Genomic DNA, 57,671 nt, shown 5'->3' on the forward strand with positions numbered 1-57,671 from the left:
GGCCAACATGGACCCGCAGCACCGCGACCGCGTCGCGTTCATGCGCGTGTGCTCCGGCCGATTCTCCGCGGGGATGAAGGCCTTCCACGTACGCGGCGGCAAGGAGGTCAAGCTGGCGAACGCGCTGACGTTCATGGCCAGCGACCGCGAGATCGCCGCCGAGGCCTGGCCGGGCGACGTCATCGGCATCCACAACCACGGCACCATTTCCATCGGCGACACCTTCACCGAAGGCGAGGCGCTGAGCTTCACCGGCATTCCCAACTTCGCGCCGGAACTGTTCCGGCGCGCGCGGCTGCGCGACCCGCTCAAGCTCAAGCAGCTGCAGAAGGGACTGGCGCAGCTGTCGGAGGAAGGCGCCACCCAGTTCTTCCGGCCGCTGATGAGTAACGACCTGATCCTGGGCGCGGTCGGCGTGCTGCAGTTCGACGTGGTGGCCTACCGGCTCAAGGACGAGTACGGCGTGGATGCGGCGTTCGAGCCGGTGCAGGTGGCGACCGCGCGCTGGGTGAAGTGCGAGGACGCGAAGACGCTGGAGGAGTTCCGGGACAAGCACGCCATGAACCTCGCCGTCGACGCCGCGGGCCAGCTGGTCTATCTCGCCCCGACCCGGATCAACCTGCAGCTGGCCGAGGAGCGGGCGCCGAAGGTGCGCTTCATGGCCACCCGCGAGCACGCGCACGCGGTGGCGACGGACTGACCCCACCGGTCAGCCGTACAGGCGGCGCGGGGCGGCGGCGATGCGGTAACGTATGGTCGTGAGCCGCCCCCTCTCCCGATTCGGCACGCTGCGCGCCCGCGTGCGCGCGCACCGCACGCTCGACCTGCGCGACGAACTCGCCAGTGCGCTGACCCACGGCGTGGGCGCTGCCGCGGCGCTTGCCGGAGGCGCGGTGCTGGTGACCCTGGCGGCGATCCACGGCGACGGCTGGCAGCTCACCGCGGCGATCGTGTTCGGCATCAGCCTGCTGCTGCTGTATCTGGCCTCGACCCTGTACCACGCCGTGCGCCACCCGATCGCACGCGGCCGGCTCAAGGTGTTCGACCACTGCGCGATCTACCTGCTGATCGCAGGCACGTATACCCCGTTCACCCTGGTCGGCCTGCGCGGCATCTGGGGCTGGAGCCTGTTCGCGGCGATCTGGACCCTGGCGCTGGCCGGGGTGGTGTTCAAGCTGTTCTACACCGGGCGCTTCAAGCGCCTGTCCACCCTGATCTACGTGGCGATGGGCTGGCTGGTGATCGTGGCGATCAAGCCGGTGATGGACGCGCTGGACGGCTGGACGCTGGGCTGGCTGCTGGCCGGTGGGCTGTTCTACACCCTCGGCACGTACTACTACCACCGCGAGTCCGTGCGGTATTCGCACGCGATCTGGCACCTGTTCTGCATCGCCGGCAGCCTGTGCCACTACGTCGCGGTGATGGCGCAGGTGGTGCCCTGACCGGCGGCGTCACGCCCCCTTCGCCAAGCTGAACCTTGTGCGCGCGGCTTTCGCGTGGTCACAACGCGCGGCGCGAATACTGGCGCCATGCAGCCCTCCCGCAACTTCCCGGCCTCCCGCTTCTCGCTGCGGCGGCACTGGCCGCCCTCGCGCCGGACCGGACTGTGGATCGCGCTTCCGGTGCTGGCCATCCTCATCCTGGTGCTGCTGTGGGACTGGAACTGGTTCAAGGGCCCGGTCGAGCGGCTGGTCGAAGCGCGTACCGGGCGCGAATTCGATATCGGCGGCAACCTCGACGTCGACCTGGGACGCGTCACCACCGTCACCGCCGAACAACTGCGGCTGGGCAACGTCGACTGGTCCAGGCATCGCGACATGGCCACCGCCCGGCGGCTGGCGCTGCAGGTGGAGGTCTGGCCCCTGTTCATCGGCCGGGTCCGCCTGCCGGAACTGCGGCTCGAAGCGCCCGACGTCCGGCTGGAAGCCGATCCGGACGGCGGACCGGGCAACTGGGACTTCGGGTTCGAGGACGACGGCGGCGAACCGCTGCAGCTGCGCCGCCTGTGGATCGACAGCGGCCGCCTGCGCGTGGACGACGAACGCGCCGACACCGGCGTGGACATCCGCCTCGCCAGCCGCGAATCGCGCGACGTCGACGCCGCGCCCGCGGTGATGCTCGAGGGCGACGGACGCTGGCGCGGCAGCGACTTCAGCCTCGAGGGCGTGGCCGAGTCGCCGCTCGAACTGCAGGACAGCGAGCGCCCCTACCGCCTCGACCTGCGCGCACGCGCCGGCGCGACCCGCGCGCATGCGCGCGGCAGCCTGACCGCGCCGTTCCAGCTGCGCGGGTTCAACCTGCAGTTCGCGCTGTCGGGACGCAATCTCGCCGACCTGTATCCGCTGCTCGGCGTCGCCATGCCCGATTCGCCGCCCTACTCGGTCGACGGACGCCTGACCCGCGACGGCGCCACCTGGCACTACACCGGTTTCAGCGGCAAGGTCGGACAGAGCGACCTCGCCGGCACCGCGTCGATCACCACCGGCGGCGAGCGACCGCTGTTCAAGGGCGACCTGGTGTCCGAGCGCCTCGACCTCGACGACCTGGCCGGCTTCCTGGGCGGCACGCCGGATGCGGAGGGCGACGAGCTCGATCCCGCGCTGGCCGAGCGGGCGGCGAGCCAGCGCGCGCGCGGCCGGGTGCTTCCGTCCACGCCGTACGACCTGGCCAAGCTGCGGTCGATGGATGCCGACGTGCGCCTGCGCGCGCAGCGCATCAACGCCCCGGACCTGCCGATCGACGACATGGACGCGCACCTGTTCCTGGACAACGGACTGGCGCGCCTCGAACCACTGAACTTCGGCGTCGCCGGCGGCGACATCCGCGCCACGGTCCGCATGGACGCGCGCACCGACGACATCACCACGCGGCTGAAGGCCGACGTGCGCCGGGTGGAGCTCTCGCGCCTGTTTCCGGACGTCGAGCTCACCAAGGACGCCGCCGGTCGCCTGGCGGGCAGTTTCAACCTGATCGGTGCCGGCAACTCGGTCGCGGCGATGCTGGCCACGGCCGACGGCGACGTGGCGGTGGGCATGGGCCGCGGCGAGATCAGCAACCTGCTGATCGAAGTGGCCGGCATCGACATCTACGAGGCGCTCAAGTTCCTGCTCGGAAAGGACCGCAAGGTGGCCGTGCGCTGCGCGTTCGCGGACTTCGGCGTGGAAGGCGGCGTGATGCAGTCGCGTGCCATGGCGTTCGACACCAGCGACACGATCATCGTCGGCAAGGGAGAGGTGGACCTGCGCGACGAATCGCTGGACATCGAGCTGCGCCCGCGCCCGAAGGACCGCAGCATCCTCGCGCTGCGTTCGCCGCTGCACATCGGCGGCAGCTTCGCGGATCCAAGTTTCCGCCCGGACTTCGCCCGCCTCGGCCTGCGCGGCGCGATCGCGCTCGCGCTTGGCAGCATCGCCCCGCCGGCCGCGCTGCTGGCGACGCTCGAGCTCGGCCCCGGCGAGGACAGTGAATGCGGCGGTGATTACGCCAAATGACCGGGCGAACGCAGGTCGTTATCGACCGCTGACCTTTAGCGTCAGCCGGCGATGTAGCGCTGCAGCTGCTCGAGCTCGTGCTGCTGGTCTTCGATGACCGCCGCCACCAGATCGCCGATCGAGATCATCCCCACCACCGCCCCGCCCTCCACCACCGGAAGGTGGCGGATGCGGTGAGTGGTGACCAGCTGCATGCATGCGGGGACCACGTGATCGGGCCCCACCGTGATCACGTCGGCGGTCATGATCTCGCTGACCGGGGTGTCCTTGGACGAGCGCCCCTCGAGCACCACCTTGCGTGCGTAATCGCGCTCGGACAGGATGCCCGCCAGCCGCGGTCCCTCCATCACCAGCACCGCGCCGATCCCCTTCAGCGCCATCAGGCGGATCGCGTCGATCACCGGCGCGTCCGGCGCCACCGCGAAGACCTCAGCCGCCTTGGCGCCCAGCAACTGCCGCACCGTGCGCATGGTGCTCTCCTCCAATAGCCTGCGACACCGCCGAGGATACTCCGCCGGGCGCCGGGCGCCAGTCGTCGACCAGGTACAGCGGCCGCTGCTTGGATTCCTCGTACAGCCGGCCGAGGTACTCGCCGATCATCCCGAGCGCCACCAGCTGCACGCCGCCCAGGAACAGGATCACGACCATCATCGTCGGCCAGCCGGCGACGCGGTCGCCGTACAGCAGCGCCTTGGCCACGATCAGCACGGCATACAGGAACGCCACCGTGGCCGCGCCCAGCCCGACATAGGTCGCCAGCCGCAGCGGCGCGGTCGAGAAGCTGGTGATGCCCTCCAGGGCGAAGTTCCACAGCTTCCAGAGATTGAACTTGGTGGCGCCCGCCACGCGCGCCTCGCGGCGGTAGGGCACCGCCACGCGGTTGTAGCCGATCCAGCCGAACAGCCCCTTCATGAAGCGGTGCCGCTCGCGCAGCTGCCGCAACGCGGCCAGGGCGCGCGGCGAAAGCAGGCGGAAATCGCCGGTATCGGTCGGGATCGGGGTTCGCGACAGGCGCTGGATCACGCGGTAGAACGCGTGCGCGGTCGCGCGCTTGAGCCAGCTCTCGCCGTCGCGCTCCTCGCGCATGCCGTAGACGTCGTCGAAGCCCGCCCGCCACTTCTCCACGAAGCGCGGAATGAGTTCGGGCGGATCCTGGCCGTCGGCGTCGATGAGCACCACCGCGCCATCGGCGACGTGGTCGAGCCCGGCGGTCAGGGCCGCCTCCTTGCCGAAATTGCGCGACAGCCGCAGCAGCGCGACGCGGCGGTCGCCGCTGGCCAAGCCCCGCATCACCTGCCACGTGCCGTCGGTACTGCCGTCGTCCACGTAGAGCACGCGCCCGTCGATGCCGTCGGCGCGCATCGCGTCGAGCACCGGCGCCAGCCTCGCATGCAGCAGCGGCAGGGCATCGGCTTCGTCGCGCGCGGCGACGACCACGGTCAGCAGGTCACGGGCCATCGGCGCATCGTATTCGTTTTCCCACCGCGCCGGCAGGGCCGATGCCGGGGGCGGGGTCCATCGCACGGCGTCGTCGCGGCCTCCGCGGGGCGCGGCCGGTCCGCACCCGGCGGGCGGCCACGCGGTGGCCCCGCGGCCCCGGGATCAGTCCAGGCGTTCCAGGTACGCCGGGCCGCCGATCTGGCGCATGTTGCGTTCGATCGTCCGCGTGCGCCGCTGCACGTACGGCCCCGGCTGCGCCGCGCTGTAGCGTTTCGGGCTCGGCAATACCGCGGCCAGTCGCGCACTCTGGGCATGGGTCAGCGCGGACGCGTCACGCCCGAAATAAGTGCGCGCAGCCGCCTGAGCCCCGTAAACGCCGTCGCCGAACTCGGCGACGTTGGCGTAGACCTCGAGGATCCGTCGCTTCGGCCACAGCAGTTCCACCAGCACCGTGTACCAGCTCTCCAGCCCCTTGCGCGCCCAGCGCGACGCGACGCCCGAGCCCTGCCAGAGGAACAGGTTCTTCGCCACCTGCTGGCTGATCGTGCTGCCGCCCCGCAGGCGCCCGCCGCGCGCGTTGCGTTCGCGCGCCTGCTCGATCGCCTCCAGGTCGAAGCCCGAATGGGTGGCGAAGTTCTGGTCCTCCGCGGCGATCAGCGCCACCGGCAGCGACGGCGCCATGTCGTCGAGGTCGCGCCAGGCATAGGCGACGCGGAAGTCCCCCTCGCCCGCCCGCCAGGCGTCGACCTGGCGGATCGCCATGAACGACGAGAACGGCGGGTCGACGAACCGCAGTACGGCGACCTGCGCCACCGTCAGCAGCAGCAACCACACCGGCAGCAGCAGCCAGCGTCGCCACCGACGCCGCGGCCTGCGGCCCGCTGGCGGGGCCGCGGGCGGGCCCGGCTGGACTTGCGGCTGCGTCATCACGTCCCCATGTCGATTCGCGCGCGAGGATGGCGCGCACCCCCTATTCGACCATGCGACGCGCCGCTGCGCGAACACACCCACATGCCAGTGACCGACGCCCCACCCGACAGCGACCAGCTAGACCGCTTCCTGCTTCCCGGCGCAGGCGTGCGTGGCGTGCGCGTGCACCTGCACGAGGCCTGGCATCCGATCCGCTCGGCCGACGACTACCCGGCGGCGGTCGCGGAGCTGCTGGGCGAGGCGACCGCCGCCGCGGCCCTGCTCACCGGCCATGCGAAGGTGGACGGGCGCCTGTCGGTGCAGCTGCGCGGCCAGGGCGCGCTGCGCACCCTGTTCGCCGAATGCACCGCGGCCGGCACGCTGCGCGGGATCGCGCGGCTGGCCGACGACATGCCGGTACCGGCCGGGCGCGACCTGCGCCAGCTCGGCGACAACGCCCTGCTGGCGATCACCATCGAGAATCCGGGCCTGAGTGGGCGCGAGCCGACCCGCTACCAGGGCCTTGTCCCGCTCGAGGCCGATTCGCTGGCGGGCGCGTTCGAGGATTACTTCCGCGTATCCGAACAACTGCCCACCCGCCTGCTGCTGGCCGCCGACCAGCACCGGGCCGCAGGGCTGATGCTGCAGAAGCTGCCGGGCGACGCCGGCGATGCGGACGGCTGGAACCGCGCGACCGCCCTGTTCGACACGTTGGCCGCCGACGAACTGCTGTCGCTGCCGGCGTCGCTGCTCCTGCGTCGCCTGTTCCACGAGGAAGGCGTGGAGGTGGTCGGGTCGCGGGAGCTGGGGTTCGGCTGCTCCTGCTCGCGCGAGCGCGTCGCGGGCATGGTGCAGTCGCTCGGTCCGGAAGAGGCGCGGGCGGCCGTGATCGACGGCGCGGCGCGCATCCGCTGCGAGTTCTGCGGCGCGCGCTACGACTTCGACCCCGCCGCGGTCGAGGCGCTGCTGGCGACCCCGGCCATTGACATCCCGGCGCCTGAACGTGTTCAGTAACTGTGCAGGCGGTCTATGTTCCAGGATTGTTAAATAAACATAAATGATTTAGCATCCACAGGCCCTGAGGGAGGGAACTCCGGCGATCCGCGCCGGTCCATTGCTCGCCATGCACCGCCATCTCGCACGACTGTCGACCGCCCTGCTGCTTGCCTTCGGCATCGCGGCCGGCGCGCACGCGCAAAAGCGTGCGGACCAGACGGTCCTGCCGGTGGTCGACCACACCAGCGGGCGGGTGCAGGGCTACCTCCTGCTCGAACCCACGACCGAAGGCTCCCGCGCGGGCGCGCGCTGGCGGGCGGGCGACTCTTCCCTCGACGCCACGTTCGGCCTGGAAGCCGGCGATTCGCTGGCGCTGTTGTGCAACCAGCGCAGCGGCGTGTTCAGTGCCGTCAGCAGCCTGGCCAACAACTGCCAGCTGGCGTCGCTGGGCGATCGCGACGGCAGCCGCCGGGCCAGCGCCACGGCCTCGCTCAGCCGCCCCGGCGGCGGGTTCGGCGTCAGCCTGGGACAGGGCAAGGACAGCCTGCCGACCTGGCTGACCCGCGACGGCGCGCCGCAGGGCCGCGACGTGGACCTCAACGACCTGACCGTGTTCGCGCAGAAGAACCTCGGCGACGCGGCTTACGTGACGATCGCGGGCACGGTGGCCAAGGCCACCCTGATCCCGTTCTCCGAGGCACCCTCGGACATCAACGACCGCTGGAGCAGCAAGAGCCTGGCGGTCGGCGGCGGCTACGGCGCCTTCAGCGCCAACGTGATCGGCCGCGTGATCGAAACTCCCGGCCAGCCCCGCTTCGAGGGCCTGGGCCTGGGCGTCACCTGGCGCACACCATGGAGCGGCCAGCTCACCGTCGGCGCCGAGAACGTGGTCACCCGCGGCAAGAATCCGTTCTCGCCGAACAGTGAGACCAACGACGAGGGCGCCGTGCCCTACGTCCGGTACGAGCAGGATCTGTAGATCCGCCGCGGGCTTACGGCCCGTTTCCGCCTCGCATCACACAATGCAGGCGATTTGTTAACGACACTTTAATTTCTCTCGATGGCCGGGTAGTATCGGCCGCAACCTTGCCGGACTTGGCGTCTGCCTTGACTCCACCGGGGAGGTTCCCATGGGACACACCCAAGACTCACTTGGAGAGAGAGATGACCTTGAAGACCACCAAGCTCCGCGACGCGATCACCTTCGCGCTTGCAGCGGGCGCCACCACGATCGCGGGGACCGGTGCGGCGTTCGCCCAGGAAACTGGCGAACCCGCAACGCTCGACCGTATCGAAGTCACCGGTTCGCGCATCAAGCGTGCGGAGCTCGAGACGTCGCAGCCGGTATTCAACGTCACCCGCGAGGACATCCAGGCCCAGGGCCTGACCTCCGTCGGCGACGTGATCCAGAACCTCAGCGCCAACGGCTCCGCACTCAATGCCACCTACAACAACGGCGGCAACGGCGAAAGCCGCGTCAGCCTTCGCAACCTTGGCTCCAACCGCACCCTGGTGCTGGTCAATGGCCGGCGTTGGGTGGGTGGTACCGGCCTTGGCGGCGCGGTCGACCTCAATACCATCCCAACCGCTGCGGTCGAGCGCATCGAAGTCCTGAAGGACGGCGCTTCGGCGGTGTATGGTTCCGATGCGATCGCCGGCGTGGTGAACGTGATCCTGCGTACCGATTACACCGGCGCCGAAGCGAACGCCTACTACGGCCAGTTCGGCCAGGGCGACGGCAGCCGCGAGTCCTACGACCTCACCATCGGCACCGCGGACGACCGTTTCAGCGTCCTGTTTGGCGCGGGCTACGTGAAGGAAGATCCGGTGATGGCCGGTGACCGCGCCATCTCCGCCGTGCCGATTTTCGGTACCGGTCCCTCTTTCAACTCCAGCACCATTCCCAATGGTCGATTCGCGCTGTGCCCGTCCGGCATCGTCGACCCGACCAGCGGCGCCTGCACCGGCGGTCAGACGCGTCCGGATGGAACCGGGGGCTATTTTACGTACGATCCGGGTTCCGATCCCAGCGACTGGCGCAACTATGTGGGCTCGCAGGATTCCTACAACTTCGCCCCGGACAACTACCTGCTGACTCCGCAGGAGCGCACCTCGATCTTCGGTCGTGCCAGCGTCAACATCACCGAGAACACCTCGGCGTTCATCCAGGGTACCTATAACAACCGCCTTTCCGAGCAGCTGCTGGCGGCGATGCCGGTCGTGCTCGGCGCCGGCCCTGGTGCCGGCGTGCAGGCGCGCACCATCACCATCAGCCCGGACAACATGTACAACCCGTTCGGCGTGCCGGTGAACTCGATCCAGTACCGCGTCAACGAGTCCGGCGGCCGTTCCTTCAAGCAGAACGTCCATACCTACGCCTTCAGCGGCGGCCTGGAAGGTTCGTTCGAAGCTGCGGGCCGGTTCTTCTCGTGGGACGCCGGTACGGTCTACGGCAAGAATTCCCAGGCCGACGAAACCACGGGCCTGTTCAACATCCTCGCACTGCGCAACGCACTCGGCCCGTCGGAAATGCGTGATGGCGTGCCGACCTGTGTGCAGACGCCGGGTGGGATCGCGATCGCGGGCTGCGTTCCGCTGAACCTTCTGGGCGGCTCGGGCTCCATCACGCAGGAGATGCAGGACTACATCGGCTTCGTTGCGCACGACGAATACGGCTACGAGATGACGCAGTACTTCGCCAACGTCTCCGGCGAGATCGTGGACCTGCCGGGCGGCATGATGGCGTTCGCCGCCGGCGTCGAGCATCGCAAGGAGAGCGGCTTCGACCAGCCCGACGCGCTGATCAACTCGGGCAACACCACCGGCAATGCGCGCACCGCCACCCGCGGCGCGTACAGCGTCGACGAGGCGTTCGCCGAACTTTCCTTCCCGCTGCTGCGGGACGTGCCGTTCGCGCAGGAACTCGAGTTCAACGTCGCCAGCCGTTACTCGGATTACGACACCTTCGGCGATACCGTGAACAGCAAGTTCGGCTTCAAGTGGCGCCCGATCGACGACCTGCTGGTCCGCGGCAACTGGGGCGAAGGCTTCCGCGCGCCGTCGATTGCCGAGCTCTACTCGGGTGTCTCCGACTCCTTCCAGCAGATCTCCGATCCCTGCTCCACCACCTTCGGTGGCGCCTACGGCTCGCTGAGCCCCGAACAGCAGGCGCGCTGCCACGCTCAAGGCGTCCCGGTGGGCGGCTACGATCAGGGCAACGCCCAGATCCGCATCAGCGTCGGCGGCAACCCCAACCTGCTTCCCGAGAAGTCGGTCACCAAGACCCTCGGCATGGTGTGGAGCCCGGGCTTCATCGAAGGCTTCGACGTCTCGCTCGACTGGTGGAACATCCGCCTCACCGATGCGATCGACGGCTTCACCGGCCAGGAGATCCTGGACGAGTGCATCCGCGAGGGCGGTCCCAACTTCTGCAGCCTGTACAACCGCGCCGCAAACGGCTCGATCGATACCCTGCTGTCTGCGGGCGTCAACTTCGGTTCGACCGAGGTCGAAGGCTACGACATGACGATGAACTATCGTCTGCCGGAGCAGTCCTGGGGCCGGCTCGCTTTCTCGTGGGATACGACGTACCTGTCGAACTTCGAGAACGACGACGATGGCGACAACCGCACGGGCGAGTACTACGACCGCGACAACAACTGGCGCATCCGCAGCAACCTGCTGAGCCGCTGGGAGCTGGGTGACTGGGGTGCCACGCTGTCGACCCGCTTCTACTCGCGGCAGGAAGAGTCGTGCCCGTTCTACTACAACGACTACGGCTTCGGCGAACTCTGCACCGACGCGATCCTCGGGCCTGGCACCGAAGGCGGCGTCGACGTGGTCCAGGAAGGCTCGTTCAACAAGATGGGCGCGACGACCTACCACGACCTCTCCGTGTACTGGAGCGCGCCGTGGAACGCCAAGATCACGCTGGGCGTGAACAACGTGACCGACAAGGATCCGCCGGTGTCGTACGTGACGTTCGCCAACAGCTTCGATCCGCAGTACGAAGTCCCGGGTCGTTTCTACTACCTGCGCTACAACCAGAAGTTCTGATCTTCGCTGGTTGCAACCGCTTGACCGATACGGCCCCGCAAGGGGCCGTATCTTTTTCCGGCCCGATGCGTCCAACGCGCGACCCGGTGGACTTGAACGGGCTGCGTCAACGATGTCACCATCGAATCGTGACCGCACCGTCCCGCCCAGCATGCATATCGCGCCCGTCTTTGCTGTACCTCTCGGCCAGGCGAACTTCCCGGGATCCGAGATCCTCAATGCAGAGTTGCGTCACCTGTTCCTTTCGAGGGAGGCGCAGGGCTCGAAATTCGCAAACCCGAATCCTTCCCTCAAGCAGCAGCCTGGCGTGTTCGAGAGCGAGTTCGACCTGTTCTCTTGGCCCGACACCTGCGTACAGGAGCTTCGCAAGTTCTGCTGGAAACAATTGGGAATGCTGGTCCAGGAACTGAATGGCTACACCGATGCGGAACTGGCGCGAATCCAGATCTTTTCCCACACATGGTTCCACGTGACCCGCCATGGCGGCTTCGTGCTCAGCCACACCCATCCCATGGCGAGCTGGTCGGGCGTGTACTGCGTGGCTCCCGGCCACAGTCCTGCCGACAGGCCGGACTCGGGCGTCCTGAAGTTCCACAACCCGCACCACTACAGCAATACGTTTCTAGATGCCGGCAACCTGAGGCCCGTCCCTCCGTACCACCACGGCACCTGGAATGTGCGTTTCGCGGCTGGGGACCTGGTCATCTTCCCTTCCTGGCTGCAGCACGAGGTCTTGCCGTTCCATGGAGATGACGAACGCATCACCGTCGCATTCAACTGCTGGTTTGGCCAGCGGCCCGGCCTGAACGCGAGTCAGTAGAACCGCGCCAGTCCATCCTGAAGCGCCCCCAGGTGGCGTTCGTAGTGCTTCCAGACACTGCCCCGATCGCGCCGGATCCCTTGACGCGCCGTGGAGGCGCTTGCGGTCGCGACGCGTCCGTGTGATCGCGTGGTGTCGATCATCCCGTCTTCGTAAGGCACCCCGCAGTGCAACGCAACGCGCTTCGCGACCGTCTCGGGAGCCTGGACCAGCTCGTGGTAATCCACGTCAAGGACCGCTCCCGGCGCCACGGCATGCCAGTGCTGCATCATCTCCCGATAGACGCCGTAGAATGCGGCGAGTTCGTCCTGGTCGTAGGAGTAGGTGGCCACTCCCGCGAAGAAAGTTCGCAGGTTCGAGAAGCAGGTATCCATCGGATCGCGGACCAGATGGAGGATGCGAGCCTCCGGGAGTGCCTTCAGAATCGCACCCACGTTCCAGAAGTTGCTGGGAAGCTTCTCCGTGAACGACTTATTCCCCCGCGCCAGCCAGGGCACGTGCCTCGCATAGCCTTGCCCCATCCGTCCAAAATCCATCGCCCGCATGCGCTCGACGAGGAGGGGATCGGTCCGTCCCGGCGCAGCGTAGTCCGCCGCGAGCTGGATCTGCGCATCGATCGACGAGGTTTCGCCGGCATCGCCGATCATCGAATGACCGGACAGGATCCGCTCGAGCAGCGTCGTGCCGGACCGGTGCATGCCGACGATGAAGATCGGTCTCGCAGCGAGCCCCGTTTCCGACCCGGCGGTTATGAAGTCCGCCGTGAACGCTGAGCGCATGGCGTCCAGATAACTGCGCGCCTCGGCCAGAGAAAATTCAACCTGACGTCGCTTGGCGCGATTGCCGGCCTCCAGCGCTTGCCACGCCCCTTCGAAATCTCCCAGGTCGTGCAGTTCCTTGTGCAATCCGTAATTGAGATAGACCTCGCCTTGGCCTCCGGCGACGGCTCTTCCGAGCTGCTGTCGCAGTCTGTCGACGTGGTTGGACTGCTCCGTCTGGGTCCGGACGCTGGCCAGCATCCAGGACGCCTGCACCATCATCGGATCCGATCGCATCGACTTCTCGTAGCACGCCTCGGCCTGGTCCAGCTGCCCGTCGAAGAAATGGAGGTTGCCGCGAACGTAGAGGCATGCCGGATCGACCCCGTTCCGGGCCAGTGCCGCGTCTGCGAGGCGAACCGCGGCCGCATGCGCGCCTATCGAACTCAGCATGACCACGCACCGCGCGAGAATCGGGACCGGCGCCGTCGATGCGACGCTGGGATGCGCCAGGCATTCCTCGAGCGCCGCGAACTCGCTGAAGTAGCGCAGCCGTTGCGCCAACCCGTATCGCAGCGCCGGGTCTTCCGGTTGCCTGTCCCATGCCAGCATGATCGATGCGTGGGCCTCACGGTGACGGCCCAGGTTCGTCAGGACGGTAGACCGCCCGATGAGCGAAGGCACGTGCGTCGGATCCACTTCGAGCGCCTGGCCGTACCGGGCTTCCGCCAGCGGCCAGTCCTTGCGATCAAATGCGGCTTCCGCGGACATCCAGAGCCGGCCAGCATTCGTCATCGAACACACCTCGAATCATGAGAATTCCGCGCCGACTCGGATTCAAGCCACACGCTCCGGACAGATTCTCGCATCCCCGCGCACGTGCGGCTCTACCCCCGCTCCCGCCGATACGGCTCGAACAGCCGCAGCAGCCACGGCTTCTGCGCCAGCACCAGGCTCACGCCGACCCGCTGCTCGGCGGGCAGCGAGGCGTCGCGGGCGAGCAGGCCGTCGAACTCGCGGGCGAGGTCGTCCAGGCGCTGCTGCATCTGGGCCACGCCGTCGGGGCTGAGGCTGCCGCTGAGCAGCAGCAGGCGGTCGTGTTCGCCGTCGAACGGGTCGGCGAAATAATCGCTCAGCAGCGTGGTGCGGAAGTGGCGCTCCATCGGTCCGTCGGGCAGCCAGCGGAAATTGCGCGCGGTGAGCGGGCGCACCCGGTTGCCGGGCTGCAGTTCGATCATCCCCAGGCGGTCGAGCCTGGCCAGCAGGCCGGTCCACTGCGGCAGGGTGAAGGCGAAATGCGCCATCACGTCGTCCTGGCGCCAGCGGTTGATGCTGAGGAACATCGCCAGCATCAGCGCCGGATCGTCCACCAGGGCCTGTTCCTGCGCCTGCTCCAGGCGCGCCATCGGCTCGCGTCCGCGCCCGGCCTCGGCGCCGAGTTCGGCCAACCCCAGGCCCAGCACTTCGCAGATCTGCTCGAGCCGCAGCAGGCTCATCGCGCGGCGCGAGAACATGCGCTTGACCGCGGCTTCCGACAGCCGCATGCGCTGCGCGAGTTCGCGGTAGGTCATGCCCTGCGCGCGCAGGCTGCGCTTGAGCGCGTTGACCAGATCGACCGAGACGCTCATCCGGGCCCGCTTCCCTGTGGCGCCTGCGGCCGCGGCTGCCAGCCGGACGCGGCGTGCGCGTGGGGCGCTGTCATCAGGATGCGTCCGTCCCGCGCCGTGGTCAGGCCGGCACCAGCGTCTTCGCCAGGTGCTCGACGTAGGCCTCGAACTCCTCCTGCGGCATCCGCGCCTGGTGCAGCTGCAGGTTCAGCTGCAGGAAGCCCACGTACGCGGCATAGGTCAGGCGCGCGCGATGCAGCGCGTCCTCGCGCGCCAGGCCGGCCTGGCGGAAGGACGCGGCCAGGTAGTCCAGGCGGCGCTTGGACACGCGATCGATCACCGGCTGCACCGCCGGATGGTCGAGCGCCTTGAGCAGGGCGCTGTAGATCACGTGCGACTGGTATTCGTGCGCCACCATCTGGAACAGCGCACGCAGGCGCTCGCGCGGATCGGGCACCTGCTCGAGGGTGCCGAACACCGCCTCCTGCTCGACGTTCTCCCAGCGTTCGAGCGCGGCCTGCAGCAGCGCCTCGCGCGACGGGAAATGCCAGTAGAAACTGCCCTTGGTCACGCCGAGGCGACGCGCCAGAGGTTCCACTGCCACGGCGGCCACGCCCTGTTCCGCGATCAGGTCGAGCGCGGCTTGGGCCCAGTCCTCGGCGCTCAGGCGGCCGCTGCGTTCGGGCTTGCCCGCCGCGGCGTCGGCCGTGTCGGCACCGGCGTCGGCGCTGGCGGCCGGGGTCTTGGCGGCGGATCTGGCCATGTCGATCGTTGTCCATACGCTGGCGTTGGGAAAAGTATCGTCGCGCATGCGCACCCGCGTTGACAACCCCGTGAACGGATTCCATACTCGACCGTACGGTCATGGCTCGGCGCGACCCGTTCCCGGGCGTGGGGCCACCATCGAGCTGGAGACATCGTGATGAGCATCGTGATTCCCTTTCTTGCCGTGCTGATCGCCGGTGCGTTCGCGGCCTATCACCGCCTTCGCCTGGCGGTCTGGGTGGCGATCACCGCCACCCTGCTCGTTGCCTGCTGGTTCCTCGGCGCGCACCCGGTCGCCACGATCGTCGCCGCGGTGCTGGTGGCCGCGATCGCGCTGCCGCTGCTGCTGCCGTTCGTGCGCAAGCCGCTGGTGACCACGCCGCTGCTGAAGTTCTTCCGCAAGGTGCTGCCGCCGCTGTCGCAGACCGAGCGCATCGCGCTGGAAACCGGTTCGGTCGGTTTCGAGGGCGAGCTGTTCACCGGCGACCCGGACTGGAACACGCTGCTGTCGTATCCGAAGCCCCAGCTCACCGCCGAGGAACAGGCCTTCCTCGACGGCCCGGTCGAGGAGCTGTGCACGATGGTGGACGAGTGGCAGATCAACCACGTCCACGCCGACCTGCCGCCGGAACTGTGGGACTTCATCAAGCGCAACCGCTTCTTCGGCATGATCATCCCGAAGGAATACGGCGGCCTGGGCTTCAGCGCGCTGGCCCACCACAAGGTGATCCAGAAGCTGTCCTCCGCGAGCAGCGTGGTGAGCTCGACCGTCGGCGTGCCGAATTCGCTCGGCCCGGGCGAACTGCTGATGCACTACGGCACCCCGGAGCAGAAGGACTATTACCTGCCGCGGCTGGCGGCCGGGGAGGAAGTGCCGTGCTTCGGCCTCACCGGGCCGTTCGCCGGCTCCGACGCCACCTCCATCCCTGATTACGGCATCGTCTGCAAGGGCGAGTGGAACGGCGCCAACGTGCTCGGCGTGCGCCTGACCTTCAACAAGCGCTACATCACCCTGGCGCCGGTGGCCTCGCTGATCGGCCTGGCGTTCCGCATGTACGACCCGGACGGCCTGATCGGCGAGAAGCGCGACATCGGCATCACCCTGGCCCTGCTGCCACGCGACACGCCCGGGGTGGAGATCGGCCGCCGCCACTTCCCGCTCAATTCGCCGTTCCAGAACGGCCCGATCCGCGGCGAGGGCGTGTTCATCCCGCTCAGCCAGCTGATCGGCGGCGTCGAGAAGGCCGGCCTGGGCTGGAACATGCTCAACGAATGCCTGGCCGTCGGCCGCTCGATCACCCTGCCCTCCACCGCCAGCGGCGGCGCCAAGTTCGCCGCCGTCGTGGTGGGCGCGTATGCGCGCATCCGCAAGCAGTTCGGGCTGTCGGTGGGCCGCTTCGAGGGCGTGGAGGAAGCGCTGGCGCGCATCGCCGGCAAGGCCTACGCCGCCAGCGCGCTGTCGCAGGCGACCGCCGCGGCGGTCGACCGTGGCGACGTGCCGTCGGTGCCGTCGGCCATCGCCAAGTACCACTGCACGGAGATGGGGCGGCAGGTGGCCAGCGACTTCATGGACGTGGTCGGCGGCAAGGGCATCATCCTCGGGCCGCGCAACATCGGCGGCCGCGCCTGGCAGGCCTCGCCGATCGCGATCACGGTCGAGGGCGCCAACATCATGACCCGCAGCCTGCTGATCTTCGGCCAGGGCGCGATCCTGTGCCATCCGTGGGTGATGAAGGAAATGAAGGCGGCGCAGAATCCCGACACCGCCGCGGGTGTCGAGGAGTTCGACCGCAGCCTGTTCGGCCATATCGGCTTCGCGATCTCCAACGCGGTGCGCTCGCTGTGGTTCGGCCTGACCGGCGCGCGCATCGGCGCGGCGCCGGGCGACGACTACACCCGCCGCTATTTCCGCAAGCTCGACCGCTACTCGGCCAACCTGGCGCTGATGGCGGACGTGTCGATGCTGATGCTGGGCGGCAAGCTCAAGTTCAAGGAGTCGCTGTCCGGTCGCCTGGGCGACGTGCTGAGCCACCTGTACATGACCAGCGCGATGCTCAAGCGCTACCACGACGAGGGCGCGCCGCAGGCCGACCAGCCGCTGCTGGCCTGGGCCTTCCACGACAGCGTGCACAAGATCGAGGTGGCGCTGTCGGCGGCGCTGCGCAACTTCCCCATCCGCCCGGTCGGCTGGTTGATGTGGGCGCTGGTGTTCCCGTGGGGCCGCCGCGCGGTGCCGCCGGGCGACCGCCTGAGCCATCGCGTGGCCGCGCTGCTGATGGCGCCCAACGAGGCCCGCGACCGCCTCGCCCAGGGCGTGTTCCTGACCCCGACCCCCAACAACCCCGGCGGCCGCATCGACAGCTACCTGGTGAAGGCGATCGCCGCCGAGCCGGTCGAGCGCAAGTTCCTCAAGGCGCTCAAGAACAGCGGCATCGAGGCGCTCGACTTCTCCGCGCAGCTGGACGAGGGCGTGCGCGAAGGCTGGATCACGGCCGAGGAACGCGCCCAGCTGGAAGAGCTGCGCGAACTGACGCTGGATGCGATCACGGTCGACGACTTCGATGCCGAGGCGCTGCGTTCGGCAGGCTATCGCGATCTCGCCGACACGGCGGGCGCGCGGCGCGAAGCGGCCTGACCCGGGTCGTGTCCGCGGGCTGCGGCACGCTGGCGATGCGGTACACGCTGCGCATCGCCGGCGTCGGGAGCGGCTGATGGCCTCGCGCGTGCTCGACCTGTACCGCCGGCTCGCGCCCGGGCCGTTCGGGCGCTGGCTGTTCTCCACGCTGGTGTGCTGGAAGGCGCCCTACTTCTCCTCGATCTCGCCGCGCATAGTCGACCTGCAGCCCGGCCGCGGCGAGGCCACGATTGCCCACCGCCGGCGGGTGACCAATCACCTCGGCACGGTCCACGCCATCGCGCTGTGCAACCTGGCCGAGTTCATCGGTGGGCTGACCACCGACGCCAGCCTGCCCGCCGGCATGCGCTGGATCCCGCGCGGGATGCAGGTCGAATACCTGAAGAAGGCGGTCGGGCGCATGCGCGCGGTCGCCACGCCGGCATTCGCGCCGCATGTGGCCGAAGCGGGCTACGAGCTGCCGATGGACGTGGAGATCACGGATCCGTCGGGCACGGCGGTGTTCCGCGCCCGCATCGCGATGTGGATTTCCCCGCACCCGCCAGGCCGCCCCTAGCCACGGACGCAGCTCCCGGGATCGGCCGCCCGGCATCGCACGCCAGTGAGGTCACCGATGCGAACCGACACCCTGCTTCTGCTCTGCGCGCTGCACAGCTTCGCGTTCGCCGCCTTCCACCTCGCGTTCTGGCGCCTGTTCGACTGGCCGCGAACGCTGGCCTCGACCACGGTCGCGAACCGGGCCATCCTGCCGATCGCCAACGTGCAGCTGATCTGGGTGTTCGTCGGCGTAGGCCTGCTGTGCCTGGCCTACCCGGACGAACTGGCCGGCACTGCGATCGGGCGTGCGCTGCTGGCCGGGATGGCCGCGTTCTGGATCCTGCGCACGCTGACCCAACTGGTGTGGCTGCGGCTGAACCGCCCGCTGGTCCATGTCCTCACCGCGCTGTTCGTGCTCGGGGCGATCCTGTTCGCCGCAACGCTGCTGCACTGAGGCGCTGACGCGTTGCGGCAGCCGGCCCCGGATGCGGCCTGCGGCCTTGTCCGGACCACGGTGGGTGCAGGCGCCTTGTGCCATGCCGCTCCCGCGTCCGGTGGACGTGATCGGTATCGGGCACGCAGATTCCCGCGCGGGCGTACCGCGCCCGGCGCGGACACCCGCGGATTCAGGGCGCCGTGGGGCGCTTCGCGGATATTGGCCGCTGCGTCCGCTCAGACGGCAGCTTCGCCTCCTCGCGCAGCAGCCGCCAGGCGCTGAACGTCATCAGCGAGGCGATCGCGAGGCCGGCGCCGAAGACGACGTTCGAACCGAACGCCGACAGCGCCTTGTGCACCCAGACGAAGGTCAGGTCGCCGCCGCGGTAGATCACCGTGTCGATCGCCGCGCCGGCCTTGTAGCGCCACTCACGGCCGACCCGGGTGTAGATGGTTTCGCGCGCCGGCTTGGCCAGCGAGAACTCGCTGGCGCGCGTCACCACCTGCACGACCGCGATCAGGATCGGCAGCGGCGACGCGGCCAGTACCGAGAACCCGACGATGATCGCCGCGCCCGGGATCAGCAGCGCCGGCGCGATCCCGAACCGCGACATCAGCGCGCGCGTGACCAGCAGCTGCACGACCAGGGTCAGCGTGTTGACCGCCAGGTCGATCCGAGAGAAATACGCGGTGCGTTGCTCGGCGGTCTGGAAGGCGGTGCGGGCGATCGCAATCTGCTCGTTGTACAGCAGCGTGCCGACCCCCACGCCCAGCACCACCATCAACGCCAGCCAGCGCAGCAGCGGCTCGCGCGCCACCAGCTTCAGGCCGGCCAGCACCTCGCCGCCCATCGGCACCTCGCCGCTGCGCTGCCCCTGCGCCTGCTCGCGCAGCACCGCGTGCGGTCGCAGGCGCAGGATGCACACCACGCACAGCGCCAGGAGCACGCACGAGACCAGCATCATGTTCGGGATGCCGACCCGCTGCACCAGCAGCCCGGTGAGCGCGGGGCCGGTGAACGCGCCGATCGTGCCCGCCGCGCCGATATAGCCGTAATAGCGGCGCGCCTGCGCATTGGTGTACACGTCGGCCATGAAGCTCCAGAACACGGCCACGGCGAACAGGTTGAACACCGTCAACCACAGCACAAAGGCGAGCCCGCGCCCGGCCACCCCGCTGTCGAACATCGCGTGGAACACCAGCAGGGTGGCGATGAAGAAGCCGTAGATCACCGGCAGGAACACGCGCCGCGCGAACCGGCTCACCAGCCAGCCGTACGCCGGCTGCAGCAGCAGCATGATCACGAACACGGAGGTGAAGATGAACTGCGGCACGAATTCGCCCAGCGCGATGCCGCGCCGGTCGAAAGCGGCCACCAGCGCCGGCGGGAACACCGCGGCGATGTCGCTGGAGGCGACCATCGCCTCGCGCACGGGCCGCAGCACGTAGTAGCCGCTGAGCAGGCAGAAGAAGTACAGGAACGACCACAGCAGCGGCGGCGACTCGGCGAGCGCGGCGCGCAGGCGCGCGGCCCGTCCCGCGGAGTCGTGTGGCTCGGGTGCGTCGCTCATGGCGGGTCCAGGCGGGGGCCGCGCAAACGGTAGCCGAACCTCGCCACGCCCGCCACCGTCCGAGCATATGCTCCAGCCTGCCCACCTAGCATGCGCCGATGCCCGTCCGCCCCGCCGCGCCCACGCCCGAGTACGACTACATCGTGGTCGGCGCCGGCTCCGCCGGCTGTGTGCTCGCCGGCCGGCTGTCGGAAGATCCGCATGTGCGTGTGCTGCTGCTCGAGGCCGGGCCGCGCGACCGCCATCCCTTTCTCCACATGCCGGCGGGCCTGGCGAAGCTGGTCCATCGGCGGGACGTGAACTGGAACGATGTCACCGCGCCCGAGCCGGAACTCGATGGACGCACGCTGTGGTGGCCGCGGGGCAAGGTGCTCGGCGGATCGAGTGCGATCAACGCGATGTGCTATGTCCGCGGCGTGCCGGGCGACTACGACGACTGGGCCGACGCCGGCGCGACCGGCTGGCACTGGGACGCGGTGCTGCCGTGGTTCCGTTGCAGCGAGGGCAACGTACGCGGGAGCGACGCGCTGCACGGCGGCGACGGCCCGCTGACGGTGTCCGACCTGCGGTACGTCAATCCGCTCTCGCACGCCTTCATCGAGGCGGGACAACAGGCCGGGCATCCGCGCAACGACGACTTCAATGGTCCGTCCCAATGCGGCGTCGGTCTGTACCAGGTCACCCAGCGCGACGGCGCGCGCTGCTCGGCTGCCGTAGCCTACCTGCGGCCGGCAGGGGCGCGTCCGAACCTGACGATCGTCAACGGCGCCCAGGTCAACCGCATCACGTTCGAGGGTGGGCGCGCCACCGGCGTGGTCTATGCGACCCGTGGCGGCGCCTTCCACCAGCCCGCGACGCGCGAAGTGCTGCTGTGCGGCGGCACGATCAACTCCCCGCAGCTGCTGATGCTCTCGGGCATCGGCCCGGCGGCCGACCTGCGCCGCCACGGGATCTGCGTCGTGCACGAGGCCGCGGGGGTCGGCCGCAACCTGCAGGACCACCTCGACATCTGCACCCTGCGCCACTGCACGCAGCGCGTGAGCTACGACCGCGTGGGCGATGCGCGCATTGCATTCGACTACTACCTGCGCGGCCGCACCGGTCCGGGCACCAGCAACCTGGCCGAAGCCGGCGGTTTCGCCCGCTCGGCGCTGGCGCCGGACGCGCGCTGCGACGTGCAGTTCCACTTCGTCCCGGCGATGCTCGACGACCACGGCCGCCGGCGCCTGCCCGGCGACGGCTATACCCTGCACGCGTGCTTCCTGCGCCCGCGCAGCCGCGGGCGGATCAGCCTGGCCAGCGCGCACGCGGGCGACCGTCCGCGGATCGAACCGTGCTACCTGTCGGACGAGGCCGGCTTCGACCTGGCGATGATGGTCGAATGTGCGCGGCTGTCGGGCGAACTCCTCGCCCAGCCCGCGTTCGACCCCTATCGCGGCGCGCCGATCTTCCCCGCGCGCGACGACCTGTCCGATGCCGAACTGGCGGCCTTCATCCGCGCCCGCGCCGAGAGCGTGTACCACCCGGTCGGCACCTGCCGCATGGGCAGCGATGCGGATGCGGTGGTGGATCCGCAGCTGCGCGTGCGCGGCATCGACGATCTGCGCGTGGTCGACGCCTCGGTCATGCCCACCCTCCCCAGCGGGAACACCAACGCGCCCACGATCATGATCGCCGAGCGCGCGGCCGACCTGATCCGCCGCGGCGCCTGATCAGACCGGCGCAGTCGCGCGGCGCGTCGCCAGCCACACGCCCAGCGCGGCGAGTGCGAAGCCGGCGCCCTTCAGCGCGGTGAGATGCTCGCCGAGAATCCAGACGCCGAACACGGCGGTCACCGGCGGCATCAGGAAAAACAGTGCGGCCACGCCGGTGGCGGCGCCACGCTGGATCAGCACGAACAGCAGCGCGAACCCGCCCAGCGAATTCACCACCACCGTCCACAGCATCGGCAGGTAGAACCCGGCCGCATCGGCATACCGCAGGCCCTCCAGCCACCAGGCGCCCGGCAGCAGCACCAGTGTCGCCGCGGCGTTCTGCAGCGCGAGCCCCGCGCGCAGGTCGATCCGCGACGCATGCCGCTTCTGGTACAGGGTGCCGACACTGATGCCGACCAGTCCCCCCAGCAGCGCCAGCCAGGCCGGCCACGGCGTGTGACCATCGATGCGGTCGGCGACCACCAGGGCCACGCCCGCCAGTCCGAGCGCCATGCCGCCCCACTGCGAGGCGCGCAGGCGTTCGTCGCCTCCCGCCACCGCCAGCGCGGCGACCAGCAGCGGCATGGTGCCGATCACCAGCGCGGCCACCCCTGCGCTCGCGCCCCACGCGAAGGCGAGGTACACGCCGCCGAACTGCAGCGCCAGCATCAGCACGCCGGTGACCGCGCTGTGCAGGCGCGCGCGACCGTCGCCCCAGGCTACGCCCGCCGCGACCGCGAATGCGCCGAAGGCCAGCGCCGCCAGACCGAAGCGCCAGACCAGGGCGGTCAACGGCGCCGCCTGCGCGACCATCAGCGCGCCGGCGATGTAGCCCGTGCACCAGACGAGCACGAACGCCACGCCGGTCGTGCGCAGCGATGCGTGCGGGCGTCGGTCGGAGTCCGGCATGGAAGCGGAGAGCGGGCGGAACGCCGATGATCCGGGATCGAGCCGGCGCCGTCACTGCGACCTTCGCCATGGCCCGGCAAGCGGCACGATCGCGTCGTATCACGCAGCCTCGTCAGGCGTCGTGTACGCACGGTGCCCGGCGGTCGGGGGCCTGTGGCACGCCGCAGGTCGTGCGCGGCAGGCGGCGAAGGGGCGCGCGCGGGGGGCGCCTTCGAGCTGATGCGGCGGGGCCGGCTGTGGCCCGTCCGCTCCCGCCCGGCAAGGCGGCCAGGCTTTCACGGCTGCCGCGCGGTCGTGCACTACCATGCTGCGATGCGCAACGACTCCTAGGCGGACTGACCGATGCGCTGGCTGCTCGCGAACAGACGATGGCTCGCCAGACTTCGACACCGGCTGGCCTCGCCGCCTCGTCCCCCGGCGCCCGAGACGCCGCTGCGGGCGCAACTGTTCAGCGCCGAGCAGATGGAGACGCACGGGGGAGCGCTGGCGAGATCCCATGCGCTCAGGTCCACCCCGGGCCCCGAGTGCCTGCTGGCCAGGCTCGCCGACAACCAGAAGGTGCTGGACCAGGCTTGCACCCTGCTGACCGAGGCGGTCCACGCTGGACGCGCGCTGACCCCCGCAGGCGAATGGCTGCTGGACAACATCTACCTGATCGAGGAGCAGATCGCGCTCGCCCGCCGTCACCTGCCCAAGGGCTACAGCCGGGAGCTGCCGCAACTCGATCACGGATCGTCCGCCGGCCTGCCGCGCGTCTACGACATCGCGCTCAACGCCATCTCCCACGGCGACGGGCGGGTCGATGCCGAGGGCCTGAGCCGCTTCGTCAGCGCCTACCAGTCGGTCACGCCGCTCAAGCTCGGAGAACTCTGGGCGATTCCGATCATGTTGCGCCTGGCGCTGATCGAGAACCTGCGCCGCATCGGCACCCGCATCATCGACGATCGCATCGACCGCAACCACGCCGACGCCTGGGCCGACCAGCTGACCGACACCGCCGAGTCCGACCCCAAGCACCTGGTGCTGGTGATCGCGGACATGGTGCGATCGAAGCCTCCCGCTAGCAGTTCCTTCGTCGCCGAGTTCGCCCGGCGCCTGCAGGGCCGGAGTTCGGCGCTGGCCCTGCCGTTGACCTGGGTCGAGCAATGGCTGGCCGAGGCCGGCCAGAGCATCGAGCTGATGGTGCAGGCGGAGAGCCAACAGCAGGCCTCGGCCCAGGTGTCGATCAGCAACAGCATCGGCAGCCTGCGCTTCCTGGCGATGATGGACTGGCGCGAGTTCGTCGAAACCATGAGCGTGGTCGACACGCTGCTGCGGCGGGATCCATCCGGTACCTACGGCAGGATGGATTTCGCCACCCGCGACCGCTACCGCCAGACCGTGGAAATCATCGCCCGGCGCGGCGACCTGGCCGAGATCGCGGTCGCGACCCGGGTCCTGCAGCTGGCGCAGGCCCATGCGGGGGAGGCCGGCAGTCACGATCTTCCCGCGCACGTGGGCTTCTACCTGATCGACGAGGGACGGCGCCAACTGGAGGACGCGCTGTCGCTGCGCGGCGTGACCCGGACGGTGCGCAAGACCGCGCGGCGCGTGCCGTTGCTGGCGTACACGGCGCCGGGCGCACTGGTGGTGGCACTGTTCACCTGGGCGACGCTGCGGGACGCGCTGCCGCCGCAACAGCCGGGATGGCTGTGGCTGGCGCTCGCGCTGTGCTTGATCGCCTTCAGCGAACTCGGCGTCGCACTCGTGAACCGTGCGGCGACCTTCCTCATGCGGCCCGACGCGCTGCCGCGGCTGGACTACTCCGAAGGGGTGCCGGCCGACATGCGCACCCTCGTGGTGGTTCCGACCATGTTCGGCAGTGCGAAGGCCATCGCCTCGCTGGTGGAGCACCTGGAGGTGCGCTTCCTGGCCAACCGCGACCCCAACGTGCATTTCGCGCTGCTCACGGACTTCTTCGACGCCTCGGAGGAGAGCCTGCCGGGCGACGCGCCATTGCTGGATCGCGCGCAGCACGAGATCGACGTACTCAATGCCCGCTATGCACCCGAGCACGGCGACCGCTTCTTCCTGTTCCACCGGCCGCGCGTCTGGAATCCGCGCGAGCGCACGTGGATCGGGTTCGAGCGCAAGCGAGGCAAGCTCGCGGCGCTGAACGCGTTCCTGCGCGGCGGCGCCCGCGATGCGTTCATGCGCATCGCGGGCAACACCGCGTCCCTGGCCAACGTGCGTTTCGTGATCACGCTCGATACCGATACCCAGCTGCCGCGCGACGCCGCGCGCGAACTGGTCGGCACCCTCGCCCATCCGATCAACCGGGCACGGTTCGACGAGCGCCGGCGGATCGTCGTCCGGGGCTACGGCATCCTGCAGCCGCGCGTGGGCATCAGCATGAGCGGGCAGCGCCGCTCGCGCTACGCCAGCCTGTACGGCAGCGAGCCGGGCATCGATCCGTACACTCGCGCGGTATCGGACGTGTACCAGGATCTGTTCGGCGAGGGCTCGTTCGTCGGCAAGGGCATCTACGATGTGGATGCCTTCGAGCACGCCCTCGCCGGCCGCATGCCGGAGAACCGGATCCTCAGCCACGACCTGCTCGAGGGCTGCTATGCCCGCGCCGGGCTCGTGAGCGACGTACAGCTGTACGAGGATTACCCCGCGCGCTATGCGCTCGACGTCAAGCGCAGGCACCGCTGGATCCGCGGCGACTGGCAGCTGTTGCCGTGGTTGCTGCCGCGGGTGCCGCTGCCGGGAGCCGCCGCCGGGGCGCCGCGCGCGAAGACGCACGAGCGCAATCCGCTCTCGACGCTCTCGCGCGGCAAGCTGCTCGACAACCTGCGGCGCAGCCTCGTTCCCGCCTCGTTCACCGCCTTGCTGGTGCTGGGCTGGATGCTCGCGGTCGATCCCGTGGCCTGGACCTTGTGGTTGCTGTCGATCGTGTTGCTCCCGCCCCTGGTCGCCTCGCTGGTGGACCTGTCCAACCGTCCCGCGGACCTTCCGCTTCCGGCGCACCTGCGTCAGGCGGGGGTCGCGACGGGACGCAACTTTGCGCATGCGCCGTTGACGCTGGCATGCCTGCCCTACGAGGCCTTCTTCAGCCTGGATGCGATCGTGCGCACGCTCTGGCGCATGCTCGTCAGCAGGCGACGGCTGTTGCAGTGGAGTCCCTCCAGCGAGGTCGAGCGCACGCTGGGCGATTCGTTGCCCGGCGCGCTGCGTACGATGTGGTTCGCGCCCGCGATCGCGTTCGCCGCCGCGGTGGCGCTGTCGCGGATGCGCCCGGAGGCGTTGTGGGTGGCGGCGCCGGTGCTGCTGCTCTGGGCCGTTTCGCCGGCGCTGATGTGGTGGCTGGGCAGGCCCCGGCCACGCCCGCGCACCAATCTCGACGAGTCGCAGCTCCGGTTCCTCGGGCGCCTGGCGCGGCGCACCTGGGCCTTCTTCGAAACCCACGTCACCGCCGACGACCACTGGCTGCCGCCGGACAACGTGCAGGAGCACCCGAGCCTGGTGGTCGCGCGACGGACCTCGCCGACCAACATCGGCCTGTCGCTGCTGGCCGACCTGGCGGCCTACGATTTCGGCTACCTGCCGATGGGCGGCATGATCGAGCGCACCGCCAACGCCCTGCGGACGCTGGAGACGCTGCCGCGCTACCGCGGACACTTCTACAACTGGTACGACACGCAGACGCTCGAGCCGCTCCCGCCGCACTACGTCTCCGCGGTCGACAGCGGCAATCTCGCGGGGCACATGCTCACGCTGCGCCAGGGGCTGCTCGGCCTGCGCGATGCCCCGGTCCTGTCACCCTGCACGTTCCGCGGGCTGTCCGACACCTTCGACCTGGTGGTCGAAGCCGCCGGGGACGCTTCCAGCGATCCGATGCGGGCCATCGCCGCGGCGCTGCCGGCGGCGTGCCGCGAACCGCCGCGAACCCTCGATGCCGCCTGGCGGCTGCTTGCCGACCTCGAGGCCCACGCCGCCGGACTGGCGGCCGGACCTGTCGCAGAGGCCGGGGAAGCCGCGTACTGGTCGCAGGCCTTCGAGGCCCAGTGCGTCGCCGCGCGCGAGGAGCTGGAGCGTTTCGTCCCGCCGGCACCGGCCGCCACGGACGCCTCCGTCGGCGCATCCACGTCCGTGCGCATTCCCACGCTGCGCGACGTGGCGTCGGGTTCCGCGTCCGAGGATCCGCAGCGGGCCGCCGCGCGCGCGCGCATCAAGGAACTGGAGCACCTGGCCCACATCGCGGGACAGTGCGCGATGATGGACCACCGCTTCCTGTACGACCGCGCGCGTCGCCTGCTGTCCATCGGCTACAGCGTCGACGAGCAGCGCCTCGACGCCGGCTACTACGACCTGCTGGCCTCGGAGGCGCGGCTGGCCAACTTCGTCGCCATCGCCCAGGGCCAGCTGCCGCAGGACAGCTGGTTCGCGCTCGGCCGGCTGCTGACCGAGGTCGACGGCGCGCCGACGCTGCTCTCGTGGAGCGGCTCGATGTTCGAGTACCTGATGCCGCAACTGGTGATGCCCAGCTACGAGGGCACCCTGCTCGACCAGACCGCGAAGCATTCGGTGGAACGCCAGATCGAGTACGGGCGCCAGCGCAACGTGCCGTGGGGCATTTCCGAGTCGGGCTACAACGTGGTCGACGCCCGCATGAACTACCAGTACCGCGCGTTCGGCGTGCCGGGGCTGGGCCTCAAGCGCGGACTGGCCCAGGACCTGGTGATCGCACCCTACGCCAGCATGATGGCGCTGATGGTCGCGCCGGAAGCCGCGTGCCGCAATCTCGAACGCCTGTCGCAAGCGGGCTTCGGCGGACGGTTCGGCCTGTACGAGGCGATCGACTACACGCCGGCGCGCGTGCCGCGTGGCCAGTCGCACGCGGTGGTCCGCTCGTTCATGGTTCACCACCAGGGCATGGGGCTGCTGGCGCTGGACCATCTTCTGCGCGATCAGCCGATGCAGCGGCGCTTCGTCGCGGATCCGGAGTTCCAGGCCACCCTGCTGCTGCTGCAGGAACGCATCCCGCGAACCGGCGTGTTCCATCCGCATTCGGCCGAGGTGGCCGCCGCCGCGCCGGTGGGCGACGTGGAGGGCGCGCAACTGCGCGTCTTCCACACCCCCGATACCGCCCGGCCTGCGGTCCAGATGCTGTCGAACGGGCGTTACCACGTGATGCTGACCGCCGCGGGCGGCGGCTACAGCCGCCACGGCGAGATGGCGGTCACGCGCTGGCGCGAGGACGCGACCCGCGATCCCTGGGGCAGCTTCTGTTTCCTGCGCGATGTGGAGAGCGGTGGGGTCTGGTCGACCGCGCACCAGCCGACGGCGGTGCCGGTCGGTGGTTACGAGGCGATCTTTTCGGACGCCAAGGCGGAGTTCCGCGGCCGCAAGCATGGCTTCGAGACCCATACCGAGATCGCGGTGTCGCCGGAGGACGATATCGAGCTTCGCCGGCTGCGCATCACCAACCGCGGTCGTGCGGCGCGCACCATCGAGGTCACCACGTACGCCGAGGTGGTACTGGCGCCGGCCATCTCCGACGAACTGCATCCGGCCTTCAGCAACCTGTTCGTGCAGACCGAGCTGGTGCGGGCCAGGCAGGCGATCGTCTGCACCCGCCGGCCCCGCGGGCATGACGAGGTTCCGCCGTGGATGTTCCACCTGCTGGCGGTGCACGAGGCGGATGTGGAAGCCATCTCGTACGAGACCGATCGCGCCCGCTTTGTGGGCCGCGGCAATACGCTGCTCGCGCCGCAGGCACTGACCCGGCAGGATGCGCTTTCCGACACCGCGGGCTCCGTGCTCGATCCGGTGGTCGCCATCCGCTGCCGGATCACGCTTCAGCCCGGGCGCAGCGCGACCATCGACATGGTCACCGGGATTGGGAACGCCCGCGCCACGTGCGTGGCGCTGATCGACAAGTACCGCGACCGCAGGCTCGCCGACCGCGTGTTCGACCTGGCCTGGACGCACAGCCAGGTGGTGCGCCGCCAGATCAACGCCAGCGAGGCGGATGCCCAGCTGTACGAACAACTTGCGGGGCTGATGATCTTCGCGCATCCCGCGCTGCGCGCCGATCACGCCGTGCTGCTGCAGAACCGGCGCGGCCAGTCCGGGCTCTGGGGCCAGGCGATCTCGGGAGACCACCCGATCGCGATCGTGCGCATCGCCGAGGCGGCGAACATCGAACTGGTGCGCCAGATGGTGCAGGCGCACGCGTACTGGCGGCTCAAGGGGCTGGCGGTCGACCTCGTGATCTGGAACGAGGACCACGCCGGCTACCGGCAGCAACTGCAGGACCAGATCATGGGCCTGGTCGCGGCCGGGGTGGAAGCCAACGTGATCGACCGCCCCGGCGGCATCTTCGTGCGGCCGGCGCAGCAGCTCTCGCAGGAAGACCGGATCCTGCTGCAATCGGTCGCGCGCGTGATCGTCAGCGACTCCAACGGGCCGCTGGCGGAACAGGTCGGCCGCAAGGGCGCGACCGCAGTGCCGGTCCCCCTGCTCGTCCCCGCGCCGCTTCTCCACGACGCGGCCGCCGAAGACACCGATCCCGATGCGCCTCCCCCGCCGTCGGACGAGGTCGATCCCTGGCCGTTCGATGCGGTGTCGGAGGAACGCATCCTCGCCAACGGCATGGGCGCGTTCTCCGCCGACGGGCGCGAGTACGTCATCGACCTCGCCCCCGGCCAGGTCACCCCGGCGCCGTGGTCGAACGTGCTGGCCAACGAAGGCTTCGGCTGCGTCGTCAGCGACAGCACGCCCGGATACACCTGGGCCGAGAACGCGCACGAATTCCGGCTCACGCCCTGGCACAACGATCCGGTGGGCGATGCCAGCGGCGAGGCCTTCTACCTGCGCGACGAGGACACCGGCAAGGTGTGGTCTCCGATGCCGCTGCCAGTGCGCGGCGAAGGCAGCTACCGCGTGCGGCACGGCTTCGGCTACAGCGTCTTCGAACACGTCGAGGACGGGATCGCCAGCGAACTGTGGGTCTATGTGGACCTCGATGCCGCGGTGAAGTACAGCGTGCTGCGGCTGCGCAACCGCTCCGGCCGTCCGCGCCGGCTGTCGGCCACCGGCTACGTCGAGTGGATCCTCGGGGACCTGCGGGCCAGGACCCAGATGCACGTGATCAGCGAGGTCGACGGCGACAGCGGCGTGCTCACGGCGCGCAACACGTACAACACCGAGTTCGCGCACCGGGTCGCGTTCTTCGATGCCGACACCCCCGGCGGCGGCGACGACCGCCGCAGCGTCACCGCCGACCGGGCAGAATTCCTCGGCCGCAACGGCAGCCTGCAGGCGCCGGCCGCCCTGCTGCGCCAGCGCCTGTCCGGCAGGCTGGGCGCGGGCCTGGACCCGTGCGCGGCGATCCAGGTACCGCTCCTGCTCGGCAGCGGCGCGGAGACCGAAACCGTGTTCCGGCTGGGGATGGGCGCGAATTGGGGAGAGGCCGTCGCACTGGCACGGCGCACGCGCGGCTCCGGGGCCGCGCACGACGCGCTCGACGCCCTGCGCATCCACTGGCTGCGCACGCTGGGCGCCGTGCGTGTGGAGACGCCCGATCCGACGGTGGACGTGCTGGCCAACGGCTGGTTGCTGTACCAGACCATCGCCTGCCGCTACCTGGCGCGCAGCGGCTACTACCAGTCCGGCGGCGCATTCGGGTTCCGGGACCAGCTGCAGGACACGATGGCGATGCTGCATGCGCAGCCCGGCCGCGCGCGCGCCCACCTGCTGCGCAGCGCCGAGCACCAGTTCCCCGAGGGCGACGTGCTGCACTGGTGGCATCCCCCGCTCGATCGCGGCGTGCGCACCCGCTGTTCCGACGACTACCTCTGGCTGCCGGTGGCGGCGGCGCGCTACGTCGAGGTCACCGGCGACGCCAGCGTGCTCGACGAGCGCGTGCATTACATCGAGGGCCGGCCGGTCAACGCGGACGAGGAGTCCTACTACGACCTGCCCACGCGCTCGGGCCTGAGCGAGGATCTCTACCGGCACTGCGTACGCTCGCTGCAGCGGGGCATGCGCCTGCTCGGCGAGCGCGGCCTGCCGCTGATCGCGACCGGCGACTGGAACGACGGCATGAACCGGGTCGGCGAACGCGGTCGTGGCGAGAGCGTGTGGCTGGGCTTCTTCCTGTACGACGCACTGGGCCGCTTCAGTCCGCTGGCGCGCGCGCGCGGCGACCATGCCTTCGCGGAAACCTGCCTGGAGGCCGCCGAGCGCCTGCGCCAGAACCTCGAGACCCACGCCTGGGACGGGGCCTGGTACCGCCGCGCGTGGTTCGACAACGGCGCGCCGCTGGGCTCGACCGACAGCGACGAGTGCAACATCGACTCGATCGCGCAGAGCTGGTCGGTGCTCTCGGGAGCCGGCGCGCCCGACCGCACGCGCCAGGCGCTCGCTTCGCTGGACAGGCACCTGGTGCGACGCGACGCCGGGCTGATCCAGCTGCTCGACCCGCCCTTCGACGCCACCGCGCAGGACCCGGGCTACATCCGCGGCTACGTGCCCGGCGTGCGCGAGAACGGCGGCCAGTACACGCATGCGGCGATCTGGGCGACGATGGCCTTCGCCCACCGGGGCGACAGCGCGAAGGCCTGGGAACTGCTGGGCATGATCAATCCGGTGAACCATGCGCGCGATGGCGAAGCGATCGCGACCTACAAGGTCGAACCCTACGTGGTGGCCGCCGATGTCTACGCCGTGGCGCCGCACGTGGGTCGCGGCGGGTGGAGCTGGTATACCGGCTCGGCCGGCTGGATGTACCGGTTGATTGTCGAATCGCTGCTCGGCCTACGGCGTCGCGGCGATCGCCTCCGGATCGCGCCCTGCATTCCCGTCGACTGGCCGGAGTACGCCCTGCGCTATCGCTACGGCGATACCGTCTACCACATCCGCGTCCGCCAGCAGGCCCCGGGCGACGGGCCGCGCGGACTGGTGGTGGATGGCGTGGTGCAGGACGGCTTCGAGATCGCGCTGGTGGACGACCACGCCCGGCACGATGTCGACGTGGTCTGGGTGCGGGACGACGCGGAGGCGGGCCCCACCGGCGCGGGATGAACGGCCGTACCGCGTCGCTGCGGACACGTGGGCCGGCAACGTCCTGTCGAGACGCCCCCGACGTGGGCTGACGCCGCCCAGGCTTCGGCGCGGCGACGTGGCGCGGACCAACGCGGCCACCTCGGTGGCCGCGGCCGTGGCGCGCGCTCAGCCGCGCTCGAGCATCGGCGGCAGCGGGCAGTGCAGCACGCCGCAGATGGTGCGCAGCAGTTCGGCCTCGGCCACCGACACCCGGCCGTCGTGCGACACCGCGTCGGTGATCGCCTCCACCGCCACCTGCTTGGCCAGCGGGTCGAGCGCGTCGAGCGGCTCCCACACCGCGTCCAGCGCCAGCACGCCCTCGGCCGGCGGCGCATAGGGCAGGTGGTCGCGCGGCAGCACGCGCTGCATGCCGGCGAGGTAGGCGCGGCGCGCCTGGTCGGGGTCCGACGGATTGCCGCAATGCGCGACCACGGCTAGCAGGGTCGCGAATTCCTGGCGCACGTTGCCCGGCTTGCGCCGCCCGAAGCGCGCATAGCGCGCCGGGTCCAGACTTTCGCGCAGCTGCACTTCGAGCAGCCGCCCCAGGCAGTATTCGAACAGCGAGACCTGGCCGTCGGCGTGCACCACCGCGTGCACCGTGTCCAGGAAGGTCGCCAGTTCCGGCCGCGGCCGCAGGCGCAGGGTGGGAAACGCCAGTGATGCCAGCGGCAGGCGCAGCATCGGATGCAGGCCGCGCAGGTGCTCGTCGCGCAGGCGCCGGGCTTCGGCCGCCACCTGCAGCCCCATGCGGGCGATGATCTCGCTGCGCTGGCGGTCGGCCACGGTGTCGTCGTCGGTGAGCAGCAGACCCATCAGCAGCGGCGCCGCGCCATCCCTGCGCGATGCGAGCGAGCGCAGTTCCTGCGGCAGCGTGGCAACGATCGCGTCGGCGCGGCGGTAGTCGTCCTGCTTGGGTTCGCCGACCTGGGCCGCCACCATCGGCGGCGTCAGGTCGATCCGCGTCGAGATGCCGGGCAGCGCCGCATGACCGGCGGGTGCGAGGCCGAGCTGCAGGTCCTCGTCGAGCCCGTTCGGCGGCGCGCTCAGCCACTGCGCCTTCAGCCGTTCCAGCCCGTCGGCCTTGAAACCCGGCTCCAAGGCCTGGATCCGCTGCAGCAGCGGCGGGTGGGTGGCGAACAGGCCGCTCAGCCCGGTGCCGTCGCCGAACAGCATGTGGCTGACTTCCTCGGCGTCGGCGCGTTCGGCCAGGCGCGAGCCGTCGTGCAGCCCGCCGATCTTCTTCAATGCGCCCGCCAGGCCGACGGTCTGCCGCGTGAACTGCACCGCGGACGCATCGGCCAGCACCTCGCGGCTGCGGCTGACGCTGGCCTTGATCATGCGCCCGAAGAACAGGCCGATGTAGCCCACCGCGAGCGCCAGCAGCGCGCCGAACAGCACCGGCATCGCGTCCCGCCCGCGCACCGCGCCGCCGTGCTGCAGGATCTTGCGACCGATCAGGCCGAGCATCAGGATGCCGAACAGCACGCCGACCAGGCGGATGTTGAGCCGCATGTCGCCGTTGAGGATGTGGCTGTATTCGTGCGCGACCACGCCCTGCAATTCGTCGCGGTTGAGCCGCTCGAGCGCGCCCCGGGTCACCGCGATCACCGCGTCGGACGGCGAGTAGCCGGCGGCGAAGGCGTTGATGCCCGGCTCGTGTTCGAGCACGTAGATCTTCGGCACCGGCACGCCCGACGCGATCGACATCTCCTCGACCACGTTCCGCAGCCGGCGCAGATGCAGGTCGGTGGTGTCTTCGGCCACCGGCACGCCACCGACCTGCTGCGCCACCGATTCGCCGCCGCCGCGCAGCGACGCCATCCGGTACAGCGACCCGATCCCGATCACGCCCAGCGCGAGCAGGGTCGAGACCACCAGCAGCCGTGGGTCCCCGCCGAACACCAGCAGCACGCCCAGGTCGATCGCCAGCACGATGCCGACCACCGCGAACGCGAACAGCACCACCAGCCGCGTGGTATTGCGCTTCGCAAGAGCCTGGCGTTCGAAGAAATTCATCGGACCGTCGCGAGGAGTGATTGCACGCCCGTGATCGCGTGACGCGGACGCCGGCCGCGGGGCATCGCGTCCTCCCGGACCCCGGGTGCGCCCGCGCTCCGCGGACGACCGCCGTTTCGAGCCGCCGGACCGCGGCCGGTCACGACGGCTGCACGCCGGCCATCACGAACCGGCACCTCTCAGAACTGCACCTTCGGCGCTTCGCGCACCTCGGGCGTGTCGGCGGGAATCTCCAGCAGTGCCGCCGGGGCGAAGTTGAACATGCCGGCCACCACGCTGGACGGAAACACCTCGCGCTTGTTGTTGTAGGCCATCACCGAGTCGTTGTAGGCCTGGCGCGCGAACGCGACCTTGTTCTCGGTGCTGGTCAGCTCCTCGGTGAGCTGCATCATGTTCTGGTTGGCCTTGAGGTCCGGGTAGGCCTCCACCACCACCATCAGCCGGCCGAGCGCGCCATTGAGCGCGCCCTGCGCCTGCGCCAGTTCGGCCATCGCCGCCGGGTCGCCGGGGCTGGCCTTGGCCGCCGCCAGGCCCGACTGGGCCGCGGCGCGGGCGGCGGTCACCGCCTCCAGCGTGCCGCGTTCGTGGGAGAGGTAGCCCTTGGCGGTCTCGACCAGGTTCGGGATCAGGTCGAAGCGGCGCTGCAGCTGCACGTCGATCTGCGCGAAGGCGTTCTTGAACGCATTGCGGGCGGTCACCAGGCCGTTGTAGATGCCGATCGCCCAACCGCCCAGCAGGACCGCGATGCCGATCACGATCACCAGCAGAATCAATCCACTCACCGTGATTCCTCCCCTTGTTCATGCAATTCGGGACACAGGCGCCTATGATCGCCTGCAGCGAGAGCATACGCAGGGGGCAGTCCCGATGAAAGCGAACCTCCATCGACCCCGCCGCGCACGCCTCGGGCGTGCATTGCTGGTCGGGATGCTGTCCGCGATCACGCTGTCGAGTACTGCCCAGACTCCGTTGGCCTGGAACCGGGACGCCAGCACCGGGGCCGATGTGACGCCCGCGCCGATCACCCCGGCCACCCCGTCCGATCGCCCCGTGCCGCTGCCGGCCGACGTACAGCGTCTGCCGCTGGCCGACGGCTTCGACGTGCGCGTGTTCGAGGCGATGGCCCAGGACCTGGTGGCGAACCAGCGCGTGCCCGGCCTGGCGATGGCGATCGTGCACGACGGCAAGGTGCTCAGCGCGCGCGGCTACGGCATCACCGACGTCTCGCACGCCCAGCCGGTCGATGCGCACACGGTGTTCCGCCTGGCCTCGCTGTCGAAGTCCTTCGCGGGCACCGTGACCGGCATGCTGGTGTCCGAAGGCGCGCTGCGCTGGGACAGCCGGGTGGCCGACTTCATGCCCAGCCTGAGCTTCGCCGATCCTGCGGCGGCGCAGCGCCTGACCGTGGCCGACGTGCTCAGCCATCGCGTCGGGCTGCGCCACCACACCTACGACCGCGACATCGAGGCCAACGCCGATTACCACAACCTGGTGCAGCGCTTCGCGGCCGCGCCGATGGCGTGTTCGCCCGGCCAGTGCTACGGCTACCAGAACGTGGCCTTCAGCCTGGTCGGCGACGTGGTCTTCGCCGCGAGCGGACAGTTCTACAGCGAGGCGGTGACGCGGCGCATCTTCAAGCCCCTGGGCATGAACGATGCCAGCCTCGGCCTGGACGGCATCACCGCGAGTGCCCGTTGGGCCAAGCCGCACGTGCGCGCCGGTGGCGGCTGGAAGTCGCTGATGCCCAAGCCAACCTATTACCGTCTCGCGCCTGCGGCGGGCGTCAACGCCAGCATCAGCGACATGGCGCAGTGGCTGCTCGCGCAGAGCGGTCGCCGGCCCGAGGTGCTGCCGGCACCGCTGCTGGCGACGCTGCAGTCGCCGATCGTGGGCACGCCCGGCGAGATCCGCGGCGCCTCGTGGCGGCGCGAGCGCCTCAACGCCGCCGGCTACGGCCTGGGCTGGCGCATCTACGACTATTCCGGACATCGCCTGGTCTTCCACGGCGGCGCCGTGCAGGGTTACCGCGGCCTGATGGCGATGCTGCCCGAACGCGACCTCGGCGTCGTTGTGCTGTGGAACAGCGACAGTTCGCTGCCGTCGGGCCTGCTGCCGACGATCCTCGACCGGGCGATCGGGCTGCCGTCGCACCGCTGGCTCGACGTCGATCCGGATCTGGAAAGCCTGTACGCCTCGGACGAGGGTGCGACCCCCTCGTCGGCCGGTGGCCCGCAGTCGGGCGCGGCCGCGGCGCGCCCGCAGTAGCCGGCGGCTCGTTCGCCCGGGGTCATCGCGACTGGACGGCACGCCCTGCGCGGCGTTCCTTCAACCGCCCGCACAAACGTTCAACCCCGGCGACCGACGTCCACGCGCCATCCTTCCCGATCCGCGCCGGTGGCATCCGCCGGGCCTCGACCGTGCATCCTGACGCCGGTCGCTCCCCATAAAAAAACTCCCTCTCCGCCTGGGCTGCGGAGAAGGAGCTCTGGTTTTACGGCGAATCGGGTGTGCTTAGATGAGCGGGGTCGGCATCGGCGGCATCGCCACGGCCGAACTCCGCTTGCTGGCCTTCTTGGCCTTCTTCTTGGTTGCCTTGCGCGCCGGCTTCTTGGCGGCCGACTTCTTCGCGGTCTTCTTGGTCGCCTTCTTGGCGGACTTCTTCGCGGCCTTCTTCGCAGGACGCTTGGCGGTCTTCTTGGCGACCTTCTTCTTCGCGGCCTTCTTGGCAGGACGCTTGGCGGTCTTCTTGGCAGCCTTCTTGGCGACCTTCTTCTTCGCGGCCTTCTTCGCAGGACGCTTGGCGGTCTTCTTGGCAGCCTTCTTCGCGGTCTTCTTGGCGGCGGCCTTCTTGGTCGCCTTCTTGGCTACCTTCTTCTTGGCGACCTTCTTGGTGGCGGCCTTTTTCGCGGGTTTCCTGGTCGCCTTCTTGGCGACCTTCTTCTTTGCAGCTTTCTTCGCGGCCATGGGATGGCTCTCCTCGTCAGTGGACTTGCTCTACAACTGCCCAGTTCAAGCAGCGCGCGGGTATCGGACCCGCGCACAACCGCCGGCGCGCGACGCGCGCTGGAACGGATTCGGCAGGGACGACGCGATCGGGGTTTCGCGGTCCCGGTGATACGAAAACACCTGCGCCCCGGAGCGGCGCAGGTGTCGGATCTGGAGGTCTTGGGTTTTCGCAGCGGAGACGGTGCCTGCATCCACCTTGTAGAAGTCCGGGGCGGAGGTCTTTTGTTTGCTGCGCGTTTTCGTCGTGTGCTGACTCACTCGCTTCCGGTGGCAACCGTCTGTTGGGGCGAAACCTAATCACGGTTTTTTCAACTGTCAACACCCGCCGCGAAAAAATTTCCCGGCCGGCGTCGACGTCTGCACCGGTGCGCGCGGCGATGGTCGCCGCGCGCGCATCGCGGATGCACGACGCCCGCATCGGACCGCGCCATGTCGTGTTCGACGAAAGCGCGGAAAACAAGCGTGTTTTGAAAAACGTCTTCGGGTGCGGCGCGTCGCGACGCCGTCGTCGCCGCCGCGTCGGCAGGCCCGCGGCACGCATGCGCGAAGGTTCATCGGGGTCGTCACCCGGGCTTGACGCGCAGGCGGTTTCGCGCGCTGCACAAACCCGTTTGCGCGGAAAGTGCGCAAACTTTTCCGCCCGCGCGCGGGTCGCGAACGCGTCCGCGCAAGGCGTTCAAGCAGGTCGTAGCCGATCGACGCGAACGCGAACGGCGCGCGTCGAGGAAGCGAGAAGCGGAGGTGGGAGGCGCACCGGCAGGAATCGGGTGCAGGTCGCGGACGGTCGTCGCCACGTCCACGACGGGGCGGCGGACGCATCGCGTCCGCCGCGGGTCGATCAGTGCTCGTCTTCCTCGAGCAGCTCGGCGTAGTCGTCCGGGCCGAGCAGGTCGTTGAGCTGGTCGGAATCGCTGGCTTCGACCACGAACAGCCAGCCCTCGCCGTAGGCATCCTCGTTGATCGTCTCGGGCTTGTCGGCGAGCGCGGCATTGACCGCGGTGACCGTGCCCGACACCGGGGCGTAGACGTCGGAGGCGGCCTTCACCGACTCCACCACCGCGCAGGCGTTGCCGGCTTCGATGCTGTCGCCCACCGCGGGCAGTTCGACGTAGACCAGGTCGCCGAGCAGGCCCTGGGCGTGGTCGGAAATTCCGATGGTGACCTTGCCGTCGCCTTCGACGCGGACCCATTCGTGTGACTTCATGAACTTCAGGTCGCCAGGGATCTCGCTCATGCTGGTCTCCGGATCGTGCGGGTTCTGGGGAAGGTGCGGCTAGTGTAGCGAAGCACGGGCGGCGCGCCGCAAGCACCCGCGCCCGGCGACACGGTCAGGCGGGCTTGCCGTCGCGGACGAACGGGAACTTCACCACCCGGACCGGCACCTCTCGGCCGCGGATGTCCACGCGCACGCCGTCGGCCAGGTCGCCGGCCGGCACCCGCGCGAAGGCGATCGCCTTGCCCAGCGTCGGCGAGAACGTGCCCGAGAGGATCTCGCCGTCGCCGTGCGCCGTGCGTACCGCCTGCCCGTGGCGCAGCACGCCCTTGTCGTCCATCACCAGGCCGATCATCTGCCGCGGTGCGCCGTCGCGCTGCTGCGCCTCGAGCACGTCGCGGCCGTTGAAGGTGCGGCCGGCGTCGAGCGAGACGGTCCAGCCCAGCGCCGCCTCGTAGGGGCTCACGGTCTCGTCCATGTCCTGCCCGTAGAGCGCCATCCCGGCTTCCAGGCGCAGCGTGTCGCGCGCACCGAGGCCGGCGGGCTTCACTCCCGCACGCAGCAGCGCGTCCCACAGCGCGACCGCGCCGGACTCGGACGCGACCAGTTCGAAGCCGTCCTCGCCGGTGTAGCCGGTGCGCGCGACGAACACGTCGCCGAACGCGGTGCCCGGCAGTTCCACCGCGGCGAACTTGCCCAGCGCCTCGACTTTCGCCGCGTCGTCCGGCGCCAGCAGGCCGATCACCCGTCCGCGCGCGGCCGGACCCTGCACCGCGATCATCGACAGCTCCGGGCGCTCGCGCACCTGGACGTCGAATGGCTGGGCCTGGGCCGTGATCCACGCCAGGTCCTTTTCGCGGGTGGCGGCATTGACCACCAGGCGGTAGGCGTCGTCGCCACGGAAGTAGACGATCAGGTCGTCGATCACCCCGCCGCGCTCGTTCAGCATGCAGGTGTAGAGCGCCTTGCCCGGACGCTTGAGCTTGTCGACCGAGTTCGCCAGCAGCCGGCGGAGGAACTCCCGCACCCGGCCACCGTGCAGGTCCACCACGGTCATGTGGCTGACGTCGAACATGCCCGCGTCGCGGCGCACCTGGTGATGCTCCTCGATCTGCGAACCGTAGTGGATCGGCATGTCCCAGCCGCCGAAGTCGACCATGCGCGCGCCGAGCGCGCGATGGCTGTCGTTTAGGATGGTCTTGCGGGTCATGGCGCAGTCCGTCGGGGCGATGCGCGGATTATCCCAGATCGTCCCGCGCGGCGATCCGCGCGCGGAGCGGGCTCAGTGCCGGTGGGGCTCCGTGTGCAGCCGCCCCGCCCCGCAGTCGGGCCCGTGGCAGCCATGGCCTTCCACCTGCAGGGTGGCGTGGCCGATGCCGAACCGGTCGGCCAGCACGTGACCGGCCGCGTGCCGCAGCGCGCGCGCATCGACGCTGTCGTCGACCACCAGGTGAGCGGTCATCGCCGCCTGGCGCGAGGCCAGCGACCACACGTGGAGATCGTGCACGTCGGACACGCCCGGCAGGTCGGCCAGCGCGGTGCGGACCTGCGCCAGCTCGATGCCCTCCGGCACGCCCATCATCAGCACGTTGCCGGCCTGGCGCACGAGCGCGACCGCACGCGGCAGCACCCACAGGCCGAGCGCGACCGCGAGCAGCGGATCGGCCAGGCGCCAGCCGGTGACCTGGATCACCAGCGCGCCGACGATCACGCCGACCGAGCCGAGCATGTCGGCCCAGACTTCGAGGTATGCGCCCTTGACGTTCAGGCTTTCGTCGCTGCCGGCCTTGAGCAGCTGCATCGCGACCAGGTTCACCAGCAGCCCGGCGACGCCCACCACCAGCATGCCCAGCGACGCCACTGCGGGCGGCTGCAGGAACCGGTGCACCGCTTCCCACAGGATGTAGCCCGACAGCACCAGCAGCAGCAGGCCGTTGAACAGGGCGCCCATCGCCTCGGCGCGCACGTAGCCGAAGCTGCGGCGCGCGTCGGGCGGGCGCCGGCCGAGCCGCACCGCGACCAGCGCCACGCCGAGGGCGAAGGCATCGGTGACCATGTGCACCGCGTCCGACAGCAAGGCCAGGCTGTTGGTGGCGAACGCGGCCACCACTTCCACGCCGGCGAACGTCGCGATCAGTGCGAGCGCCCACCACAGGGGCTTCTCGTGGCGGATGCTCGCGGCGCTGGCGTGTTCGTGGTGGTGGCCGTGGCCGTGATGATGGTCGTGCGCCATGCGGGCCACGCTAGCGACCGCGGCGGCTGTTACACAATCGCGGGCGGCGGCGGTGCGTGGCCAGGCGCCACGCGCGCGCTGCGTTCGCGGCGCCTGGCGCTGCCCGATCCCGGCGCCGTCCGCAGCCACCTCCGTGGCCGCTGCCGCACGCGCCGACTCAGTCCGCCGCTTCGACCTGCAGCACGATGCCGTCGGTGCCGACCACGCGCACGGGCGTGCCGGTAGGCAGGTCCGCACCCTGCACCAGCCAGAAGGCGTCGCCGATCTTGACCCGGCCACGCCCGGCCACGATCGCCTGCTCCAGCGGCACCACCCGGCCGATATGCTGGAACGCGCGCCGGTTCAGGTGCGGGTGGTCGCTCTCGCGTTCGTGCCCGCGACCGCGGACGAACTTCCGGTAGACCTGGATCGAGACGAAGCTGAGCGCGATGAATGCCGCCACCTGCGCCAGCAGCGGGATGCCGGGCACCAGCAGCACGCCCAGGAACACCACCACGGCGGCGAAGCCCATCCACAGCATGAAGGCGCCGGGCGCGAGCGCCTCGGCCGCGAACAGCAGCAGCGCGATGGCGCCCCAGGCCACCACGTCCCAGCGCAGGTCCATGGCTCAGTCTCCGCCGGGGAAGGTGACGCGCGACGGCGACGACGGCGGCGGGTTGCCGCGCGGCGCCGCTGGCGGCGGGTTGCCGAGTGCCTGCCTCGCAAGTTCGGCCACGCCGCCGATCGAGCCGATCAGCCCGCTGGCCTCCATCGGCATCAGCACGAACTTCTGGTTGGGCGCCGTGGCCAGTTTCTCGAACGCCTGCACGTATTTCTGGGCAACGAAATAGTTGATCGCCTGCACGTCGCCCTGCGCGATCGCGTCCGAGACCATCTGGGTCGCCTTGGCCTCGGCTTCGGCCAGGCGTTCGCGCGCCTCGGCCTCGCGGAACGCGGACTCCTTCTCGCCCTCGGCCTCGAGGATCGCCGCCTGCTTCTCGCCCTCGGCGCGCAGGATCGCCGACTGGCGATGGCCCTCGGCTTCCAGGATCACCGCGCGCCGCTCGCGTTCGGCCTTCATCTGCCGCGCCATCGAATCGACCAGGTCGCGCGGCGGCTGGATGTCGCGAATCTCGATGCGGGTCACCTTGATGCCCCAGGGGTTGGTCGCGTGGTCGACCACGTTGAGCAGCTGGGCGTTGATGGTCTCGCGGTTGCTGAGCGACTCGTCGAGGTCCATCGAGCCGATCACGGTCCGGATGTTGGTCTGCACCAGCGCGATCGAGGCCACCTCGAGGTTCGACACCTCGTACGCCGCCTTGGCCGCGTCCAGCACCTGGAAGAACACCACGCCGTCGACCTTCACCACCGCGTTGTCCTTGGTGATGACCTCCTGGCTGGGGACGTCCAGCACCTGCTCCATCATGTTGACCTTGCGCCCCACCCCGTAGACCACCGGGATCAGGAAGTGCAGGCCCGGGCCCATGGTGTGGGTGTACTTGCCGAAACGCTCGACCGTCCATTCGTAGCCCTGCGGCACCATGCGCACGGTCTTGAACAGGATGATGATGCCCGCCACCAGCAGCACCGCGGTCAGGAACATGCCTCCGCCCATGGGAACCCCCTCCTTCAGATGTGGATCCGAGTATAGGTCCCGGACCCGGCGCCGAGGCCGGATGTGACCGGGCTGCGACCATCCGCCCCGCCACCGCATCCAGACTGGGGAATGCCGCCCGAACCCCGGCCATCGTCGAGCTTCGCCATCGAGGTGCCCCGGGCGCTGCTCGAGCGCGCGCGCGCCGGCGAGCGGGCGGCGTTCGAGCAGGTCTACCGCTGGTTCGAGCGGCCCGTGTACACGCTGGCGCTGCGGATCTGCGGCGACCGCGAGGAGGCGTCCGAAGTGCTGCAGGACACGATGCTCAAGGTGATCGACCGGATCGGCCACTTCCGCGGCGACAGCCCGTTCTGGGGCTGGCTGCGGCAGATCGCGGTCAACGAGGCGCTGATGCGGCTGCGGCGGGCGAAGCAGCAGCCCGACGCGTTCGATCCGCTGCTGGACGAGCGCGAGGACGACCACGCCGCGCCGCCGCCGGCCGCGGCCGACGCCGCCGCGCTGCAGCGCGCGCTGGCGGCGCTGCCGGCCACCACCCGCAGCGTGCTGTGGCTGTACCACGCCGAGGGCTACACCCACGAGGAGATCGCCACGCTGATGGAGCGCACGACGAGCTTCTCCAAGTCGCAGCTCGCGCGCGGCACCCGCCGCCTGCGCGCGCTGCTGGTACCTGACCAGAGGCTGATGGAGGAATCCGCCCATGCCTGACCATCCTTCCGACGCGCGTCCACCGCGCGACTGGGCGCAGGCCTTCGCCGCGCTGCCGCCCGAAACCCCGCCTGCGGACGGCTGGCAGGCGGTGTCGGCGCGGCTCGACGCGCGCGGCCGCCCCCGCTGGCCGCTGTGGATGGCGGCCGCCGCGGTGCTGATGCTGGCCGTCGCCCTGCCCTGGCGCCTGTCTCCGCCGGGCAGCGAAACGAACCCGCCGACGACCCCCGCATCCCTGGCTGGTCGCGCTGCCGGCCCCGCCCAGGCCGGCGACAGTGCCCTCGCGCAGCTGCAGGCCGAATCCGCGCGGCTCGAGGCGCTGCTGGCGTTCGCGCGCGACGAGCGTGTGTCCAGCGCCACCGCCGCCCTGCTGGCCGAACAGATGGACGATGACCTGGCGGCGATCGACGCCGCGCTGATGCAGCCCGGGCTGCCGATCGAGACCCGGCGCGCCCTGTGGCAGCAGCGCGTCGACGGCCTGCGCGCCGTGACCGGGTTCGAAAGCAACCGCCGCTGGCTCGCCGCGCAGGGCACGCGTTACGACGCCGCCCTGGTCGCGGTCGACTGAAACCGCTCCATCCACGAGGCACGCCCATGACCCGCATCACTTCCTCCCTGCTCGCCGTCGCGCTTGCCGCGCTGCTGTCGTCGGACCCGGTCAGCGCGCGTGACGCGCAGACCGGGGCTGCCTCCGCCACGACCGTGACGCCCGCCACGGACGCCGCGCGCGAACGCGAACTGGCCAAGGCCCGCGCCGAACTGCGCCGCGCCGCCGAACGCGTCGCCGAACTCGCGCGCGCACAGGGTGTCTCCGCCGCGGCTGCCGGACGGCATGCCGCGCAGGCGCGCACGCGGCCACTGCTCGGCGTGCTGCTGGATGGCGACAACGGCGCGGGCGTGCGCATTACCGGGGTCACGCCCGATGGCGCGGCCGCGCGCGCCGGGCTCCGCGCGGGCGACCGGCTGCTGTCGATCGACGGCGTGGCGATCCTCGGCACCACCGGCGAGCTGCGCCTGGCCAACGTGCGCAGGCTGCTGGCCGACCAGCGCGCCGATCGCGAGCTCACCCTCGGCTACGAACGCGACGGCCGTAGGGCCACGGTCAAGGCGACACCCCAGGCCAGCACCCGCGCGTTCGCCTTCGCCACCGGCGACGGCGGCCGCTTCGAATGGATCGACGAGGCGCAGCTGGAACGCTCGCTGGCATCGGCGATGGAAGGACTCGACGCCAGCCTGCTGGCGCTCGACACGGTCCCCGGCATCGCCCCGGACGTGCGCCGCGAGATCGTGCGCATCAGCCGCGATGGCGCCGGCTGCAGGGGCGACGACTGCCGTGCGCCGCGGCTGGCCTCGGCGTTCCGCTGGCACGGGCTGAACCTGGCCGAGCTCGATCCGCAGCTGGGGCGCTACTTCGGCGCCGACCGCGGCGTGCTGGTGCTCTCGACCGGTGAACTCGAAGGCCTGCAGGCGGGCGACGTGATCCGGCGCGTCGACGGCCGGGACGTGGCCACACCGCGCGAGGTCATGGCGCGGCTGCGCGGGCGCAGGAGCGGAGAGCGCGTGGCGATCGACTACCTGCGCGAGCGCAAGCCCGGCCAGACCCGCATCGCGGTACCGGACCTGGCGTGGCCGGCGCCTCCTGCGCCGCCCGCACCGCCCGCACCGCCTTCGCCTCCTCCAGCGCCGGCATCGAAGGCGCCCGCCGCCCCGGCAACGCCGCCCGCACCGCCGCGCCCACCATCGCCACCCGCGGTGGCCGGCGGCGCCTTCGATCGCGGCGCGATGTTTCCGGGCGAGGACGTGGTGGCGATCGCGCAGCGACGCGGCCGGCCTGGCGTGCTCTCGTAGGCGCGCGGCCACCGCACCCGGCGGCGGCCGCGCCTGAGGCGCGTGCGCTCAGGGCGCCGTTGCCGGCTCCACCCACCGAGCGAACACCGCATCGATCTGCGTGTCGCCGACCGTCCTGCCGGCCTGCACCTCGCCCGCCTGGGTGAACAGCGGCATGATCATCGCCATCCCGTCCACGTCCGTCTTCAGCCGCAGCCCGTCCGGATGGGCCAGCGCCGCGTCCCAGCGCGCACGCACGCGCGCCCAGTAGTCGCGGGTCGCGTTCCAGTAGTCGTAGGCGGGCCGGAAGTCGAGCGCTTCGGTGCGCCGGTAGTCGTTGAACCCGGTCTCGCGCGCGAGCGTGCGCATGGTGCTGCCATCGGCGCGGCGCACGGTCTTGGTGTTGTCCTGTTCGTGGGTCCAGCCGCCGGGGACGATGGTGTGGCGGTTCTCCACATTCATCGCGTTGTAGTCGTCGCGTCTGGTGTACTCGCGCCGCGGCAGCGGGCGCCAGGTGCGGTCGGACGTCCACGTGGCGACGCCGTAGCGGTGGTTCCAGCGGCCGGTGCCGCAGTAGCGTGGCGCGTCGCTGACCTCGTACACGCACTGGGTCCAGGCCCCGGTGGTGAGCCCGGCGGGAAGCTTGCGCATGCGCCAGGTCTGGTCGGCGGCGAACTCCCAGCGCCGCGGCGCTTCGAAGGTCCAGTCCTGGCGCCAGTGCTTGGTGACGTGGCCGCTCTTCTGCTCGACCAGGATGTGCTGCAGCACGATCCTGCGCGGGCTGTCCTCGACCACGATCACCACCTCGTCGCCGCCGCTGCGCTGCGGCTTCGCGCGTTCGTAGCCCGGCGCCAGCAGCACCGTTTCGTCGAACGCGAAGTCGACCGTGTACTCGCCCTGCATGGCGAGGATCGCCTTGCGGTCGGCGTCGAGGTCCACGGGCGCGGGCGCGTCCTGGGCGCGCAGGGGGGCGGTGCTCGCGGCGACGGTGAGCAGCAGCAGGGTGGCGTGCTTGTTCATGCGTGCGTCCTGGATCGGGAAGTGTCGAAGCGGGAAGGATCTGGGCGCAGCGCCTCGCTGCGGGGCGCGGCGGGCGGGCGCAGTTCGATCGCGGCGGCGGCGTCCGGCCTGCCCCTCCCGCCCGTGGAGGCGCGCGCGGCGCGCAGGCAGCAGCAGTCGTCGACCAGGGCGCTGGCGTCCGCATCGGCGCGGCGGGCGATCGCGCGCGCGGCGGCCGCTCCGGCCGGCGAGACCGGCGCCAGCACCGCGGCCAACGCACCCGGCGATGATGCGCCCGGCACCGCCAGCGCCCGCACGCGCAGCACGCTGGCCTGCCAGTGGCCGCTGCGCCGCCGGCCGACGAGCCGCTGCAGCAGGCGCTCGCCGATGCCCGGGGCAGGCCCGGTGCCGGCCTCGGCCCGCACCGGCAGCCGCGCCACCAGGCGCTCCCAGGCCAGGAAGTCGCTGTCGGGCAGCAGGCAGAGCTTCCAGCAGCACTCGCCTCCGGTGTCGCGGAAGGCGATGCAGTCCTCCGGCCCGTCGCTGTGCAGCGGGACCGCAGCCTCGGCGCGCACCGCGCGCGACCAGCCGCCGAGTTCGCCGCCCGCGCCGGCCGGGTACAGGCACAGCACGGTCCCCAGCCGCGCAAGCTGGCCCGGCGTGGGCAGTCGCGCGGTCGCGGCGGAGGACATCGGAGCGGTCACCGCGTCACCACGAGAGCGACAGGCTGGCGCCGACGTTGCGCCCCGGCGCGGTGTAGCGGTCGAGCGTCGTACTGGACGCGCCCGCCAGGGCGATGCCGCCCGCCGGCCAGTACCTGCGGTCGGCGAGATTGAACACGCCGGCGCGGAAGGTCGCGCCCGGTGCGAAGTTCCAGTGTGCATAGATGTCCAGGACGCCGTAGCCCGGGCTTTCGAAATAGTCGGCGCTGCCCGCCGGAGCGGACGGCAGGCGGTCGCGTCGGGCGGCGAAGCGGCCGGCGAGCTCGATGCCCCAGGACCCGGCGTCGTAGGCGAGGCCCACGCTCGCGGTCAGCGGGTCGACCGACTCCAGCGGCTCACCCGCGCTGCGGTCGTCGCCGCGCGACCACGCCGCCGCCGCCCGCAGCGTCCATCCCTCCCAGCCCTGCCGCAGTGCGCCCAGCAGCAGGCCGCCCTTGAACTCGACGCCGTAGATGCGCGCCTGCGCCACGTTGACCGACTGGAACACCATCAGCCCGTCCGCGTTCGTGCCGACGAACGAGAACGACTCGATGAAATCGTCGTACCGGTTGTGGTACCCGGCCAGGCTGGCGTACGCCGCGTCGCCGGAGAACCGCACGCCCAGCTCGAGGCCGTCGCTGGTCTCCGGGCGCAGGTCGGGATTGGCGATCGCGGTGTAACCGAACATCACGTTGGTGAAACCGATGTTGACGTCGGCATACGGCGGCGCGCGGAAACCGCGCGCGTAGCCGCCGAACAGCGACCACGCATCGTCCAGGTGCCGGACCAGGCCGAGCTTGGGCGAGACGCTGGTCTCGGTCAGCCCGACCACCGCCACGCCCGGGTTGTCGCCGGCGAAGACCGGATCGAGCTCCGGTTCCAGCCGGTAGTGGTCGACGCGCAGGCCGGGCACCAGGCGGATGCGGCCGTCGGCCAGGGCGATCTCGTCCTGCACGTAGAGCGCCGCGCTGGTGGTGTCGCTGAGCGGGAAATCGCGCACCGGGAACTCGTCCGGCGGCATGCTGGGCGTGGCGACGCCGGTGAGCGGGAAACTGCGCAGGCCGTCGCGGCGCTGCTCTGTGGCGGTGCGCGACAGATCCACGCCCCAGGCGAGGTCGTGGCGCACGCGGCCGGTGTCGAACGCCTTGCGCAGGTTCGCCTGCACCCCCACCACGCGCTGCTCGAAATCGAAGCCGCGTTCGCGGATGTCGCGCAGCGTGGGCGCCGGCAGCGTGCGCTCCTCGATCGTGTACTGCGTGGTGCGGCTGTCCTGGACGTAGACCTGCCAGTCCAGCGCATCGGCGAAACCGCCGCCGGCATCGTCCAGCTCGTGCGCCAGCGACATCCGCGCGCGTCGCTGGTGGTCGCGCGCAGCGACCCGGGTGTGGTCGGCGCCGGTGAGCGCCTGCACGCCCTGGGCGGTGAGCAGGTCGGTGTCGGCGTCGTCCTCGTTGCCTTCGAACGTGAGCCGGATGCGCTGACGCGCGTCGGGCGCGTACAGCAGCTTGGCCAGCACGCTGCGGCCGTCGCGCTGCTGCGGATTCGGACGCGTGCGCGTACTGCCGGTGCCGCCGGCCTCGCCCATGTTCTCCGTGTCCTGCCCCTGCCGGTGCTGGACGGCGACCAGGCCCGACCACCGATCGCCACCGAAGGCGGCGATCGCTCCGGCGGACAGCCCGTTCCAGTCGGTCTCGATGCCGAGCCTGGCGCCGAGGTGCGTGGTCGCGCCCTCGGCCAGGACATCGGCCGGGTCGCGGGTGATGAACGACACCGTGCCCCCGAGCGCATCCGAGCCGTAGAGCGAACTGGTGGGGCCGCGCACCACCTCCACCGCCTTGAGCGTGTCGAGATCCACGAAGTTGCGGTTGGCGTTGGAGAAGCTGCCGATCGAGAACGCGTCCGGCACCGCGATGCCGTCGGTCTGGATCCGCACGCGGTTGCCGCCCAGTCCGCGCACGCGGATGTCGCCGATGCCGAAGCGGCCGAAGGTCTCGGTCACGGTGATGCCCGGCTCGTAACGGAACAGGTCCTTCAGGTCGCGCACCAGCAGCGCGTCCATGCGCGCGCGGTCGATGCGGTCGACGGTGTTGGGCACGTCGGACACCTCGCGCGCGGTGCGGGTGGCGGTGACCACCACGCGGTCGAAATCGGCCGGCGCCAGGTCGGCGTCCGCAGGGGTGTCGGGGTCGGCCAGGGCCAGGCGCGGCAGCGCCAGCGCCAGGGCGGCGGCAAGCAGGGTGGGACGCATGTTCGGTCTCGCGATCGGACGACGGGATCGGAGGCGGAGCTGGCGTCAGGGCAAGCGGGCTTGCCTGGGCTTGCGGGCCTTGGTCGGGTGCGGCGGAGCACCCGCGGGAGCCACGGCGGCAGAGGCCGCGCGGCGCTTACTTGGTGAGGATCAGCTTGTCGTTGCGCGTGTGGCGCAGGCGGTAGGTCTCGTTGCCGTGGCGGATGCACAGTTCGCGCTGGCCCTGCAGCAGGCGCAGGCTGTCGATCTCGCGCAGCGGCTGCGGGCGGAGCGGCGCAGGGTCGGCGGCGTCGGAGATCGGGGTCGCGGAAGTGTGGTGGGCCGGGCTCATCAGCATGGCAGCAGTCCTCGCCAGTCGGGAATCATGATGCTAATGATTCTCATTTGTCTGTCAAGTCCCGGACCGGCGGATTGTCCTCCCCTAGCGCGTGGCGGCTTCCAGGCGGCGCCACACCTGCTCGTCGAAGCGCGCCGACAGTTCGAGCGCGCCGAGGTTCTCGCGCAGCTGTTCGGCGCGCGTCGCCCCCAGGATCACGCTCGACACGTGCGGATTGCTCAGGCACCAGGCGATCGCCAGCGGTGCCGGCGCCACACCGAGTTCTGCGGCGACCGCGCTGAAACGGCGCGACCGTTCCAGCCTGGCACGCCCCTCGGGCCCCTCCAGCGACACGCCAGCGCCCGGCTGCGCCAGCCGCGCGTCGGCGGGCAGGCCGGCGTCGTACTTGCCGCTCAGCAGGCCCGAGGCCAGCGGCGACCACACCGTGGTGCCCAGGCCGTGTTCGGCATACAGCGGCGCGTATTCCAGTTCCACCCGGTCGCGGTGCAGCAGGTTGTACTGCGGCTGTTCCATCGCCGGCGGCTCCAGGTGGTGCGCGCGCGCGACGTGGATCGCCTCGCGGATCAGCGCCGCCGGCCATTCGGAGGTTCCCCAGTACAGCACCTTGCCCTGGCGCACGAGATCGTCCATCGCGCGGACGGTTTCGGCCACCGGCGTGTCGGGATCGGGCCGATGGCAGAAGAACAGGTCGAGGTAGTCCACGCGCAGGCGGCGCAGCGCGGCGTCGCAGGCATCGCGCACGTGCTTGCGCGACAGGCCGGCCTGGGTCGGGCGCGGATCCGGGACCGACCCGAAGCGCACCTTGCTGGACACGCACACGCCGTCGCGCGGCAGCCGCAGGTCGGCGATCACGTCGCCCATCACGCGCTCGGCCTCGCCATGGGCGTAGTTCTCGGCGTTGTCGAAGAAGTTGACGCCGTGGTCCCAGGCCAGCGCGACCAGCTCGCGCGCCTCGCCACGACCGAAGCGGCTGCCGGCGGTCAACCATGCGCCATACGAGAGCGCGGACAGCTTCAGCCCGGAAGCTCCGAGGCGTCGATAGCGCATGGTCGTCTCCGGTCCGAGGGGGCGGGCACAGTCTATTCGACGCGCCACGCGCAATTCCCGCCCGGGCGGCGCGGTATCCTCGCGCCAACCTTCCGACCCGACGTCCGCATGCAGGAATCCGCCTCGCTCAGGCGCATGCTCGCCACCCTCTTCGGACGCCCCGACGAGGTGATGCTCGAACTCGGCGCCAGCGGGGAGCTGCTGGTGGCGAAGCTGCGCGCGCTGCTGTCGCTGCTGACGCTGGCGCTGCCGCTTGCCGCGGGTCTGGGCGCGCAGGACACCACGCGTACGCTGGCGGGCCTGGCGGTGGCGGTGTTCGTCAACCTGATGGCGCAGATCTGGCTGGCGCTCGCGCGCAACCACCGCCGCCACCACTGGCTGCCCTACGCCACCGGCAGCTACGACATCACGGTGATCACCGGCGTGCTGGCGCTGCTGGCGGTGCACGATCCGGCCGCCAGCCTCAACAGCGTCGGCACCTGGTGCTTCTACCTGTTCGCCATCGCCCTGACCGCGATGCGCAACGACGGCCGCCTGACGCTGTACGTCGGCAGCCTGGCGATCGTGCAGTACGCGCTGCTGGTGGGCGCGGTCATGGCGCTGGCGCCGGCGCCGCTGCTGTCGATCGACCACGGCGCGGTGACGCCGACGGCGCAGGGCAAACGGCTGGTGCTGCTGGCGCTGATGACCCTGCTCACCAGCACCCTGGTCTACCGCATGCAGCGCCTGATCGAGATGTCCGGACGCGACGGCCTGACCGGCGTGCCCAACCGCGCCTGGCTGCTGCAGCGGCTGCCGCGGATGTTCGACGCCGCGCGCCGCGACGGGCGCACCGTCAGCCTGGCGCTGGTGGACATCGACCACTTCAAGCGCGTGTACGAGGAGATCGGCCAGATCGGGGGCGACCGCGCGATCCGCCACCTCGCCGGACACCTTCGCGAGATGCTGGGCGAAGACGAACACCTGGCGCGGATCGGCGGGCAGGAGTTCGTGCTGGTGCTGCTGTGCCCCATCGGCAGCGCCTGGGAACGGCTCGACCGCTACCGGCGCAGCCTGGCCGAACGCCCGTTCACATCCGAGCGCGGCAACGAGCCGGTGGCGCTGACCTTCAGCGCCGGCCTGGCGGCGTTCCCGCAGGACGGCGGCAGCGCCTCGGCGCTGCTCGGTGCCGCCGACCGCCGCCTGCAGGAGGCCAAGCGCAGCGGCCGCAACCGCGTGATCGCGCGCGATACCTGAGCATCGCCCACGGCGCGCGACCCGCTGCAGCCGCGGTCTCCAGGCGCTGGCGAGGTTGCCGCCGCCAGCGCCCTGCACTAGGCTGCCGCGTCAGTCAGCCGCCGGAACGGGATCAGATGGAAGCAGTGGCGCGGGTCGGGTTCGGCGTGTTCGGCCTTGCGGTGCTGATCGGCCTGACCTGGCTGTTCTCGACCAACCGCGCGCGCGTGGACTGGCGGCTGGTGGGCATCGGACTGGCGCTGCAGCTGGCGATCGCCGCGGCGGTGCTGCTCACGCCCTGGGGCGCGGGCGTGTTCGACACCCTCTCCAGCGGCTTCGTCAAGCTGCTCGGCTTCACCACCGAGGGCGCGCGCTTCATCTTCGGCGACTTCAGCGATCCGTCCAAGTTCGGGTTCGTGTTCGCGTTCCAGGTGCTGCCGACGATCATCTTCTTCGCCAGCTTCATGAGCGTGCTCTACCACCTGGGCGCGATGCAGAAGATCGTGCAGGGCATGGCCTGGGTGATCACCAAGCTGATGCGGGTGTCGGGCGCGGAGACGCTGTCGGTGTGCGCCAACGCCTTCATCGGCCAGACCGAGGCGCCGCTGGTGGTGAAGCCCTATATCGCGGGCATGACGCCGTCGGAACTGCTGACGCTGATGGTCGGCGGCATGGCCACGATCGCCGGCGGCGTCCTTGGCGCCTACGTGCTGCTGCTGGGCGGCGACGACCCGGCGCAGCAGGCGGTCTACGCCAAGCACCTGATCACCGCCAGCATCATGGCCGCGCCGGCGACGCTGGTGATCGCCAAGATTCTGGTGCCCGAGACCGGCGAGCCGCAGACGCTGGGCAGCGTTCGCGTGAACGTGGAGAAGACCACCGCCAACGTAATCGACGCCGCCGCGGCCGGCGCGGCCGACGGCCTCAGGCTGGCGCTGAACGTCGGCGCGATGCTGCTGGCCTTCATCGCCCTGATCGCGCTGATCAACGCGCCGCTGGCGTGGCTGGGGGAAATCACCGGACTGCAGGCTGCCATCGGCAAGCCGACCACGCTGTCCACCCTGCTGGGCTACGTGCTGGCGCCGCTGGCGTGGCTGATCGGGGTGCCGTGGCAGGACGCCGGCACCGTCGGCGGGCTGATCGGCACCAAGGTCGTGCTCAACGAGTTCGTCGCCTACGTGCAGCTGGGCGAGATCCTGCGCGGCAATGTCGAGGGCGTGTCGCTGACGCCGCAGGGGACGCTGATCGCGACCTATGCGCTGTGCGGCTTCGCCAACTTCAGTTCGATCGCGATCCAGATCGGCGGCATCGGCGGCATCGCCCCGGAACGGCGGCAGGACCTCGCGCGCTTCGGCCTGCGAGCGGTGCTGGGCGGGTCGATCGCGACCATGATGACCGCGACCATCGCCGGCGTGCTCACCAACCTCGGCGCCTGACCTCCGCCCAGCGCCATGACCCACGCCACCGCCCATCGCGTCGTCATCGTCGGTTCGTTCAACGTCGACCACGTCTGGCACTGCGACAGCCTGCCGCGTGCCGGGGAAACCCGGACCGGCCAGTACCGCACCGGCCCCGGCGGCAAGGGTTTCAACCAGGCCACCGCCTGCGCGCGCAGCGGCGCGGCGACGGTGTTCGTGTGCGCGCTGGGCGACGACGAGGGCGGCGCGCTGGCGCGCGCGCTGGCCACGGCCGACGGCATCGACCTGCGCGCGGAGACAAGCGAGGAGCCGACCGGCACCGCGGGCATCCATGTCGATGCACAGGGACGCAACAGCATCGTGATCGGGCCGGGCGCGAACGCCACCCTGTCCGGTGGGTTCATCGCCCGGCAGGCCCAGGCCGTGACCGGCGCGCGCATCATGCTGGCGCAACTCGAATCGCCCGCCGACAGCGTGCTCGAGGCGATGCGCCTGGCGCGCGCGTCGGGCGTGCGCACCATCCTCAACCCCGCACCCGCCAATGCCGAGAGCACACGCGAACTGCTGGCCGTGGCCGACGTGCTGACCCCGAACGAGACCGAGTTCGCTGCCCTGCTCGCGCGCCACAGCAGCGAGCGCATCGATCCGGACGACGTCGCCGGCGCCGACGACGAGCGCCTGCACCACCTCTGCCGTACCCTGCTGCCACGCGGCACGGTCGTCATCACGCTCGGTGCGGCGGGCGCGTTCGTGTCGCACCGCGAGGACAAGTGCCGCGGCGACGAGGCCGCGCACTATCGCGTACCGGCCTACGAGGCGGCGGTGGTGGACACCACGGGCGCGGGCGATGCGTTCAACGGTGCGCTGGCGACGTCGCTGGCGCTGTCGGCCGAGCGCACGTTCGCCGACCATGTGCGCTTCGCGACCCTCTACGCCGCGCGCTCGACCGAGCACGAAGGCGCGGCCGAGTCGATGCCGGTGCTGGCGACACCGGGCGTCGTTGCGCCGTCGGCGCCCCCGACACCGAGTGCCGGCGCGCCGCGCTGACCGCGGCGGCGCGCCGCTCATGCGGCGGCCGCGCTGGTTTCACGAGTGGCTCAGCGCGATTGCGCGATGGTGTCGCGCGTCCATTCCGCGAGTCGTCCGCATGCGCGCCACTTCCGCCCTGTTCCCCGCCCCACCGCTGGCCATACTGCTCACGGTCGCGCTCACAGCCTGCTCGCCGTCCGCGCCACGCACGCCGCCCGCCGACCCGTCCGCAGCCGGAACCTCGGACACCGCGCCCACCTCCGCCGAGGTGCACGCGGACGCGGACGCCCGTGATCGCACGCCACCCGTGCCGGAACCTGCGTCGGCGCCGCCCACCGGCGACACCGCCGAGCCCTGCGACTGGACCGCCCTCGCCCTGCCGCGTCACCGCGCGATGACCGAAGCGACGCCCCAGGCGCTGCTCGAAGCGCTCGCCGACGCCGGCGGCGACGTGGCGCCGCTGCGCGCCCTGCTCCGGCGCCCGGCAGTTGCGCTTGGCACGATCGATGGCACCTGGCGCGTGCGCTCGCTGCAGTTCGACGGCGAGGCCGTGTACGCCTATCCGTATTTCCAGGCGCGCATCTCGCCCAGCGCCTGCGGCCACGCGCTCGCCAAGACCACCGGCTCGCAGCGCCGCAGCGGACAGCTGTATCCCGTGGCCGGCGACGACACGCGCCTCGCCTTCCTCGGCGCCTCGACGGTCAACGACGATCCGCCGCGCGCCTACGAGCCCGCGCGTTCGCCGCAGTCGCAGCGCTTCGGCGAGGAGAACAGCGCGGGCGTGCTCTACCGCATCGGGGCGGACGAACTGCTGGTGCTGCTCGACGCCGACGGCCCGGACGGGCGCTTCGAGGTCTACCACCTGCGCCGCTGAGGCGGCACGCTCGCGCGCCGCCTCGGCGGCTGCGACAATGCGCCCGCGATGCGCATCGGCCTCTACACCATCGAACCGAACGTGATCCTCGCCCCGATGGCGGGGGTCACCGACAAGCCGTTCCGGCTGCTGTGCAAGCGCCTGGGCGCGGGCCTGGCCGTGTCGGAGATGACCACCAGCGACCCGCGCTTCTGGAAGACCCGCAAGTCGCTCCACCGCATGGACCACGACGGCGAGCCGGACCCGGTCAGCGTGCAGATCGCCGGCACCGTGCCGGCGGTCATGGCCGAGGCCGCGCGCCACAACGCCGCCGAGGGTGCGCAGATCATCGACATCAACATGGGCTGCCCGGCGAAGAAGGTGTGCAACGCCTGGGCCGGTTCGGCGCTGATGCAGGACGAGGCGCTGGTGGCGCGGATCCTGGCGGCGGTGGTGGCCGCGGTGGACGTACCGGTCACGCTCAAGATCCGCACCGGCTGGGACGCGGACCACCGCAATGCGCCGGCGATCGCGCGCATCGCGCAGGACAACGGCATCGCCGCGCTCGCGGTGCACGGGCGCACCCGCGACCAGCACTACACCGGCCGGGCCGAGTACGACACGATCGCGGCGATCAAGGCGTCGGTGCGCATTCCCGTGGTCGCCAACGGCGATGTCGACTCGCCGCGCAAGGCGCTGCAGGTCCTGCGCCACACCGGCGCCGACGCAGTGATGGTCGGTCGCGCCGCGCAGGGGCGTCCGTGGATCTTCCGCGAGATCGCCCACTTCCTCGCCACCGGCGCACTGCTGCCGGAGCCGACGCTCGCCGAGATCCGCGACATCCTGCTGGCGCACCTGGACGCGCTGCACGCCTTCTACGGCGAACAGGCCGGCGTGCGGATCGCGCGCAAGCACCTGGGCTGGTACGCGAAGGACCGTCCGGAGAACGCGGCCTTCCGCGCGGTGGTCAACCGCGCCGACGACGCCGCCTCGCAGCTGCGGCTGACCCGCGACTACTTCGACGCGCTGGCGGCGGGCGTCGCGCCCGAGCTGCCCGCCGCGGCCTGATCCGCGCACGGGCTTGCCAGCTCGCGTCGGGCTGACCATGATCCCGCTCGGGGAATCGAGGCCGCCGCGGCGGCGACAGGGAGTCATCGCATTGGACCAGCACCTTCCGGGCAAGGACGCGTCGCGCCGGCCGATCAAGGCGCGCGGCAACGCGCTCGTCCAGCGCATCGCCGCCGCGCTCGCACGCTCGCCGCTGACACCCAACGCGATCTCGGTGCTCAGCATCGTCTTCGCCGCCGCCGGCGCCGCGGCGCTGCTGTGGCTGCCTCCGTGGGGCGCGTGGCTGTGCGCGCTGGGCATCCAGCTGCGGCTGCTGTGCAACCTGTTCGACGGCATGGTCGCGGTGGAAGGCGGCCGGTCCACGCCGACGGGCGCGCTGTACAACGAGGTGCCCGACCGCGTCGCCGACAGCCTGCTGCTGGTCGCGCTCGGCTACGCCGCCGGACTGTCGTGGGCGGGTTGGCTCGCCGCGCTGCTGGCCGCATCGACCGCCTACATCCGCACCCTGGGCGGTGCGCTGGGCCAGGCGCAGGACTTCCGCGGGCCGATGGCCAAGCAGCACCGCATGGTGCTGATGACGTCCGCCTGCGTGCTCGTCCCGTTCGAGGCGATGGCCGCCGGTTCGCGTTACGCACTGGCGGTGGCGGTGCTGGCGATCGCGCTGGGCGCGCTGGTGACCTGCGCCACCCGCCTGCGCGTCATCGCCCGCCGGCTGGAGGCGACGCCTTGATCGCGCGGCTCGGCGGCGCGGCGCTGGTCGGCTTCACCCGCACCCTGGTCGGGGCGCGCGCGCAGTGGCGGGCGGCGCCGCCGACGGGCCAGTGCATCTTTTTCGCCAACCACACCAGCCATCTGGACACGGTGGCGATCTGGTCGGCACTGACGCCGGCGCAGCGCGCGCCGGTGCGCCCGGTGGCCGCGCGCGACTACTGGGACAGGCCGGGCCTGCGCGGCTGGCTGGCGGGGCGCGTGCTGCGCGCGATCCTGATCGACCGCCAGCGCGCGGATCCCGAGGCCGATCCGCTCGCGCCGGTACGCGACGCCCTGGACCACGGTGATTCACTGATCCTGTTCCCCGAAGGCACGCGCAGCAGCGAACGCCTGCCGCAGCCGTTCAAGTCCGGCCTGTACCGGCTGGCGACGGAGTGTCCGCACGTGGAGCTGGTGCCGGTGTACCTCGACACCCTGCACCGCAGCCTGCCCAAGGGCGCGCTGCTGCCGCTGCCCCTGCCGCTGTACTGCAACGTCAACTTCGGCGCACCACTGTCCCGGGTGGCCGGCGAGACGCGCGAGGCGTTCCTGGAACGCGCGCGCGCGTCGGTGGAGGCGCTGGCATGAGCCCGCAGCAGAAGATCATCACCGTGTTCGGGGGCATCGTCGGGCTGTTGCTGGTGGCCTCGATCGTCGGCTGGCTGCTGTCGCGGCGCGGCGCGGACGGCGGCGGCGCCACGGTGCGCAACCTCAACGCGCGCGTGCGCGCCTGGTGGGGCATGGTCGCCGTGCTGGCGGCGTGCTTCGCGATCGGCCCGGCGGCCACGCTGGTGGTGTTCGCCTTCATCTCGTTCTTCGCCCTGCGCGAGTTCATCACCCTCACCCCCACCCGCGCCGGCGACCACCTGCCGCTGGTGGCGGCGTTCTACCTGCTGATTCCGCTGCAGTACTGGCTGATCCACGACCAGTGGTACGGGCTGTTCGCGATCTTCATCCCGGTGTACGCGTTCCTGGCGCTGCCGGTGCTGGCGGTCTTCGGGGGCGATACCACCGACTTCCTCGAGCGCAGCACCAAGATCCAGTGGGGCGTGATGATCGCGATCTACTGCATCAGCCACGCGCCGGCGCTGATGATCCTGCACCCCGACGCGCCGGCGGGCACCGGCCAGCTGCTGCTGCTCTACCTGATGCTGGTGGTGCAGATCAGCGACGTGCTGCAGTACGTGTTCGGCAAGCTGTTCGGTCGCCGCAAGCTGGCGCCGCTGGTGAGTCCGTCGAAGACGGTGGAAGGCCTGGTCGGCGGCGGCCTGGCGGCGGTGGGCATCGGCACCGCGCTGTGGTGGATGACGCCGTTCACGCCGCTGCAGGCCGCGGGCATGTCGGCGGTGATCGTGCTTGCGGGCGCATGCGGCGGACTGGCGCTGTCGGCGGTCAAGCGCAGCCTCGGCGCCAAGGACTGGGGCCGGATGATCGAAGGGCACGGCGGCATGATGGACCGCATGGACTCGGTGGTCTTCGCCGCGCCGGTGTTCTTCCACTTCACCCGCTACTGGTTTCCCGCGTAGCCGCCGCAGCCCTGTGGCTTGTAGCCCGGATAAGCGCAGCGCATCCGGGGCATCGCGATCTTGCCGCCGAAGCGGCCCTTGCCACAGACAACCGCCTCGCCCATCTGCGACCGCCAGAGGCGGCGGGTCGCGTTAAACGCCGCCTCGGCCCCGGCGGCGGCCTGCGGCCT

General features: G+C 70.6%; 46 protein-coding genes (1 of these 46 cut by a window edge). 24 read left to right on the forward strand and 22 right to left on the reverse strand.

Annotation, left to right across the window (positions count from 1 at the left end):
* From QFW80_RS07415 to QFW80_RS07425, 3 genes are all read left to right on the forward strand, one after another.
* On the forward strand, window positions 1–700 hold the 3' portion of the coding sequence (locus QFW80_RS07415) for a peptide chain release factor 3 (RefSeq protein ID WP_280600959.1). Its footprint begins 905 nt before the window's first position; only the last 700 of its 1,605 coding nucleotides appear in the window; its start codon lies off the left edge, out of view; it ends in the stop codon at window positions 698–700.
* A gap of 100 nt (window positions 701–800) precedes the next feature.
* Entirely contained in the window at window positions 801–1,442 is a 642-nt protein-coding gene (gene trhA / locus QFW80_RS07420) for a PAQR family membrane homeostasis protein TrhA (RefSeq protein ID WP_280601374.1), read from the forward strand.
* An 87-nt stretch (window positions 1,443–1,529) separates the two neighbouring features.
* On the forward strand, window positions 1,530–3,491 hold the full coding sequence (locus QFW80_RS07425; RefSeq protein ID WP_280600961.1) for an AsmA family protein: 1,962 nt from the start codon (window positions 1,530–1,532) through the stop codon (window positions 3,489–3,491).
* A 41-nt stretch (window positions 3,492–3,532) separates the two neighbouring features.
* Here the strand turns inward: QFW80_RS07425 and QFW80_RS07430 are convergent, their stop codons facing one another.
* The 3 genes from QFW80_RS07430 to mtgA form a co-directional block, all read right to left on the reverse strand.
* The gene (locus QFW80_RS07430) at window positions 3,533–3,961 is read right to left on the reverse strand and encodes a CBS domain-containing protein (RefSeq protein WP_280600962.1); all 429 of its coding nucleotides are present in this window, start codon (window positions 3,959–3,961) and stop codon (window positions 3,533–3,535) included.
* A complete protein-coding gene (locus QFW80_RS07435) occupies window positions 3,921–4,949 on the reverse strand; it encodes a glycosyltransferase family 2 protein (protein ID WP_280600964.1) in 1,029 nt (342 codons plus the stop codon). The genes QFW80_RS07430 and QFW80_RS07435 overlap by 41 nt, the downstream gene beginning before the upstream one ends.
* 144 nt (window positions 4,950–5,093) lie before the next feature.
* On the reverse strand, window positions 5,094–5,858 hold the full coding sequence (mtgA, locus tag QFW80_RS07440; RefSeq protein WP_280600965.1) for a monofunctional biosynthetic peptidoglycan transglycosylase: 765 nt from the start codon (window positions 5,856–5,858) through the stop codon (window positions 5,094–5,096).
* 84 nt (window positions 5,859–5,942) lie between these two features.
* Here mtgA and hslO point away from each other — a divergent pair, with 84 nt between their 5' ends.
* From hslO to QFW80_RS07460, 4 genes are all read left to right on the forward strand, one after another.
* A complete protein-coding gene (gene hslO, locus QFW80_RS07445) occupies window positions 5,943–6,854 on the forward strand; it encodes an Hsp33 family molecular chaperone HslO (protein WP_280600966.1) in 912 nt (303 codons plus the stop codon).
* 109 nt (window positions 6,855–6,963) lie between these two features.
* Window positions 6,964–7,815 (forward strand): XOO1806 family protein, encoded by an 852-nt coding sequence (locus tag QFW80_RS07450; RefSeq protein WP_280600968.1) that lies wholly within the window; start codon window positions 6,964–6,966, stop codon window positions 7,813–7,815.
* Window positions 7,816–8,000: 185 nt separating this feature from the next.
* Window positions 8,001–10,892: a TonB-dependent receptor plug domain-containing protein gene (locus QFW80_RS07455; RefSeq protein WP_280600978.1), complete on the forward strand. Its 2,892-nt coding sequence runs from the start codon at window positions 8,001–8,003 to the stop codon at window positions 10,890–10,892.
* A gap of 151 nt (window positions 10,893–11,043) precedes the next feature.
* A complete protein-coding gene (locus QFW80_RS07460; RefSeq protein WP_280600979.1) occupies window positions 11,044–11,712 on the forward strand; it encodes a TIGR02466 family protein in 669 nt (222 codons plus the stop codon).
* On the opposite strand, the gene QFW80_RS07465 is transcribed toward QFW80_RS07460, so the two are convergent.
* From QFW80_RS07465 to QFW80_RS07475, 3 genes are all read right to left on the reverse strand, one after another.
* A complete protein-coding gene (locus QFW80_RS07465) occupies window positions 11,706–13,265 on the reverse strand; it encodes a tetratricopeptide repeat-containing sulfotransferase family protein (RefSeq protein WP_280600981.1) in 1,560 nt (519 codons plus the stop codon). The genes QFW80_RS07460 and QFW80_RS07465 overlap by 7 nt on opposite strands.
* A 92-nt stretch (window positions 13,266–13,357) precedes the next feature.
* Window positions 13,358–14,098 (reverse strand): helix-turn-helix domain-containing protein, encoded by a 741-nt coding sequence (locus QFW80_RS07470; RefSeq protein ID WP_280600983.1) that lies wholly within the window; start codon window positions 14,096–14,098, stop codon window positions 13,358–13,360.
* A 100-nt stretch (window positions 14,099–14,198) separates the two neighbouring features.
* The gene (locus tag QFW80_RS07475) at window positions 14,199–14,840 is read right to left on the reverse strand and encodes a TetR/AcrR family transcriptional regulator (RefSeq protein ID WP_280600985.1); all 642 of its coding nucleotides are present in this window, start codon (window positions 14,838–14,840) and stop codon (window positions 14,199–14,201) included.
* 159 nt (window positions 14,841–14,999) lie between these two features.
* Here QFW80_RS07475 and QFW80_RS07480 point away from each other — a divergent pair, with 159 nt between their 5' ends.
* From QFW80_RS07480 to QFW80_RS07490, 3 genes are all read left to right on the forward strand, one after another.
* The gene (locus tag QFW80_RS07480) at window positions 15,000–17,477 is read left to right on the forward strand and encodes an acyl-CoA dehydrogenase (protein ID WP_280600986.1); all 2,478 of its coding nucleotides are present in this window, start codon (window positions 15,000–15,002) and stop codon (window positions 17,475–17,477) included.
* 76 nt (window positions 17,478–17,553) lie between these two features.
* A complete protein-coding gene (locus tag QFW80_RS07485; protein ID WP_280600987.1) occupies window positions 17,554–18,033 on the forward strand; it encodes a hotdog fold domain-containing protein in 480 nt (159 codons plus the stop codon).
* Window positions 18,034–18,090: 57 nt separating this feature from the next.
* A complete protein-coding gene (locus tag QFW80_RS07490; protein ID WP_280600989.1) occupies window positions 18,091–18,468 on the forward strand; it encodes a hypothetical protein in 378 nt (125 codons plus the stop codon).
* A gap of 172 nt (window positions 18,469–18,640) precedes the next feature.
* Here QFW80_RS07490 and QFW80_RS07495 read toward each other — a convergent pair whose 3' ends face one another.
* Window positions 18,641–20,020: an NTP/NDP exchange transporter gene (locus QFW80_RS07495; RefSeq protein WP_280600990.1), complete on the reverse strand. Its 1,380-nt coding sequence runs from the start codon at window positions 20,018–20,020 to the stop codon at window positions 18,641–18,643.
* Between the two features lie 98 nt (window positions 20,021–20,118).
* Between QFW80_RS07495 and QFW80_RS07500 the strand changes: the two genes are divergently transcribed.
* Window positions 20,119–21,732: a GMC family oxidoreductase gene (locus tag QFW80_RS07500; RefSeq protein ID WP_280600992.1), complete on the forward strand. Its 1,614-nt coding sequence runs from the start codon at window positions 20,119–20,121 to the stop codon at window positions 21,730–21,732.
* On the opposite strand, the gene QFW80_RS07505 is transcribed toward QFW80_RS07500, so the two are convergent.
* A complete protein-coding gene (locus QFW80_RS07505; RefSeq protein WP_280600994.1) occupies window positions 21,733–22,623 on the reverse strand; it encodes a DMT family transporter in 891 nt (296 codons plus the stop codon). It abuts the gene before it with no gap.
* Between the two features lie 342 nt (window positions 22,624–22,965).
* Between QFW80_RS07505 and QFW80_RS07510 the strand changes: the two genes are divergently transcribed.
* Window positions 22,966–31,695: a GH36-type glycosyl hydrolase domain-containing protein gene (locus QFW80_RS07510; RefSeq protein WP_280600996.1), complete on the forward strand. Its 8,730-nt coding sequence runs from the start codon at window positions 22,966–22,968 to the stop codon at window positions 31,693–31,695.
* A gap of 147 nt (window positions 31,696–31,842) precedes the next feature.
* Here the strand turns inward: QFW80_RS07510 and QFW80_RS07515 are convergent, their stop codons facing one another.
* Window positions 31,843–33,732, reverse strand: a complete 1,890-nt coding sequence (locus QFW80_RS07515) for a M48 family metallopeptidase (protein ID WP_280600997.1) — start codon at window positions 33,730–33,732, stop codon at window positions 31,843–31,845.
* Window positions 33,733–33,911: 179 nt separating this feature from the next.
* Window positions 33,912–34,514: a LemA family protein gene (locus tag QFW80_RS07520; RefSeq protein WP_280600998.1), complete on the reverse strand. Its 603-nt coding sequence runs from the start codon at window positions 34,512–34,514 to the stop codon at window positions 33,912–33,914.
* Between the two features lie 85 nt (window positions 34,515–34,599).
* Between QFW80_RS07520 and QFW80_RS07525 the strand changes: the two genes are divergently transcribed.
* Window positions 34,600–35,997: a serine hydrolase domain-containing protein gene (locus QFW80_RS07525; protein ID WP_280600999.1), complete on the forward strand. Its 1,398-nt coding sequence runs from the start codon at window positions 34,600–34,602 to the stop codon at window positions 35,995–35,997.
* A 246-nt stretch (window positions 35,998–36,243) separates the two neighbouring features.
* On the opposite strand, the gene QFW80_RS07530 is transcribed toward QFW80_RS07525, so the two are convergent.
* The 7 genes from QFW80_RS07530 to QFW80_RS07560 all read right to left on the reverse strand — a co-directional run bounded on the left by QFW80_RS07530 (window position 36,244) and on the right by QFW80_RS07560 (window position 41,778).
* Window positions 36,244–36,696 (reverse strand): hypothetical protein, encoded by a 453-nt coding sequence (locus QFW80_RS07530; protein WP_280601001.1) that lies wholly within the window; start codon window positions 36,694–36,696, stop codon window positions 36,244–36,246.
* A gap of 45 nt (window positions 36,697–36,741) precedes the next feature.
* Entirely contained in the window at window positions 36,742–36,996 is a 255-nt protein-coding gene (locus QFW80_RS07535) for a hypothetical protein (RefSeq protein WP_280601002.1), read from the reverse strand.
* 580 nt (window positions 36,997–37,576) lie between these two features.
* The gene (gcvH, locus tag QFW80_RS07540) at window positions 37,577–37,972 is read right to left on the reverse strand and encodes a glycine cleavage system protein GcvH (protein WP_280601003.1); all 396 of its coding nucleotides are present in this window, start codon (window positions 37,970–37,972) and stop codon (window positions 37,577–37,579) included.
* 94 nt (window positions 37,973–38,066) lie between these two features.
* Entirely contained in the window at window positions 38,067–39,161 is a 1,095-nt protein-coding gene (gene gcvT, locus QFW80_RS07545; RefSeq protein WP_280601005.1) for a glycine cleavage system aminomethyltransferase GcvT, read from the reverse strand.
* A gap of 72 nt (window positions 39,162–39,233) precedes the next feature.
* Window positions 39,234–40,184: a cation diffusion facilitator family transporter gene (locus tag QFW80_RS07550; RefSeq protein ID WP_280601007.1), complete on the reverse strand. Its 951-nt coding sequence runs from the start codon at window positions 40,182–40,184 to the stop codon at window positions 39,234–39,236.
* 157 nt (window positions 40,185–40,341) lie between these two features.
* A complete protein-coding gene (locus QFW80_RS07555; RefSeq protein WP_280601376.1) occupies window positions 40,342–40,782 on the reverse strand; it encodes an NfeD family protein in 441 nt (146 codons plus the stop codon).
* Window positions 40,783–40,791: 9 nt separating this feature from the next.
* Entirely contained in the window at window positions 40,792–41,778 is a 987-nt protein-coding gene (locus tag QFW80_RS07560; protein ID WP_280601009.1) for an SPFH domain-containing protein, read from the reverse strand.
* A 111-nt stretch (window positions 41,779–41,889) separates the two neighbouring features.
* Here QFW80_RS07560 and QFW80_RS07565 point away from each other — a divergent pair, with 111 nt between their 5' ends.
* From QFW80_RS07565 to QFW80_RS07575, 3 genes are read left to right on the forward strand one after another with little or no spacing between them, the layout of a single operon-like run.
* Entirely contained in the window at window positions 41,890–42,483 is a 594-nt protein-coding gene (locus QFW80_RS07565; protein ID WP_280601010.1) for an RNA polymerase sigma factor, read from the forward strand.
* Entirely contained in the window at window positions 42,476–43,051 is a 576-nt protein-coding gene (locus QFW80_RS07570; protein ID WP_280601011.1) for a hypothetical protein, read from the forward strand. The genes QFW80_RS07565 and QFW80_RS07570 overlap by 8 nt, the downstream gene beginning before the upstream one ends.
* A gap of 26 nt (window positions 43,052–43,077) precedes the next feature.
* Window positions 43,078–44,331: a PDZ domain-containing protein gene (locus QFW80_RS07575; RefSeq protein ID WP_280601012.1), complete on the forward strand. Its 1,254-nt coding sequence runs from the start codon at window positions 43,078–43,080 to the stop codon at window positions 44,329–44,331.
* 48 nt (window positions 44,332–44,379) lie between these two features.
* Here the strand turns inward: QFW80_RS07575 and QFW80_RS07580 are convergent, their stop codons facing one another.
* The 5 genes from QFW80_RS07580 to QFW80_RS07600 form a co-directional block, all read right to left on the reverse strand.
* The gene (locus QFW80_RS07580; RefSeq protein ID WP_280601013.1) at window positions 44,380–45,330 is read right to left on the reverse strand and encodes a DUF6607 family protein; all 951 of its coding nucleotides are present in this window, start codon (window positions 45,328–45,330) and stop codon (window positions 44,380–44,382) included.
* Window positions 45,327–46,001, reverse strand: coding sequence for a Hemin transport protein (locus QFW80_RS07585; RefSeq protein WP_280601015.1), 675 nt, complete (start codon window positions 45,999–46,001; stop codon window positions 45,327–45,329). The genes QFW80_RS07580 and QFW80_RS07585 overlap by 4 nt, the downstream gene beginning before the upstream one ends.
* 16 nt (window positions 46,002–46,017) lie before the next feature.
* Window positions 46,018–48,258 (reverse strand): TonB-dependent hemoglobin/transferrin/lactoferrin family receptor, encoded by a 2,241-nt coding sequence (locus QFW80_RS07590; protein WP_280601017.1) that lies wholly within the window; start codon window positions 48,256–48,258, stop codon window positions 46,018–46,020.
* Window positions 48,259–48,394: 136 nt separating this feature from the next.
* The gene (gene hemP, locus QFW80_RS07595) at window positions 48,395–48,595 is read right to left on the reverse strand and encodes a hemin uptake protein HemP (RefSeq protein ID WP_425603518.1); all 201 of its coding nucleotides are present in this window, start codon (window positions 48,593–48,595) and stop codon (window positions 48,395–48,397) included.
* An 84-nt stretch (window positions 48,596–48,679) separates the two neighbouring features.
* Window positions 48,680–49,642, reverse strand: coding sequence for an aldo/keto reductase (locus QFW80_RS07600; protein ID WP_280601018.1), 963 nt, complete (start codon window positions 49,640–49,642; stop codon window positions 48,680–48,682).
* A gap of 108 nt (window positions 49,643–49,750) precedes the next feature.
* Here QFW80_RS07600 and QFW80_RS07605 point away from each other — a divergent pair, with 108 nt between their 5' ends.
* The 8 genes from QFW80_RS07605 to QFW80_RS07640 all read left to right on the forward strand — a co-directional run bounded on the left by QFW80_RS07605 (window position 49,751) and on the right by QFW80_RS07640 (window position 57,501).
* Window positions 49,751–50,878 carry a GGDEF domain-containing protein gene (locus QFW80_RS07605; protein WP_280601020.1) on the forward strand — a complete coding sequence of 376 codons (1,128 nt, stop codon included), beginning with the start codon at window positions 49,751–49,753 and terminating at the stop codon, window positions 50,876–50,878.
* 116 nt (window positions 50,879–50,994) lie between these two features.
* Entirely contained in the window at window positions 50,995–52,293 is a 1,299-nt protein-coding gene (locus QFW80_RS07610) for a NupC/NupG family nucleoside CNT transporter (RefSeq protein ID WP_280601021.1), read from the forward strand.
* A 15-nt stretch (window positions 52,294–52,308) separates the two neighbouring features.
* Complete coding sequence (locus tag QFW80_RS07615) at window positions 52,309–53,322, forward strand: ribokinase (RefSeq protein WP_280601023.1); 1,014 nt, start codon at window positions 52,309–52,311, stop codon at window positions 53,320–53,322.
* A 100-nt stretch (window positions 53,323–53,422) separates the two neighbouring features.
* Window positions 53,423–54,178, forward strand: coding sequence for a DUF4893 domain-containing protein (locus QFW80_RS07620; protein ID WP_280601024.1), 756 nt, complete (start codon window positions 53,423–53,425; stop codon window positions 54,176–54,178).
* 48 nt (window positions 54,179–54,226) lie between these two features.
* Window positions 54,227–55,225 (forward strand): tRNA dihydrouridine synthase DusB, encoded by a 999-nt coding sequence (dusB, locus tag QFW80_RS07625; protein ID WP_280601025.1) that lies wholly within the window; start codon window positions 54,227–54,229, stop codon window positions 55,223–55,225.
* Window positions 55,226–55,316: 91 nt separating this feature from the next.
* The gene (locus tag QFW80_RS07630; protein WP_280601027.1) at window positions 55,317–55,955 is read left to right on the forward strand and encodes a CDP-alcohol phosphatidyltransferase family protein; all 639 of its coding nucleotides are present in this window, start codon (window positions 55,317–55,319) and stop codon (window positions 55,953–55,955) included.
* Window positions 55,952–56,563 carry a lysophospholipid acyltransferase family protein gene (locus QFW80_RS07635; RefSeq protein ID WP_280601029.1) on the forward strand — a complete coding sequence of 204 codons (612 nt, stop codon included), beginning with the start codon at window positions 55,952–55,954 and terminating at the stop codon, window positions 56,561–56,563. Before QFW80_RS07630 ends, QFW80_RS07635 begins: the two co-directional genes overlap by 4 nt.
* Window positions 56,560–57,501, forward strand: coding sequence for a phosphatidate cytidylyltransferase (locus QFW80_RS07640; protein ID WP_280601030.1), 942 nt, complete (start codon window positions 56,560–56,562; stop codon window positions 57,499–57,501). The genes QFW80_RS07635 and QFW80_RS07640 overlap by 4 nt, the downstream gene beginning before the upstream one ends.
* Window positions 57,502–57,671 lie beyond the last annotated feature (170 nt).

It is taken from the genome of Luteimonas rhizosphaericola, assembly GCF_029888045.1.
Classification (GTDB): domain Bacteria; phylum Pseudomonadota; class Gammaproteobacteria; order Xanthomonadales; family Xanthomonadaceae; genus Luteimonas; species Luteimonas rhizosphaericola.

Coding starts and splice junctions, on each gene's coding strand:
- QFW80_RS07585 (WP_280601015.1), bottom strand. CDS start 46,001: ATGTCCTCCGCCGCGACCGCGCGACTGCCCACGCCGGGCCAGCTTGCG.
- QFW80_RS07490 (WP_280600989.1), top strand. CDS start 18,091: ATGCGAACCGACACCCTGCTTCTGCTCTGCGCGCTGCACAGCTTCGCG.
- QFW80_RS07480 (WP_280600986.1), top strand. CDS start 15,000: ATGAGCATCGTGATTCCCTTTCTTGCCGTGCTGATCGCCGGTGCGTTC.
- QFW80_RS07570 (WP_280601011.1), top strand. CDS start 42,476: ATGCCTGACCATCCTTCCGACGCGCGTCCACCGCGCGACTGGGCGCAG.
- QFW80_RS07425 (WP_280600961.1), top strand. CDS start 1,530: ATGCAGCCCTCCCGCAACTTCCCGGCCTCCCGCTTCTCGCTGCGGCGG.
- QFW80_RS07575 (WP_280601012.1), top strand. CDS start 43,078: ATGACCCGCATCACTTCCTCCCTGCTCGCCGTCGCGCTTGCCGCGCTG.
- gcvH (WP_280601003.1), bottom strand. CDS start 37,972: ATGAGCGAGATCCCTGGCGACCTGAAGTTCATGAAGTCACACGAATGG.
- QFW80_RS07620 (WP_280601024.1), top strand. CDS start 53,423: ATGCGCGCCACTTCCGCCCTGTTCCCCGCCCCACCGCTGGCCATACTG.
- QFW80_RS07475 (WP_280600985.1), bottom strand. CDS start 14,840: ATGGCCAGATCCGCCGCCAAGACCCCGGCCGCCAGCGCCGACGCCGGT.
- QFW80_RS07505 (WP_280600994.1), bottom strand. CDS start 22,623: ATGCCGGACTCCGACCGACGCCCGCACGCATCGCTGCGCACGACCGGC.
- hslO (WP_280600966.1), top strand. CDS start 5,943: ATGCCAGTGACCGACGCCCCACCCGACAGCGACCAGCTAGACCGCTTC.
- QFW80_RS07510 (WP_280600996.1), top strand. CDS start 22,966: ATGCGCTGGCTGCTCGCGAACAGACGATGGCTCGCCAGACTTCGACAC.
- QFW80_RS07495 (WP_280600990.1), bottom strand. CDS start 20,020: ATGAGCGACGCACCCGAGCCACACGACTCCGCGGGACGGGCCGCGCGC.
- QFW80_RS07590 (WP_280601017.1), bottom strand. CDS start 48,258: ATGCGTCCCACCCTGCTTGCCGCCGCCCTGGCGCTGGCGCTGCCGCGC.
- QFW80_RS07580 (WP_280601013.1), bottom strand. CDS start 45,330: ATGAACAAGCACGCCACCCTGCTGCTGCTCACCGTCGCCGCGAGCACC.
- QFW80_RS07430 (WP_280600962.1), bottom strand. CDS start 3,961: ATGCGCACGGTGCGGCAGTTGCTGGGCGCCAAGGCGGCTGAGGTCTTC.
- QFW80_RS07610 (WP_280601021.1), top strand. CDS start 50,995: ATGGAAGCAGTGGCGCGGGTCGGGTTCGGCGTGTTCGGCCTTGCGGTG.
- QFW80_RS07485 (WP_280600987.1), top strand. CDS start 17,554: ATGGCCTCGCGCGTGCTCGACCTGTACCGCCGGCTCGCGCCCGGGCCG.
- QFW80_RS07435 (WP_280600964.1), bottom strand. CDS start 4,949: ATGGCCCGTGACCTGCTGACCGTGGTCGTCGCCGCGCGCGACGAAGCC.
- QFW80_RS07455 (WP_280600978.1), top strand. CDS start 8,001: ATGACCTTGAAGACCACCAAGCTCCGCGACGCGATCACCTTCGCGCTT.
- gcvT (WP_280601005.1), bottom strand. CDS start 39,161: ATGACCCGCAAGACCATCCTAAACGACAGCCATCGCGCGCTCGGCGCG.
- QFW80_RS07600 (WP_280601018.1), bottom strand. CDS start 49,642: ATGCGCTATCGACGCCTCGGAGCTTCCGGGCTGAAGCTGTCCGCGCTC.
- QFW80_RS07615 (WP_280601023.1), top strand. CDS start 52,309: ATGACCCACGCCACCGCCCATCGCGTCGTCATCGTCGGTTCGTTCAAC.
- QFW80_RS07530 (WP_280601001.1), bottom strand. CDS start 36,696: ATGGCCGCGAAGAAAGCTGCAAAGAAGAAGGTCGCCAAGAAGGCGACC.
- QFW80_RS07465 (WP_280600981.1), bottom strand. CDS start 13,265: ATGACGAATGCTGGCCGGCTCTGGATGTCCGCGGAAGCCGCATTTGAT.
- QFW80_RS07515 (WP_280600997.1), bottom strand. CDS start 33,732: ATGAATTTCTTCGAACGCCAGGCTCTTGCGAAGCGCAATACCACGCGG.
- dusB (WP_280601025.1), top strand. CDS start 54,227: ATGCGCATCGGCCTCTACACCATCGAACCGAACGTGATCCTCGCCCCG.
- QFW80_RS07560 (WP_280601009.1), bottom strand. CDS start 41,778: ATGGGCGGAGGCATGTTCCTGACCGCGGTGCTGCTGGTGGCGGGCATC.
- hemP (WP_425603518.1), bottom strand. CDS start 48,595: ATGCTGATGAGCCCGGCCCACCACACTTCCGCGACCCCGATCTCCGAC.
- QFW80_RS07565 (WP_280601010.1), top strand. CDS start 41,890: ATGCCGCCCGAACCCCGGCCATCGTCGAGCTTCGCCATCGAGGTGCCC.
- QFW80_RS07640 (WP_280601030.1), top strand. CDS start 56,560: ATGAGCCCGCAGCAGAAGATCATCACCGTGTTCGGGGGCATCGTCGGG.
- QFW80_RS07550 (WP_280601007.1), bottom strand. CDS start 40,184: ATGGCGCACGACCATCATCACGGCCACGGCCACCACCACGAACACGCC.
- QFW80_RS07470 (WP_280600983.1), bottom strand. CDS start 14,098: ATGAGCGTCTCGGTCGATCTGGTCAACGCGCTCAAGCGCAGCCTGCGC.
- QFW80_RS07460 (WP_280600979.1), top strand. CDS start 11,044: ATGCATATCGCGCCCGTCTTTGCTGTACCTCTCGGCCAGGCGAACTTC.
- QFW80_RS07450 (WP_280600968.1), top strand. CDS start 6,964: ATGCACCGCCATCTCGCACGACTGTCGACCGCCCTGCTGCTTGCCTTC.
- mtgA (WP_280600965.1), bottom strand. CDS start 5,858: ATGACGCAGCCGCAAGTCCAGCCGGGCCCGCCCGCGGCCCCGCCAGCG.
- QFW80_RS07605 (WP_280601020.1), top strand. CDS start 49,751: ATGCAGGAATCCGCCTCGCTCAGGCGCATGCTCGCCACCCTCTTCGGA.
- QFW80_RS07525 (WP_280600999.1), top strand. CDS start 34,600: ATGAAAGCGAACCTCCATCGACCCCGCCGCGCACGCCTCGGGCGTGCA.
- QFW80_RS07500 (WP_280600992.1), top strand. CDS start 20,119: ATGCCCGTCCGCCCCGCCGCGCCCACGCCCGAGTACGACTACATCGTG.